This is a genomic window from Sphingomonas populi (assembly GCF_004208535.1).
Taxonomy (GTDB): Bacteria; Pseudomonadota; Alphaproteobacteria; order Sphingomonadales; family Sphingomonadaceae; genus Sphingomonas; species Sphingomonas populi.
The window spans coordinates 1-50843 of the sequence record NZ_SGIS01000038.1 but is presented as its reverse complement, the minus strand read 5'-3'; the positions used below and the strand labels follow the sequence as shown (position 1 = coordinate 50843).

Genomic DNA, 50843 nt, shown 5'->3' with positions numbered 1-50843 from the left:
GCTCCTATGACGACATCGTCGACCATTGCTGCGACGCCTGGAACAAGCTGGTCGACCAGCCCTGGAAGATCATGTCTATCGGCCTGCGTGATTGGGCTCGCGAGTTCTGATCAGTGAATCTTGGTATTACACGCCCAAAAGCCGAGTATCGGTCCTGGGGCGCGATAACCGTATTGTTGACGGCGGTAAACTCCGAAAGGCTTCCATTCACGAGTCCGTAGTTGCCGGGAACCTGCGCATTATACCCGCCGCGAATCGCATAGAGACTATTGTTGTCGTTAAACCCGAGCGCCGAACTGTTTGCGACAGTCCCGGTCGCGTACCCATACCTAGAGAACACTCCGTTCACAGCAGACTGAGTGGGCAAGTTGCTTCCGAACGATGCCGCCCCCCCTGCGATGTTGCCCGAAGGCGTCCCAAATTTATAGAATTCTCGAGCGTCTCCGAGAAGTTCGTCACGGTGCGTGTAGCTTAGGGTAAGCAACGCATTACCACGTCCGCCAGCGAAATCGGTTCCCGCCGCGATCGCCGCATCCTGCTGCGCTGCGTCGCCGCGATCGGAGAGGCGATATTGCGCGTCGGCCTCGACGCCATGAACACGCTGCCGTGTCTTGAAATTGACAACACCTGAAATTGCATCGGATCCGTAAACAGCGGAAGCACCGCCGCTGATTACTTCAACGCCCTGAAGAATATTATTCGGGATGATATTGACGTCAACTATGCCAAAGGCACTAGCGAGCGGCAATCGCCTGCCATCCAGAAGGATGAGATTCCGCTGCTCGCCGAGTCCCCGCAAGTTCAATGTGGCCCTGCCACCGCCACCACTCACGTTAGTGTTAGCGCCTTGCCCGGGCACGAACTGGGGCAACTCATTAAGAGCGTCTTCGATATTGACTTTGCCAGTCGCCTGGATCGCCTGAGCCGTTTGCGTAACGATTGGGCTAGAGGCTACATAGTCGCGCCGAGCGATGCGAGAGCCTGTCACCACGATTTCATCTGACTGCCGAGCGCCGGCTTGCGCCTCTGGCTCCTGCGCTGTCACGGGCACGCCGCCAGCGGTGGCCGCCGGCGGAGACACCGCCGAAGAATTCGGAGCCCCTCCAAGGGTACCCGGCGCGCCAGAGGCCCCCGCTGGAGTCGGCGCCTGCTGCGCTTGGACGGGTGCCGAGAGCACCGCGATTGCGCTTGCCGTGACCAAAAGCTGCTTACGATACCCCATGCTAACCTCCCCTAGAAGATGCAGCGGCGAGTCTGCTCACCGTCCGCTTGTCCATTTGTATGGACTAGTTCGTACCAACAATTGTTATACCAAGAAACAAAAAAAGCACGCGCCCTTTGAGAAAGTTTATTGCAGCCAATCGGCGGTGTGGAGAGCGCCGCCGGGAGCAGAGCACTGCCGCGCTCGCGCCCGAACGCCTGCGGCCGGATGCGCAGCCGCTCGGAAGGCTGGTGGCCCGCCAGATCTTTCTCCGACAATGCTGGGCGCTCGTACGGCGGGTCTGGATCATTGCCGATCAGCGCCAGGGCGGTCGCGACCGGCCCCAACGCCGCACTGGCGCCCTCCGATCGACTGACGGGGCAAGCGTTGACACGCTTGTGACGAGTACGTCAGTCGGCCCGAATTCGGAAACCTTCGTCGGCAACTAACATCTAGTCACAGCGTCCGTGTGTCAGCCGCAGGTGAAGGAAGCGGCGCGCTCCGGATCGCCGGCGGTATAGCGAGCCAGAAGCGGAAAAGCGCAAAGCGGGCGTGTGCGGCCGTTCCAGGCGGTAGTGGCACGGGCGGTCGCCACAAGCCGGTCGGGCGCCGTGCCGCGCTCCGTCCAGGCAACCAATGCCGAGAAATAATCGACTTGGTCCGTCGATGGGCCTCCACCCCCGTGATTCATGCCGGGAACCGCGAAAAGCCGCAGGAAGCGCGCGGCCTTGCCCTTCTCGAAGGCGTTCACCCGGTCGAACCACGCGATCGTATCCATGATCGAGAAAACCGGATCGCTGACACCATGAAAGACGAGCAGCTTGCCGCCGTGGCCGGTAAAGCCGCTCAGGTCGCGCGCATCCGCGTTCATGAAATCGACGCTCGACTCGTTGAATGGCCCCCATTTTCGCCGCGAAGCGGCTTCCGTCGCCGCCACATCCAGTCCCATCGCATAGCGGACATAGGACTTGGGGTCGTTCGGCACAGGCGTCGGCGGCGAAGTGAACACGGCCGACACGGTGCCAACCGCCAGCGTGACGTTGGCGGCATTGTTGGTCGGCGACGCGGCGCTGCCGATCTTCCATTGGCGCCAGCCGTTGAAATAGCCGTTCGAGGAGCGGCCCCCGATGCCGGCATCCCACGCCCATGGCGCATAGAGCAGCTTGCCGGCGCGATCGCGGGCGCCGTCGTAAACCCGAACGAGCGCCGCGACCTGTGCCGAATTGAGGCAGGAAGCCGATTTGTCGCCGCGACATGTCATACGCGCCAGCACAGGGCGCACCCGCGCCGTGGTGCAGCGGGTGAACGCGAAGATCATGCCGTCCTTCAGACCGTCGAGCTCATCGCACGCATCGAGCACGGCACCCGCGACCAGCGCCAAATCCTCGTCGGAAAAGGCCCGGTTGAGCAGGGGGAGGCCGTCGCTGCCGAGCGCGCCGGCCTCTCGGGCGACAGCGGCAAAGGCCTGGTTGTCCCACATCTCGCCTGCGGTGGCGGCGGTAGCGAGGCGAAACCCGGGATAGCCGGCGAGCACGCCATCGAACTCGCGGCCGAAGCGCTGCACGGCCATAAAAGCCTCCTGCCCGCCCTTGGAACCGCCTACGAAGTAGGAATAGGCCGCGGGCCGGCCGTAGTAAGCGTGGATGATCGCCTTGGCGGCCGTGGTCACCGTGCCAATGGAGGCATATCCATAATTGCGCCGCGCCTGCGCATCCCAACCAAAAGTGGCAGTGCCCTGCAACTTCGGATCGTTGTTGCGGGCATTGTCGTGGCCAGAGTCCTGGTTAACCACGGCATAGCCGCGATTGAGCGCCGTATCGGGCTGCGCTCCGAGAAGATTGCCTGTTCCCGCACCGACGATCCCATTAGAGCCGCCGCCGCCGCCGAAGAAGAACCGTCCGTTCCACTCGATTGGCAGGCGCATGTGGAAGCGGATCGCGTAGGCTTGACCGTTGGCACCCGCGCGATCCTGGAGCTTGCCGAACACCTCGCAATGCTGTGGCAGCGGCGGTCCGGGCTGGGCGCCGGGCCGTGGATCAACAGGGGCCGGGCCTGCGGCGACGAGGTGAGCCTGTTCCACCATGCCAGCGGGATCCCCCAGCGCAGCGCCCGGCAAATGGATAAGGGCGGCACAAGCCTGCACCGCCGTATCGCTGCTTGGCTGCGCGGCAACGGACTGCGCGCCGGCGGGCGCGGTACTGAGCATTGCGGCAAAGGATGAGATAACTACCAAGCGCATGGCACTTCCTTTCTCGACGATCAGCGGAGACATCGCTCAGACCTGCCCAAAACCGCGAACGCAAACGCGTACCGCCGATTCGACATTGGCTTGGCCGGATGCTGCAACGGTGACTTGCTCGACCGCAGCCAGCACTTGCGGCGCGATCGTCTGGGCTGGCGCGGCCTGCTGCGCGTCGGACATTCGACATGCCAAAAGCGCCATTATAGCCGCCGCCACGCCGAGGGCGCATCGAATCCGCATGAGAGGCCCTCCTCCAATGGCACAAGCGGCCAATTGTTATATCGCATTCCATTTTATTGAACGTGTCCGTACCGCTGTCAAGATGAGTGGGCACGACCAGGATCAATTCCGCTGAGATAACGGGGGTAGCCGCACCTGATCGTATAGCGGACGGGAACGCCCCGAATATATTGACAGGTACAAGTCCGTACCATAAGCGTTTGATTGCGGCCGATCGGAAACGCGGCGATCAGAGGCAGGATACGATGCAGAAGGTTTGTGTCTTTCCGTTTCATTTCTTCAACGTCGCTCGACATTAAAACTACGTATTTTCAATATATTATGCGGACTTCGCAATCCCGTAACGCTGCCACGGGGTCTAGCCGATACGAAAAGCCGGATGTTTTATTGACAGCTATTGACGAAAAAGCCGGGATGTCTTTTCAGCACGCAGCCGTCATCAATCTACCTCAGCTTCGGGCCTGACGATTTCCACTATTTACAAGAAAGTCGCTCGAATCCTGCAAATTTCCAGGCACTGACATAGATTGCTTGATCTAATTCCGCGTCACACACGCCACCCTCATTTGATTTTTGCGATCAGAAAGAAACAAAATGCTACATTCCGGCCTTATCGGCCGCTCAATAACCAAGTCTCGCTCTCCTTGGCTCCACGAGCAGGAGGCGCGGGCACAGGGGGTAGCGCTCAGCTACGAACTGATCGATTTCACGCAGCGTTCATTGGACGACGCCGCCCTACCATCGGTGATCCAGGACGTCAGCGACTGCGGGTTTGCCGGGTTCAACGTGACCTATCCGTTCAAGCAGCAGGTGATCGCATCGCTTGACGCGCTAGACGACAGCGCGCGCATCGTCGGCGCGGTCAACACTGTCGCGATCCGCGATGGGCGATTGATCGGATACAATACCGATATGTCGGGCTTTCGCCAGAGCGTGATCGAGGGTCTGGATGGCGCGCCGATGGACCGCGTCTTGCAACTGGGCGCGGGCGGTGCGGGTGCCGCAGTGGCAACCGCGTTGTTGTCGCTTGGGGTTGGGCGGCTCGACATCGCCGACATCGATATGGAGCGCGTCAGCGGGCTGGCCGCGATGCTTCGGGCGCGTTTCGGCGCGGAGAAGGTTGCAGTGCGTGCGCCGCACGACCGCGACACGGTTGAGATCGACGGCATCGTCAATGCAACCCCGGTCGGTCTGCGCTCCAACCCTGGCCTGCCGATCGATGCGGCGCGGATCGAACCACGCCATTGGGTCGCCGACATCGTCTATTTCCCCCTGGAAACCGAACTGCTCGGCGTTGCACGCACAAAGGGGTGCCGCACGTTGGATGGCAGCGGTATGGTCATCAACCAGGCGGCATCCGCGTTCGAAATCATCACGGGCATGGCGGCGGATCGCGACCGGATGCGTGCCAGCTTCTTTACGGCCTGAATCTCGGCGTTACTAACTGCGTTCTTTCGCTTCAATCCGCATCAACAGGCGGATCAGCCGGCCTCGTTCGTCATGCGCGAGATCGGACAGCATCTCCTCTTCATGCGCGCGGATGCGCTGAATGCATTCGGCCAGTATGTCTTGGCCGATCGGGCTGAGACGGAGGGCGAAGGCGCGGCGGTCGTCTTTCGCCACTTCGCGCTCGACCAGGTTCAGTTCGACCAGCTCATTGATCAATGCGACCATGTTGGCGCGTTGTATTCCCAGACTGCGGCCAACCATGCCTTGGTTGATATCCGGATTGGCGGCGACGACGGACAGGACGCCGAACAGCACCTGCCGCATACCCGTCCCCTCCAGCACGCGGGCGAAATCGGCGGCGAAGGCTGCGGATGCACGCCGCAGATGATAGCCGGCGAGATCGGTGAGCACGCCCAACTCCACGCCGTCGTCCGGCCTCTCTTCCTGCAGGTTTGCCATAATCGTCGTGTCCCCTGCGTTCGTATCCCGCGCCGTCGCGGCAAACCGTTGCCGAATGGAGCGCGAGCAATCAAGGCGCGATAACGACAGTACGAATCCAGCACAGCGATGAAGCGATTGACGGAACGAACTAGTTCGTATTTAACTATCTGCAATAATAGATAAGGAAGGGGAAGCGACGTGTCGCACACCGACGTTAGCAGCCCTTCGCCCGACGCGCTTGCTGCGCCCTTGCCTGCCACGCAGGTTCGTTTCGGCATGCTGGGCCTGATCGCGACAGGTACGCTGATCAACTATCTCGACCGCACGATCCTAGGCATCGCCGCGCCGTCGCTGACCAGAGAACTCGGCATCAACGCTGCGCTGATGGGCGTGGTGTTCTCCGCCTTCAGTTGGACGTACGCCGCGTCGCAAGTGCCGGGCGGCGCGTTTCTCGACCGGTTCGGTACGCGACTGACCTATTTCCTGTCGGTTGGGTTCTGGTCGTTCTTCACCCTGCTGCACGCGCTGGTCGGCGGGATCACGTCGCTGCTTGGACTGCGACTGTTGCTAGGGATGGCGGAGAGCCCCTGCTTCCCGGCGAACAGTCGCGTCGTGGCGACTTGGTTCCCGCGTCAGGAGCGCGCATTCGCGACCGGCGTGTATACGGTCGGCGAATATATCGGCCTCGCCTTCCTAAGCCCGATCCTGTTCGCGATGATGGCGACGTTTGGCTGGCGGTCGCTATTCATCGGCGCGGGCGTGCTCGGATTGGCCTTCGCGGTCGTCTGGTGGGCGAGATATCGTGAGCCGCGCGAGAGCCACGCCAATGCCGCCGAACTGGCCGAGATTGTCGCCGGTGGTGGACTGACCGACCAGCCGGTGCGGCAGGCGTTCGACTGGCGCGCGGCAGGCCAGATGCTGCGGCGGCGGCAGATGTGGGGCATCTGCCTCGGCCAATTCGCGGGCAACGCGACGCTCGTTTTTTTCCTGACCTGGTTTCCGACCTATCTCGCGACCGAGCGGCACATGGACTGGATGCAGATCGGCTTCTTCGCCGTCATGCCGTTCATCGCCGCTTCCGTCGGCGTGCTATTCGGCGGATGGTGGTCGGACCGGATGCTGCGCCAAGGCAAGTCGCCCAACGTCGCGCGCAAGCTGCCGATCACCCTGGGCCTGTTACTGGCAACGACGATCGTGTCGGCCAATTTCGTCGATGACAACCGCGTGGTGATCGCAATCCTGAGCCTCGCCTTCTTCGCACAGGGGATGGCGGCGCTCGGCTGGACGTTGGTGTCGGACATCGCGCCGGAGGGTATGCTGGGCGTCACGGGCGGCGTGTTCAACCTTGCGGCGAACCTGGCCGGGATCGTCACGCCGATCATCATCGGGGCGATCGTGGCAACGACAGGCAGTTTCTTCTACGCGCTGGCATTCATCGGCTGCATCGCGCTAATGGGCGCGCTGTCGTACATCTTCGTTCTCGGCAACGTTGAACGGATCGTCATCGATTGAGCAGGGTCGATCGCGGCGGTCAGTCGGGCGTCTCGGGGGCGCGGAACCGGCTGTGCGCGGCGAGGCGGATCGGGGCGTTGGGCGCCCCCTAACCCTCATATCCGCCGATACGTTCGACGAATTCGAAAAGAAAGTCTTGGCGAAGGCGCGGCTGTAGATCTGGCGGAACCGGCGGCCAGGTGCCTCCTCGTCGATCAGCATGTCGTTCGCTCGCATTCCGGTGTCCTGCGCATCGTCCAGCCCGAATTTAACTGCGGCATCATCGTGATAATTGGACGGGACGGGCATGCGGGCGATGCCGTGCGCGGCCAGCAGGATGCCGATCGGCCGCCTTGACGATCTTCCATGCGACGCGGTGATCGTTGACGTGGACGCCCCAGGCCAGTGCCTCATAGCCGACGAGGATATTGTAGCCCGCAGCCAGATCGCCCAGTTCGCGCAGGTCAGCGACGATGCGACCGCGATCGGGCGAAGCGTACGGCGAGCAGTTCGAACAGAGCAGAATTCGGTCGCAACCCAGTTCGCGCATCACGTCGAACTTCTGCGCTATCCGCACGAAGGCACGATACCGATACGGGTCGGGCATGCCTTCGAGATCGCGGAACGGCTGATACAAGACGCACGCCAGGCCGAGTTCGTCGAGCAACGCCCTCACCTCGCCCGGCGTCATTGCGGATGCGACGAAATCAGCGTCGAAAATTTCCGGCCTCGGCAGCGGCCCGTAACTTGCCCTCCAGCGTGCCGCTCAGCGAAACCGTTGCGATGGCATTGATCACGGTTTTCCCCTGAGGCATCGGCCCAATCGGGCACGACCGCGAGGCGCTTGGTCTGAAATCCAAGCCACAATTCGCGTCCGCAATCCATCCGATCGCGCGGCTTTCAGGGGCAGCTAAACGAGACGCGGCGAAGCGCCGTTCAACATCGCTAACGCCCGATCATCGCGGTGACGGGGACGCCGCCGCTTCATTCGTTCGATACCCTGAGCTTTGCGTGAAAGAAGTCGAAAGTTGCGTTGGTCGCACGCAGCGTTGCCGCCCGGGTGATTTCCGCAGTCTTGCCGATGAAGCTGTGATTGACGCCGGGAATATAGATCGATTCAACCGGGACGCCTGCCTTCTTAAACGCCGCCTCGCCCAAATGCGATTGCACGACCGGCACGACCTGGTCGTCATCGCCGTGGATGAGCAAGAAAGGCGGATCCTTCGCGTCGATATACGTCACTGGACTGACCGCGCGAACCTTATCCTGCGGGCAGGTCTTGCCGCAGCCGAGCAACTTCCCGCCCGCGGCATTGCCATCCCGCGCCGCGGCCATACTCGCAAAATCATACACGCCGTACCACGTCACCGCCGCCTGCGCACAGCCATCATCCGCGGATGCCGGGTCCAGCGCCGTGTTGCGGCACGTCACCGCAGTCAGCGCGGCAAGATGCCCGCCGGCCGAGCCACCCCACACGCCGACCCGCTTGGGATCGATTCGATAGTCGTCGGCATGCGCCCGCAGAAAGCGCAGCGCGGCGTTCGAATCCTGCAACTGCGCCGGGAATGGCGCCTCGTTCGACAGGCGATATTCGAGACTGGCGACCGTGAAGCCCTCCGCCGCCAGCGACGCGAGCACCTTAGGGAAATCGGCGAGTGCGCCCGAATGGCGCGTATGTCCACCCATCCAGCCGCCGCCGTGAATGAACATGACCAGCGGATGCGGTCCCGGTGTCGCGGGAACGTAGATATCGACGACCTGTGGACGAAAGCCAGGATTGGTCTGGTAGACGATGTCGCGATACGCCTTCACGCCGCCCGGAAAGGCGACGGGCACCACCGGAAAATTGTCCTCCAGCACCGGGGTCGTGGCGACCGGAAAAACCCGCGGGGCACGCTGCGCAGAGACCGGGATGGCAAACAACACCGTGGCGATCGCAACGCCGGTTGTGATGGATATTTTCAACGCAGCCCTCCTGAGGCGGACATCAGACGTGCCGATGTATGCCGCATCATGACCGACCGGCGTAAGAACGCAATATCGTAGGAACGAGTTCGTTCCATTATTTTTCAGTTGCCTTCCCTCCTTTCTCCTACCGTAGATACGATCTTGCGCTTCCACACCGTGCGTGCGTCTCAAGGAGATAGTATTGGCCGCCCCAGACAAGCTTGCACGTCGCAGCCGTGCAGAGACCCGCCAGGAAGCGATCAATGAATTGGTCGATATCGCGACGACGGAATTCGTCGAAAAAGGCTTGGCGGGTGCGCGGATCGACGAGATTGCGGGGAAGTCGACCAAGCGGAAAATCTATTATTATTTCGGCGGGAAGGACGAATTGTACCGCGCCGTGCTGGAGCGCGCCTATCGCCGTGTTAGATCGAGCGAAAGCAGCGTGGACGTGACGTTCGGGACCGCGGCCGAGGCACTACGGCGGCTGATCGAACACGATGTCCGTTATCACTCCGAACATCCCGAACTCGTCCGGCTGGTCATGAACGAGAACATCCACCGCGCCGACCATCTCCGCCAGATCGACGGACTCCGCAACGACAATCGTCAGGTGATCGACCTGCTCGCCGCGATCGTCGCAAGGGGTGAGGCCGAAGGCATTTTCCGCAGCGGGATCGACCCAGTCGAACTGCACATGAACATGACCGCGCTAGCGTTTTACAACGTCTCCAACCAGTTCACCTTCAGTCACAATTTCGGAATCGATATGACGAGTCCGTCCGCCGTAGCGCGCCGCGCCAGCCAGGTCGCGGATATCATCCTTGCGTGGATCAAGCTCAAACCGGCCCGATAGCCAGGCCTCCAATTATATTGACAGGTACAAGTTCGTACCATAATCGCTCTAATCGTGACCGATGGTAAACACGGCGATCAGGGGTAGGATGCGATGCAGAAGGTCTGCGCTTTCCGTTTCAGGTGCTGGCACACCTATTCTGCGCCGCAAAAATTGCGATCCCATTGCGCATGCGTCGATCCCGAGCCGTCTACGTCGATAGAACACGCGTTCAAACCTCTGACGCGATTCCAGCACTTGCGAGACGCTGGCACGGGTCGGAGCCGAGCCAGCGCGCGGGACGTCGTCGCGATATCCGTTCACGTCCAGACCGAAGCGCCTTTGCGGCATGCAACCCGCATCCGTCAGTGTCGGCGACCGATAGCGACCAGACCGCTCCAGTCTGGCGGAACGCCAAGCGCTGAATAAAATTAACGACATCGCTGCAATATATTCCAGATTATCAATCCAAAATTGAATTCCGGATATGTTAAGTGATGCATACCGGCGTTATTGGCCGCTTTATTTCCATCGAAAACAGCGCGGCCATCTGTCTGGCAATCTGACCTGATATAAATCTATAACGCTTACTTATTTCAGCGAATCAAGCGGGCACGATTATTATAAATCAGCCATATCCCCGCATGACATATAGAAATATATTTAATCACATAACGACGTACATATAGATTTCGAACAATATACCGGGGAGTACTTGAAATGGCGATGATCCGTTCGGAACCAAATCGCAAAAGCAAATCCTTTCTGCGACTGTCCAGTGCTAGTACATTCGCGATGGCCACGTTTTTGGCTATCCCAAGCCCGATTTCGGCTCAGCAATCGCCGGTTCCGCCAGCGGGCACGGATGCGGCGCCGGCGAAAGAAGCCGACGCCTCGACAGAGATCGTGGTCACGGGATCCCGTATCGCCCGGCGAGACTACGTCGCATCCAGCCCTATCGTGACGCAAAACCAGGAGAGCATCGAGGCCACCGGCAGGGTCAACATTGAATCCGCAATGAACCAGTTGCCGCAATTCGTGCCGGCTGAAGGGGAAACATCAAATCCGTTGGGTGGCGGGGGGCGTGCCACCCTGGATCTTCGCGGACTGGGCCCCTCGCGGACGCTTGTACTGCTGGACGGGCGTCGATTGCCAACCTCGAGCGCATTCAACGTCGTCGACGTCAACATCATCCCCAACGCACTGGTCGAGAGCGTAGAGGTCATCAGTGGCGGCGCTTCGGCCGTTTACGGCTCGGACGCCATCGCCGGCGTCGTCAATTTCAAAACGCGGAAGCGAATGAATGGGATTGAACTCGATGCGCAATCCGGCATCTCCGACAAAGGCGATGCAGCCCAGTACAACGCCTCCATCACTGCGGGCACCAGCTTTGCGAATGGCCGCGGTTCGATCATGGCCTCCGGCAGCTATACCCGACGCGACGAACTACTCGGCAGGGATCGCAGGTTTTACGATCTTGCCGTCCCATCGGGAAATTTCCCCGGCAGCGTGGTCAATTTCGGTGCCAATCGACCGAGCCAAGCGGTCGTCGATCGGGTATTTGGCAGCTATGGCGTCGCCGCCGGCTCCGTTCCGACAACCTCGATCTTGAGTTTCAACGATGATGGCACCTTGTTGGCCCGGGTAAATGGAATAAATTCCAAGCTCGGCGCTGGATACGGGCTGGCTGCGGGAAGCCTCGTCCAATATTCTGCCGCCGAAAATACCATTGTTTCGGCTCAAGACCGTTATTCCGGCTTCGGTCGAGCAAGCTTCGATGTGTCTCCGAACATAACAGCGTACGCGCAGGTACTGTATACGTTTAGCCGTAGCGAGAATGCCACAAATTACCCAACCTTTATTCCAAACGGGACAGCGCCGACAACCAACCCGTTCATCCCGCAAGATCTGCGGACGATTCTTGCATCGCGCGCCCAGCCCAATGCTCCGTTCATTATCGGCAAGCGTTTTGTCGAAACGCCCAAGCGCTACTATGTTAACCCATTCCATGAATTTCAGGCACTTGCCGGGATCCGCGGGAATCTTGGCTCAGATACGACATTTGATATCTACGCGTCCCACGGGCGAACGACAATCAACGAGGAATTGACGAGCGCCGTGCAGTTGTCGCGCGTTCAGGAGCTACTCAACGCACCCGACGGCGGCCGATCGATCTGCGCGGGGGGATACAATCCCTTCGGCGTCGCCAACTCTCTGGCGACCTCAGCCGCGTGCGTCGATTATATCACGACGCCGCTGTTCAGCCGGACGGTGGTCGATCAGGATGTCATCGAAGGAAGCGTCTCGGGAAAGCTGTTCAAGCTTCCGGCAGGCGACATCCGCTACTCCTTGTCGGCAGGGTATCGCAAAAACCGTTACGACTTCCGTCCCGATGTGCTCTTTGCGCCCATTCCCGGACGAACGAACGCAGATCTCGCGAATACGCAGCCGTCTTTTCCTACCTCGGGTTCGACGAGCGTAAAAGAAATCGCGGGCGAGCTCTTGGTGCCGGTGCTCAAGGATTCCTTTGTCGCCGAATCCTTGAACCTAAGCCTCGGCTATCGTTATTCGAAGTACCAGTACGGCGGGGGCGTCTCGACATATAAGGCGGAAGCGGACTGGACCATACGGCCGGGATTTCTGCTTAGAGGTGGATTTGAGCACGCCATTCGCGCGCCCAACGTTGGCGAATTGTTCAGTGCTCCGACCGGCGTCCAGGTCACGATCGGCGTGGCCCCCACCAGCGGCGACCCCTGCGATTCCCGTTATACAAATCGGACCACCGCCATCAGAACCCTGTGCCTTGCCACAGGATTCCCGGCGGGTGCGCTCGACGGCTTTGTCAACTCAGCAAACGTTGTGAGCACAACCGTAACGGGTAATAAAGACCTGCAGCCTGAAGTCGCCGAGACGTATACTGCCGGTGTGGTTTTATCTCCGAAATTTAGCCATCCGCTATTTGCACATCTTACTTTGTCGGTCGATTATTACAACATAAGTGTCGACAAGGCCATCTCCGTGCTTCCCGCCAGCTCCGTTATCAACAAATGCTTTAACCTTGATGGATCCAATCCCAATTACGATCCTTCGAATATCTTTTGTTCGCTTATGCAACGCGATCGTCTTTCTGGATCGCTGACCAATATCAACACTCCGTATTTCAACCTGGGGGGATTCAAGACAAGTGGCATAGACATTCAGTTCGACGCGCGTTGGAACCTGTCCGATCTTGGTATCGCCGAGAATGCTGGGACGCTTACTCTGAATACCGTTGCAACCAGGCTATCGAAGTTTGAAGTCCAACTCCTTCGTGATCAACCCGTCCAAGATTTCGCCGGAACGATCGGAAACGGATTTTTCCCGCGCTGGCGCGCGCTGACATCCCTCACATACGCGCGTGGGGGGTTCAGCATCGGTGGGCGTTGGAGGCATTACGCGTCCTTGAAAAATTCCACCTCTGTGACCGCACCTGCAAGTCCGTCAGCGGGAACGGTATCTTATGACGTATTTGACCTCGTAACGCGGGCGCGAGTTACGTCACACATCGAATTCCGCGGCGGTATTAATAATGTCGCGGACCAATCGCCTTTGATCGTGGGTGGCCAAGCGGGAACCACCGACGCTTCGGTCTATGATATTATTGGAAGGTCGTTCTATTTGGGGGCGAAAGTTACCTTTTAAGGTATTTGAGTTTTCAAAATTCCCTCTCCATGAGGAGAATATGTCCACTAATGGACAGGGAATAGATCGTTGCACGCGTCATAGCTGCTATAGTCGTTGACCCAGCATAAGGGAAACTTGAGTATGTCCACGACAGGTTCGATTTCCCGCCGAACCATCATAGCGGCGTTGGCAGGCATGGGCGGGACGACGCTGTTGTCGCCGCGATCTGCAGTTGCGACCGCCGATCCGCAGGATCCTCGCGTCTCGAGGATTATTTCGGAAAATATCACCATCGATATGCACAACCATATCGGGCAGCCGATCTTTTCCGGGCACGATAACAGACCAAGCGAAAGCCGGGCAAATGCCGATGATATCGATCTGGTCGGCGAGATGCGCCGGGCCGGGTTGACGGCAGCATGTCTAACGTCGTTTGTGGATCTCTACCTCACGCCACAGGCTGACGATTGGTATCGATATCACCTCGAAATTTTCGATTACATCGATCGCGTGATCGAGATGAACAAGATTCGGCGTGCGCTGACGTCAGCGGATCTTCGGGCTGCTCATGTTTCGAAATTTCCAACGATAGTCCAGAGTTCCGAAGGCGTTCAATGGATCGGGGGTGATCTTCGCAGGGTTGCGGAAGCATATCGCCGAGGCCTTCGACACTTGCAGCTCTTTCATCAGCGACACGATACCCACCAGCCACTGGGAGGCATACAGCAATTGCTTCCATCTGGGGCCATGCAGCCAACCCCCAGCGCCGAACCGACCGGAATAACGCCGTTCGGATTGGAGGTGGTCGGAGAATGCAACAAACTGGGGATTTTGGTCGACTTGGCCCATGCCAGTGAACAATCGGTGCTGGATGTGGTCAAGACCTCGCATCATCCCCTGCTCTGCTCCCACACCGCTTTGGACACGCCTAACGCGAGATCGGCGGATCTCTATACGGCAAATCCGGGTTTAAGGTCTCGGTTGGTGAGCACGGCGTACGCGCGTGCGGTCGCGGAAACCGGCGGAATCATGGGAGTCTGGCGCATATTTCCCACGCTGAAAGCGTATGTTTTAGGGATCAAGGAGATGGTCGACGTGGTCGGTATCGATCATACCGGCATTGGCACTGACACTGTCATTGCCCCGCCGCCCTCTAATTCTGCCATCTCCGCACGCCAGCCTCGCACAAACGCCATTTGGCCCGACCAACGTGCGGGATTTGTTTATGCCCTGATCGAGGAGATGTTAGTCCAAGGGTTTACCGAGGCCGACATAGGAAAAATCGTCGGTGGGAACTACGTTCGTGTCTTTGGCGAAATCACGAAGAACGGGGTGGTTTCTGCCGTTTGAGCGCAAGAAGGATGCTTGAGGATATCCCCTGAGCACGCGCTTGTATCCGTTCGCACGCCGCTTGCATCAGTTGAACATTCGTCACGGCAGATGCCGAGTATATTTTTCCGCTGGATCGCGGAGCGTGGCACCGACAACGCCCGCATCGAACCGCTGACATGACCGTACAGCGTTTCGGGACTAGGGGCGGCCCGCGTTCATCGGCACCCGGACCGGCGGCGCGATATCGTTCACCGATCGTAGCGCGGGCCGAGCGCTATCCACGCCGCAATCCCGTCCAGGGTACGAAAGTCATCCACGCTACGCGCCTCAAGCATAGGATAGGCAGCGCGCGCCATGTCGGCGAGCGCCGTTCCCGGGCCGAGTTCGAGCACCCGCCGGACGCCGCGTTCGATCAGCGCCTCTAACGTCGCAGCCCAGTCGATCGTGGTATCGATCTGTGCCGCAAGGCCGGGCACACTGCGGCCCCCGCTTACGACCGACGCATCGGCCACGCCGATGAGCGTGCGGCTCGGATACGGCCGTCCCGGCGCAGAGGACTCCAACGCCGCGCGAAACGGCGCGACAGCGCGCGACAGGCGAGGCGTGTGCGAGGCGACCCGCACGGCGATCGGTTGGGCGGCGACCGCGCCGGCCTCGATCGCCGCATGACAACAGCGTTCGACCTGAGCGCGCTCACCACCCAGCACGATCAGCCGATCCGGGTTGACGATCGCGATGGCGCAATCGAACTGCTCCGCCAGGGTCGCTACTTGGTCGCGCGGAAGACCGCGCACGAAGCCCATACCGTCATCGGCGCCGCCCGCCGCGTCCATGGTTTCAGCGCGAACAGCGGTCAGTTCCAACGTCCGTTGCGCAGACCAGATGCCGGCGACGCCCCATGCGGTCATCTCGCCGACGCTATAGCCCGCCACCAGCATCCGCTCGATGGGCGGAAGGCACGCGGCGGCGGCTAGTCCACGCGCGACGCACAGGATCTGGCTTGTCCGGTTCGCAAACAAGACCGCGTCATCGGTGGTGTGCAGGAGGGTACGCGCGTCGATGCCCAGCAACGCGCCCGCCTCAGCTAGGATCGGTGCTGCGGCGGCGTGATCGACGAACAGGTCGAACATGGCGCGATTCTGGCGCCCCTGCCCCGAACACAGCAGCGCGAGGCTCATTCACAGGCCTCGACGAACACCGCCATCGCCAGCAGGTCTGCGCAACCTCCCGGGCTCAGCCTACGCGCGACGAACGCCCTGTGGATGGCGATTGCACGCGCGCGCCAGTCCGGGGCGCCCACGCCCCCGGCATCCAGAAACGCCCGTGCCTGCGCCTGTGCGAATACCAGTCCGGCCGCGCCCCCGCGATAGAGGAGATTGGTGTCGTCCACCGCCGCGATCAGCGCCATCAGCGCGTGGACGCGCTGTGCCTCCGCGTCCGCCGCCAAATGACGCGCCGCCGCCAGTGCCGGCATCGCGATGCCATAGAGTGATGGGAAGCCGGCTGCTGCCTCCGCGCGGGCCCCACCGATCGCATGACGGCGTGCGACGACGCTGCCGTGGCTATGCAGCGGCACCGGTCCGCGCATGATTTCGGCACCCCAGCGATGCGCGACGACGGCTCCCAACGTGCCGACCATGCCGTAGCGCGTCCGAAATCCGGCTGCCGCACAGAGCAACCCCATCCCGAAGATCGCGCCACGATGCGTATTCACGCCGCCCGTCGCGGCCATCATCGCCCGTTCCGCATCGATGCCGATCGCGCGCAGCCGGTCCGTTCCCCCGCCCCGCGCCCCCGCGTCCGCCAGCCCGGCGAAGAACGGCTGCAGCGCATCGGCACTGCGGTTCATCAACGCCGCGTCCATGTCGTCATGCGCACCGGAATCGACCGGGCTGACGAGGCCGGGCTTGGGATAGGCCGCTATCTCGAGCTTGAGGCAAGCGGTCGCGGCGTGACCAAGGTCCTCGCCCGACACGACCGGCACTGAACTGACGAGCGCCGTCATGCGAACACCGCCGCACGGGTGAGCATGCGGTTGCCATCGGTCGTCTTGACCAACACTTCGGATGCCTCCGACATCCACTCGCGCCACTGGATTGCGTAGCCGGATGGCGTGATGAACTCACCGTCCAGCCGCATCGGCGCCGTGATATCAACCTCCAAAATGGGTGCCAGCCGTGCGGTGTCGTCCGCATCCGCCACATGCCACAAAAGATCAAGGTCCGACGTCAGGGACAGATACGCCAGACCAGTCAGGTGCATCCAGGCGAGGCTACCGAAGCACCGCGTTTCAGGATCGAGCGCGACGATCTTGGCGATCGTCTGTCGCCACTCCATCGGCGCCTGTTCGGCAGCATCGGCGAGCAGAGGTGGCGGGCCGTCCGACAGGATCGCATCGGGCGGCACGGCGAATGCGAGGCGTCGCTTGCCGAGCGAGGGCGGCAACGGAAGCCCGAGCGGTACAAAACCGGCTTTGTCATCGCACAGCGGACGCCGCGCTATGAGCGGCCACCCTGCGGCAGCCCAGCCCGCCACCTCGGGAATGTCCCGCGAGGCGGGATGTGCCGCGAGGACGTCCGGCCAACGCGACGGATCGAGATGGACCAGTCGGTGCCGATCGAGGCGCATCAGCGACCTGCGACCGCGAGGATCTCGCTCGCGACCGCCGCCGCCTTGGTCCGCCCGTGCTGCGCCGAACCGAACGTCGCGCGGTCGTCGCCCGCTCGCGGGGTCGCCAGCAGCGCCGTCAGCTGTTCGCTCAGACTCCGCCCGGCGTCCCAGACTTCTGCGATGCCGCCGACGCGGACCAGATTGTCGAGTCCGGGTGCGAAGACAGGCGTTGCCTTCGCCTTCTCCTCCAGAACAGGGATTGGCAGCTTGGTCACACGCGCCATCGATGGCAGGTCCATAACCTCGGGATGCGCGCCGGGCAGCGCGACGAGTGTACCGCACGCGAGCGCGGTCGCGATGAACGCGCCCGCAGCACTGCCGCCATAGAGTAGTCCGATCGTGCGATGTCCGCGCGCTTCGGCCAGTAGCAGCGACTTGGCGAGGTGAGCGAGATATTCGCTGAGGCCCAGCAGTTCATCGCGGCGGCTCATCCGCTGGCTGGCGGTATCGACGAGGAACAGGATCGGCGCGGCGTCGTCAATCGAGGTGATCTCGAGCACTGCGGCGGACAGGCGGATCGCTTGGTCGATGCCGATCGGCGCGCGACCGGTCGCGCCGATGACGTGCACGGTGCCACTTTCCAGCATTCCACGACCGAACAGCAGGTCGATCTCCGCCGTCACGGCATGGCCAGCCGGGAACAGCGAGTCGAGGATCTCAGCGGGCGTCATCGGCACGCTCCCGATATGTGTCGGCAAGCGTGGCGAAACCGGTGGCGGGCATGTCGGGGATCGCCCACGGATCGTCAATCCCGAGCAACTGCCAGATGTCGGTCGCATCGCTTGCCTCGCCGAACCGTGTGATGCGCCGCTCCAGCCGCGCCTGTTCGGCCGCAAGCGTGTTCCCGTCGAGTTTCGGCGCACGCGCCAGTGCAGCGCGCGTAGCATCGCGGAACGCCATGGTATCATCCTCGACGAAAACGTCCGCGCCGCCGATAAGCGTGCGGTGCTTGCCGCCCATCGTTCGCCAGACGAAGCTGCGGTCGCGCGAATCGAATTCCTCGACGCCCTTGTTGGTCTCGATCACTTCGGGGCCGGTGACGCTGATGCGGCCTTGTTCCGACACGATCAGCGTCGAACAGCACCCGGCGATCAACCCGCCGCCGCCATAGCAGCCGGCGCGACCACCGATCAGCCCGACCACGCGCACGCCGGCCATCCGCGCCTCGACCACCCCGCGCATGATCTCCGCGATCGCAATCTCGCCGGCATTCGCTTCCTGCAGGCGTACGCCACCAGTATCGAAAGCGATAACCACGTCGCGCGCTACGGCCTTCGCCGCACGAAGCAGCCCTGTCAGCTTGGCGCCATGCACCTCGCCGACCGCACCGCCCATGAAGCGACCTTCCTGCGCGGCGACGAACACAGGCGTGCCGCCGATCGCACCGCAACCTACGACAATGCCGTCGTCGAACTGCGTGGGCAGGTCGAAGATGCTTAGATGGGGGCTGATCTCGCGGCGTTCTGGGCCAATGAACTCGGCGAAGCTCGCCGGATCGACCAAAGCCGCGATCCGCTCGCGTGCGCCGGCCTCGTACCAGCTCTGGCGCGTGTTGCTCATGCCTCGGGCTCCTCGATCATCCGCACGCCCTGCGCGAGCCGCAGCGACACCGTGTCGGGTCTTGCGCCGCCGTCGTTGATTGCGATGCGCAGCCCCCCTGCGGCGCGGCGCGCGACGAAGTCCTCGGCGACTGCCGTCCACAGATCGCGAAAGCCGTGCGCCGCGGTGCTGATCTCGATCGCGCAACGATCGGGCGCGTCGCTGCGCTCAACCAGTACCTCTAGATTGCCCGACGCGACAACGCCGACCAAAGCCATCGCCCGCGTTCCACCCGCCGATGTCGGCGCGGCGATATCGAAATGGAGAATTTCCATGGGATCCGTCTCCTACCAGTTCCGAAACCGGCTCGGCGGCCGGTAGAGCCCACCTGAGGCGAGCATGAGGTCCTTGATCGAACGCGCCGCCAGCATGTTACGGTTCGCATCGAGCGGATCGATGCCGAGATCTTCGGGGCGCTGAATAATCTTTCGCGCGCGCAAGCGCTCGAGCATCGTCTTGTCGCGGCCCCGACCGATCTCGGTGAAGCCAGCCACGCCGCGGATCGCCTGTTCGCGCTCGTCGGCGTTGCGGCACAGCAGCAGGTTCGCGATGCCTTCCTCGGTCACGATATGCGTGGTGTCATCGGCATAGACCATGACCGGCGCGAGATCGAGATCGAGCTTTTCGGCCAGCTCGAGCGCGCTTAGCTTTTCGACGAACAGCGGGGCGTTGCCCTCACCGAACGTCTCGCCGATCTGTACGACGAGTTTGCGGCCGCGGCGGAGCGGCGCCGGCGTGTCGGGATCAGCCTCGGCGCCCGCTTGCAGCCACGGTGCGCTCGGATGTCGCCGCCCGCGCGCGTCCGATCCCATATTGGGCGCGCCGCCGAAGCCGGCGATGCGGTTCGCGGTGATTGTCGAGCTGTGCCCCGACAGGTCGATCTGCAGCGTCGACCCGATGAACATGTCGCACGCATACAGCCCTGCGGTCTGGCTGAAGGCGCGATTCGAACGCAGCGATCCGTCGGGGCCCGTGAAGAAGATGTCGGGCCGCGCGGCGAGGTAATCCTCCATGCCGACCTCGGATCCGAAGCAGTGTACCTGCTCGACCCACCCCGCTTCGATCGCCGGGATCAACGTCGGATGCGGGTTGAGCGCCCAGTGCGTGCAGATCTTGCCCTTGAGTCCTAGTTTCTCGCCATAAGTCGGCAGCAACAATTCGATCGCTGCGGTGTTGAAGCCGATGCCGTGGTTCAGCCGTCGCACGCCATAGGGCTCGTAAAGCCCCTTGATCGCCATCATCGCGGTCAGGATCTGCGTCTCGGTCATCGCGGCGGGGTCGCGCGTGAACAGCGGCTCGACATAGAAAGGCCGCCCGGCGTCGAGCACGAAATGCACCTGGTCGCCAGGGATGTCGACGCGCGGCAGCGTATCGACGATCTCCCCCACCTGCGCGATCACGAGCCCGCTGCCGAAGCTCGTCGCCTCGACCACCGTCGGCGTGTCCTCGGTATTGGGCCCGGTATAGAGATTGCCGTGGCGATCCGCGCTGACCGCCGCAATCAGTGCGACCTGCGGCGTGAGATCGACGAAATACCGCGCGAAGAGTTCGAGATAGGTGTGGATCGCACCGAGCTCGATCTTGCCGCCGAACAGCATTCTCGCAATCCGCGCCGATTGCGGTCCCGAATAGGAGAAATCTAGCCGCTTCGCGATGCCGCTATCGAAGATGTCGAGATGCTCAGGGAGCACGACGCCCGACTGCACCATGTGCAAGTCGTGTATCCGCGCCGGGTCCATGTCGGCCAGCCCGCGCGCAAGCACGTCGGCCTGTTTCTGGTTGTCGCCCTCAATGCAGACGCGGTCGCCCGGCCGCAGCACGGCTTCGAGAAAATCGACGAGGTGCTTCGGATCGATCGCCTTGGCGTTCGCGAAAACGCCACCGGCCGCGATCCGCTCCTCGCGCAACGCTTTGCGCGTATTCCATTGCCGCATCGCATCGCCTCCTGACGCTCATTCTTGTTCGTCGTGTTGTATCCTTTATTGCCTAACACGCAAGCATGTGCATACGTAGAGCCTAATACGGCGCAAGATCGAATACATCAGAGGATATACCATGGGGTTCTCCGTACCCGCCTTCCGCTCTGTCCAGGGCCACGGCGCATGATCGCCGGCGTCGCTTTACTCGCGATCTGCACGCTGATCGGGCAACTGCTCGGCGAGGGCCTCGGCTTGCTGCTGGGCGTCCAAGCCAATGTTGGCGGAGTCGGCATTGCGATGATTCTGCTGATCGCTGCGCGAATGTGGATAAAGACGCGCGGGCGATACGATGAAGGCCTGTCACGCGGGATTGGGTTCTGGGCCGCACTTTACATCCCGATCGTCGTTGCGATGGCGGCGCAACAAGACGTCGTAGCCGCAGTCGAGGGTGGGCCGATCGTGCTGATCGCGGGCGTGGGCGCACTGCTCCTGTGCTTCAGCGCGGTCGCGTTGATCAGCCGCCTGTCCGGCAAGGCCGAGACGATGGACGAGATCGAGGCGCGAGAAGCCCGCGAGGCCGAGATCGCCATCCACCCCGCCACCCACGCTCTCCAGCGTTGAGGGCGGATCCATGGATATGATCATCAAGGTCTTGACCGCAAATGCGCTTGTCACCGCATTCGCGGTCATCGGCATCGTCATGTGGCTATCGAACCAATTGTCCGCGAAGCTCACGATGGGCCGCGTCCATGGTTCGGCGATCGCGATCGTCATCGGCCTGGCCCTCGCCTTCTGGGGCGGAATCGAGACCGGCGGGCACAAGGGGCTCGCCGACCTACCGATGCTCGCAGGCATCGGGCTGATGGGCGGCGCGATGCTGCGCGACTTCGCAATCGTCGCGACCGCCTGCGAGGTCGATGTGGAACAGGCGAAGAAGGCGGGGCTGATCGGCATCGTCGCGCTGTTGCTCGGCACCATCCTGCCGTTCATCGTCGGCGCGCTCGTCGCCTCCGCGTTCGGCTATACCGATGCAGTATCGATGACGACGATCGGCGCGGGCGCGGTCACCTATATCGTCGGCCCCGTCACCGGGGCCGCGATCGGCGCCAGTTCACCCGTCATCGCGCTGTCGATCGCGACCGGCGTGTTCAAGGCGGTGATGGTGATGGTCGGGACACCATTGGTCGCGGGGCTCATTGGCCTGAACAACCCGCGCAGCGCGATGGTGTTCGGCGGGCTGATGGGTACGGTCAGCGGCGTCTCTGGCGGGCTCGCAGCCACCGATCGCCGGCTGGTGCCGTACGGCGCGCTGACGGCGACCTTCCACACAGGGCTCGGTTGCCTGGTCGCGCCGTCGATCCTGTACCTGATTGTCCGCGCGATCGTCGGAGGTTGAGCACGTGGCGGATAGCGATCCCGACGTCACCGGTCTGCTCTCCGACCGGATCCGCAACGCGCTGACCGATGCCATCTCTTCCGGTGAACTGGCGCCCGGAACCACGCTCGACGAGCAGCAGCTCGCGGCCCGCTACGGCGTCTCGCGCACCCCGGTCCGCGATGCACTACGCCAGTTGGCGAGCAGCGGTATGGTTGAGGTCCGCCCGCGCCGCGGCGTCATCGTGCGCCGCATCACTGGGGATGAGGTGATGGACATGTTCGAGACAATGGCCGAGCTGGAGGCCACCTGCGTCCGACTCGCCACCTATCGTATCACTCCGCTCGAACGCAGCCGGCTGCTACGCGTCCACGAGGCGAGTGAAGCTGCGGTCGAAAGCGGCGATGTCGACGCCTATGACGCGCTGAACCGCGAGTTCCATGAGGCGATCTACCGCGCCGCACACAACGATTTCCTTGCCGAACAGACGATGGCGGTGCGTACGCGGCTCAACGCTTTCCGCCGCATGCAGCTTCGCCAGGCGCGCCGCCTTGCGAGTTCGCGCGCCGAACACGACGCGGTGATGCGCGCGATCGCGCAAGGCGATGGCGACGAAGCCGCGCGTCGGATGCGCGCGCACATGCTCAACGCTGCCAGCGCGCTCGACAGCTATATTGCGCACCAAGGCGCCGCACTTTCCAACCGCTCAAAGCCCTGAAGCATTCTCGACCTTTGCGGAACTCACGACCGATTTACATTCGTTCGAGCCGAGACGACAAGACATGGCAGGCCCGCCTCTGGATCGATGGCGTGGTCCGTTGCTCCACGGGCGGGCAGAAGACGGCTGACTCCGTTTCCTTGAGTGGCGCTCTCAACCGGCCTGCCGGCACCTATGTCGCCGACCTTCAGTCCGCGAATGATTCATCGGTTTCGACGGGCGATCGCGCGTCGATCGGAATGGACCCGCAGCCCTTCATTGAGCTCGACGAGGAGCCGCCGATCGGTTTCGATATGACCCACCGAGTGATCGACGGCGCCGTCGTTTCAATCACCTGAGCCGGGACCACCTCAGTTGGTGATCCGCCACAGCCGCATACAGGCCGCCGCGCCCCAGGCGGTCAGGTTCGCTTGATAATTGAGCTCGAAGCGCATGTTCTTGGCCGCGTCGATTGCCGCCCGCGCTTCGCTCAAATACCGGTCGTCCTGGGTCAGCTCGTACGCCTGCAGCATGACATAAGCGTAGATTCCGCCGACATCGGTCTGACCGAGTCCATCGTCATTGCGCGCTTCGACGATGACGGAAAAATCACCGACCTTGAACTGGATCGGCCAGGCATAATCGAAATGATGCGCCACCTTGATTGCGTAATCGAGCGAGGAGGTGAACAGCCTTTTGGCGTGCGCGTCGCCATCGACTGCCAAGCGCCCGAGATTGAGGAGCGGATGGTAGAGATACCAGCTATCGACGGCGTTCTTGTCCTTGTCCTTGCCGACATTGGGCAGATACCGACGCATCGTCTGGAGCTTCCTGTCACGGAACTTCCCAAGGCCAGCACGGAACTCGGACTCGATCGGGATCGGCTCCTTCCTCCAAACCGCATAATCGCGCAACGCCGTGATCAGCGACATCTGTACCATGATGTCGGGATATTCGGTGTCCGTGTAGGGGTGGGCATAGCGGTGACCGTAGTGGCGGACGGTCGCCTCAGGAGCGGTATCGAGATCTCGCAGCGACCGGTCGGCGCGCGCGACCCAGTCGCGATACTCGGTGGCAGGCAGATCTAGCTGCCGATAGGCTGCGCCCAGCATCTGCACGAACCGCAACCCATTGTCCTGCTCGTCGGCCGCCACATCATCATGGAAGACGATCAGCGCGTCGGACAGAATTGTGTCCCTGCCCTGCGGCAACGGCTCGGTCGGCGGCGTACCGCTTTGCGGCGGCGTCGGCGGTAGATATCCCAGTTCCGGCCACTCGCCGCCGACTGCGCCATCGGGTGTAGTCTTGGTCGACAGAAAATAGTCCGACAGGGCCGTGAAATTCTGGAAATAAAGCACGCTGCCGAAGGCGGGCCGATCGATGTGGAAGAAGGAGACCCCAGTGTTGAGGCCCCGCTGCGCGGCCTCGACACGGCCTTCGGCACGAAGCGGGTCGTCATTTTCGCCCAATGGATAAAGATCGCGAGGCAGAAACGGGATCAGCAACCTGGTTGCCGGCTTGAGCGCCACCGTGATGCGAAGAACCGCGAGATCAGGCGCCGAATACGAGAAAGTGACCGTTTGCGATCCGATTGCGCTTTCTATGTCGAGACGAAGCGCGTCTCCCGCATCGGCGCGGCGGCGCTTGATCCTGGTGGCCCCGCCGGGCAGGTGGGCGGCGCGGACAGCGAGCCCGCCCTTGCCGGGGCGCCGTATGACAGCCCAGAGCGCTTCGCGTCCTTCCAAAATCTCAAGATCCCGTCCCGGGAGCGGGAGCGTTGCGACGCTCCGCATCCCGCCTTGGCTCAGCTCGGCGCGCAGAACCAGAACCTGGGCACTCACGCCGGGCAATGTTGCTGCAAGAGACTGGACCTTCCCCATCGGCTCCCCACGTTCCTGCGAAATGACGTGCCACCAAAAATCCGATTGGCGGAGAAACGCCGCTGTTCGCAAAAACGGTTTCCGTCGGCGATCGATCCGGCGCCAACGCGCCAATGCGTGGGACCGCTCCCGTCAGGCGACCGGCTCACCCGGCTCGGTCTGGTGACGCAACCGAGACCACGTTGCCGGATGCGATTGCACTGTTGAAAGCCGATCATCGTACGGTTGAGGAACTCTTCGAGAATTTCAGGGCCACAAAGTCCGCAGTTCAAACTAAGCCGTCCGCCGCTCACGGATCAAGCGCGTCGCAGCGCTTGAGGCCTCCCCCACCCTCGCCACCGGGCGCATCTCCCTTGGCAGCGCCAGGTTTTGGCTGTGGGAAATAGGTACAGTCGCGAATAGCGTCATACCGGATTGCGGATGATCGTTTCTCGACCGAACCGCGCGGCAGCAACGCGCGAAGTTTGGCAACCGTGGCCGCAACGCGTGGATTTTCGGCAAGGTTGTTCCGTTCCTGCGGATCGACACGGTGGTCGTACAGTTCGCGTCCAAGTCTGCCCTCTTCCCATTCAGTGTATCGCCACCGTTCCGTGCGGACGCTTCGTCCGCCACGAATCTGGGAAAGCGCAGGCTTCGTCCAGCTACGGTCCGCAGGATTGCGCAACAAACTCTCCAGGCTCGTGCCTTCGTTGCGCGCATAATGGGGGAGTCCGGCCAAGCCCGTCAGCGTTGGGTAAAGGTCAAGCAACTCGACCGTGCGCGGCGATCGCTTGCCCCGGTTCTTCATGCCCGGGACCCGCAGGATGAGCGGTACGCGATCGGATTCCTCCCAAAGGATGTTCTTCATCCACTGGCGCCCGGTCGCGCCGAGAGGCGCCGTCAAGGCGCGCCACCGTCAAAGGCTTGTCCGCGATCCAGAACACCGGAGAAAGGTCAGATGCGCAATATCCACTGATTCACCGGGTGGAGCGCCGCAGCGGAGGAACTTAAGCCAAAGAAAGTCATTAAGGATCACGCCACCGCCTCGTGACCGGTAGTTTGGGGGAACATGACCGACCGCATGTCTGAGATTTTTCCTGGTGATTCCAGGATGAGCGCCATCATGCGTGCCCATGAATGGGAGAAAACAGGGTTAGGTTCCCCAGAACAATGGCCTGAAGGCTTGAAAGCGTCGCTCCGACTCATGCTCATGTCGCGGTTCGAGATGTGGCTTGGCTGGGGAGAGAATCTGACCTTCTTCTATAACGACGCCTACATTCCAACGCTGGGTTCGAAACATCCCACCGCGCTGGGCCAGCCCATGTCTCAGGTCTGGAAGGAAGTGTTCGATGACGTCGAGGATCGCATCGTGTCGGTCATGCGCGATGGCGTCGCGACCTGGGACGAGCAAATGCTTTTGTTCCTCGAGCGCAATGGCTATCCAGAAGAAACCTACCACACCTTTTCCTACAGCCCGCTCGTCGGCGGCGAAGGCACGGTAGAAGGTCTTATCTGCGTCGTCAGCGAAGAGACCGGCAGGGTCATCAGCGAACGACGGATCAAGCAACTCAACGATCTGGCCGCAACATTGCTCAAGGCGCAGAGCCGATCGGACGTGGTGGAGGCGGTTCGCGCCCATTTCGGCAGCGACAGCCGGGACTTCCCTTTCGCCGACCTCACATTGTTCGATCTGCCCGACGGCCCCCACCCTGCCTCTGGCGACGCAACGCGGTGGCCCGTTGCCGCGATCGAACAGGGTGAGACGGTGACGGTCATCGCGCTCGACGGTGTCGGACGAAAGCTGCCGACCGGACCGTGGCAGATACCGCCGCGTGACGCGTTGATCCTTGCGGTCGAACAGCCCGGAGAGGCGCAGGCCATCGGCGCGCTCATTCTTGGCTTAAATCCCTATCGCCTGCTCGATGAAGCCACCCGCAATTTCGCCAGCCTCATCGCGGTGCAGATCGCCGGCGCGCTTGCCACGATCGATGCCGTCTCGGCCCAGCGGCGCGACCGTGACCGGCTCTGGTCGCTTAGCCAGGACCTGATGCTGGTGTGTGATTTCGACGGCGTGATCCGGTCGGTCAACCCAACGGCAACGCGGCTCCTGGGATGGCAGGAAGATGAGATGGTCGGCCAAATCCTGGCCGATTTCGTCCATCCCGACGACTGGACCAGCACGGCCCAGGAGGTCGCAAAGCTGACCCAGGGCGTTACCACCCTCTTGTTCGAGAACCGCTATCGCTGCCGGGACGGCAGCTATCGGCTGCTCGACTGGAACGCGGTTCCCGATGCCGGCCGTATCCATGCCGTGGCGCGCGACATAACCCAGGAACGCCAGCTCGCCCGCGACCGGGAGCGAATCTGGGCGATCTCGCCGGTCGTCAAGGTGGTGGCGACGACGCAAGGCATCATCAACGCAGTCAATCCGTCCTGGACGAAGGTGCTTGGATGGATCGAGGCCGATACGGTCGGGCGCAATATCCTGGAGTTCGTGGCCGAGGAGCAGGACGCCGCGCAGAAGAGGCTGGCGAAACTATCCCAGCCCGATGCGCCTGTCATAGAATCGCAGAGTGTCTTTCGGGCGCAGGATGGCAGCCACCATCGCTTTGCCTGGACCACCGTCCCCGAGGGCGGCCTGCTCTATCTTTTCGGCCGGGACATCACGGCTGAAACCGAAGCGGCCGAGGCACTCGCCGCGACCGAAGAAGCTTTGCGCCAGAGCCAGAAGATGGAAGCGGTCGGGCAATTGACCGGCGGCATCGCCCATGACTTCAACAATCTGCTGGCCGGCATTCTAGGAAATCTCGAACTGCTGGAGCTGCGCATTTCGCAAGGCCGGTTGGAAGCAATCAACCGCCATCTCGAGACGGCGCAGGGCGCGGCAAAACGCGCTGCCGCGCTAACCCAGAGGCTGCTCGCCTTTTCGCGCCGGCAGACGCTCGATCCTACCGCCGTCAATGTAAATCGGCTGGTCGCCGGCCTGGAAGACCTGCTGCGCCGCACTGTTGGTCCGTCGGTCGAAATCGAAGTGGTCGGATCAGGCGGCCTGTGGACGACTTTGGTGGATCGCTACCAGCTCGAAAACGCGCTGTTGAACCTGTGCATCAACGCGCGGGATGCCATGCCGGACGGCGGTCGACTGACGATTGAAACGGCCAATAAGTGGCTTGACGACCGCATGGCGCGCGAACGCGAACTGCCGCCAGGCCAATATGTATCGCTGTGCGTGAGCGATACCGGGACCGGCATGACGCCCGATGTGATCGCCCGCGCGTTCGACCCCTTCTTCACGACCAAGCCGCTCGGCGAAGGCACCGGCCTGGGGCTCTCGATGATTTATGGCTTCGTGCGTCAATCGGGCGGTCAGGTGCGGATCTATTCCGAGGTGGGCGTCGGCACAACCATATGCCTTTATCTCCCCCGCCATACCGGCAGCGTGGCCGAAACGGAGGAGGAAGGCGAGCCGCTATGTTTGGATCTTGGTGGCCATGGCGAGACGGTGCTGGTTATCGATGACGAGGCTTCGGTCCGCTCGCTCATCGTCGATGTCCTCACCGATGGCGGCTATCATGTTATCGAAGCGGCGGATGGTCCGAGCGGCCTCAAAGTCCTCCAGTCCGACTTGCGTATCGACCTTCTCATCACCGATGTTGGCTTGCCCGGAGGAATGAACGGTCGTCAGGTCGCCGACGCCGGGCGCGTGCACCGACCGAAACTCAAAATCTTGTTCATCACGGGATATGCGGAAAATGCCGTGGTCGGCAACGGCCTGGTGGGTCAGGACATGCACGTCATCACCAAGCCCTTTGGCATAGAAGCGATCGCCAGCAAGGTACGCGAGATGATTGACGAGGCGGACAAGCCAAGGCGGGAAGGCGTAACATAAAGGGGCGGTCCAATCGTCGCCCCCGTGAAAAGGCGGCAAACTGGCTGAGATGAGGTTTATCCTTTAGCGCCAGCCGACCTTTTCGGCACCATCGGCTGATTCATCACTTCACTGTTGTTGCCGGCGGGATTGGACAGCCGGTGAAACCGCTCCACGTTGCATGGGTGAGTAACGTCACGTTGATCGCCTCGCTCATATCTTGCAAGAGGGAGCCGTCCACATATGTAGCGGCCCCAACAATTCCTAAAAACGAACGATGAAGACCCTAGTTTTTTGTTGTACCATGAACAACGCTTCTGAATAGATCAAATTCAGAAACGGATTGTAACCATCGAAATTAGATTTCTCCTTTATTACATCGCCTCTTTTCACGACGACCCTTGACTGATTTCGATAATTTCCACATCAGGTACTGCCAGATTACTTTGAATAACAACTGAGACGCCTTCGCCTTCCTGCGAATCGAGCATCTCGCCGCAGCGATCTCCGTCTGCCCGATACCGAACCACTTTGTGCGGGCCCCCGCCCCAGGGTAAACCGCTGACTTCGAGCGTATAGCCGGTATATCCGGCACTCTTGGCGTGAACGCGCCGCTGAGGAACGTTCAAGGACATATGCGTTTTTAGGGCGCCGATCGGCACCTGGAACTCGAAGACGTCGCGATCCCGCGCCGGCAACTACACGTCGGGGATTGCATAGTTGGCAATCAGAATTCGAATGGCTTCACGGTTCGCGGTGCGGCCGGCTAGCACTGAGCTTCGGGCGCATCGCCTGAATCCATGGGTAGTTGGTCATCAAATGGTGCCCCCTAGCAACTGGTATGAACCAGTATCCCTAGAGCACGCGCAGACGACTCCTCTGTGACAGTCGCAACCGAAATGATTTTGCGGTTACGCGCTTGCCGGGGGCGGCGATTGTGGCGACGATCCGAAACAGCGATCTTGGCGCATCGGGGCCAACAATCCGCGTCGGCGAGAACGGCGGACGCGCGCTCGTTCATCGGAGCATCGTGCGTTCGCTCGCCGCGATCGGGACTGGGCGGGGAGCACCGATCACGGGACGATACCGCCAGCCGCTGACCCGAACCTGCGCTCTGCCGTGCTTTTACAGGCCGGTGCCGGCAGATAGACTCTTGCTGCGGCCAGATTTTGGCCGCTGAACAAGGGCAGAATGATGACGGACCCCGCTCATATCCGCTGCCTCGTACGGTAGCTCAAACCGGTCGACTCGTGGTGTCCCGACCCGTCTCGCGGCGGCCGGACATGCGGCGGAAGAAGGATGAACTTACTCCGCCTTCGATCACGACATCGTACCAAAAGCCGTGTTCAGCGCGCAGCGGCACGGTCCATTCCCGTTGCCCGCGTGCTGCCACAGTGCACGCCACGGGCACGCCTTGGGCGAGCCGGTCGTGGCAGCGCAATGTCGCCAGCGCGGCGCCGCGATTGGCCAGTGCCAATTCCAGTGCGGCGTCGCCGTGCTCGCGCAATTGTGCTGTCAGCGGTTCGCCCGCCGCCCCCGCATATTCGCGGAACCAGCGGTTGGGGCCGCGCACCTGCAGATGATAGCGGTCCTTGACCGGCCAGACGTCACGTAACGTCTTCCCCGGCTCGACCGTGAAATGCCGTGGCAGCGCGGCAAGATCGAGCAGGTCGATCACCTGATACACCACGCCAGCCGTGCCGAGATTGCGGAACGCGAGGCTCATGCCGCGATCGTCGAGTCGATCCTCGACCGCCAGCGCATAGGGCAGTGCGCGCGACGGCCGGGTGCCGGTTTCCTGAAACAACGGCTGTCCCTGCGCGGGTGGCACCGGTGCGGGCAGTTTCAGCGCGGCTTCGACCCGCACCACCGCGTCGCGGGTGTCGGGCAGCGTCGCATGGCCTTGCTTGGACTTGCTGAAATCGAACGCGGTGGTCAGGTCGCCGCACACCGCGCGCCGCCACGGCGTGATGTTGGGTTCGACGACGCCGAAGCGGGTTTCGAGGAAGCGCAGGATCGAGGTGTGGTCGAACACTTGCGAATTGACCCACCCGCCCGTGCTCCAAGGCGAGGCGACGATCATCGGCACGCGCACGCTGAGACCATAAGCGGTCTTGTCCGCCGCGTGAATATCGTCGCTGGTATCGACGGTCGATGCGCCAGCGCGGCTGCCGTCGGGATTGAAACCCGGCGGTGAGGGCGGCGTGACATGGTCGAAAAAGCCGTCATTCTCGTCGAAGGTCATGAACAGCACGGTGCGCGCCCAGACCGCCGGATCGGCGGTGAGCGCCTCGATCACGCGCGCGGTGAAGTCGGCGCCCTCGGCGGGGCTGGAACCGGCGGGATGCTCGCTTTGCGACTGCGACGGCGCGATCCAGCTCACCTGCGGCAGCGTGCCCGCCAGCACATCGGCGCGCAAATCGTCGATCGTGTGGCGCGCCATTGCCTTGTCGTGAAGCGGCGTGCCGGGTTTCGCATCGTTGAACGCCTGGAACGCGACCGCCGGGTTGGTCAGTCCCCAGAAATTGTCCGTCGGGTCCTGATAGACCTTCCAGCCGATCCCGGCCGCTTCGAGCCGTTCGGGATAGGTCGTATAAGTATAGCGCGGGCCCTTGCCATAGGTGCTGAGGTCGAGCTTGAAGCGCCGCGCCGCCTCTTCCATTTCCGGCGTGTGCGCGATTTCGAAGTCGAGCGCGACTCCCGAGCTGTTGGCGACCACGGGGCCACCGCCGCGCCCATGCGGATCGTTGCCGCCCGCCCACATGAACAGCCGGTTGGGGTTGGTCTGGCCGTGGACCGAGCAGTGATAGGCGTCGCAGATCGTGAACGCCTCGGCCAGCGCATATTGGAACGGTATGTCCTCGCGCCGATAATGCCCCATCGTCAGCGGGGTCTTGTAGGGAATCCAGCCGTCCCAGCGGCCCTGATCGGACGCGCCGGTCGCATCCTCCCAGCTATGCGGGAGCACCGAGACCTTCAGCGCGGCGCTCGTCCTGGTGTCGAGGTGGAAGGGCGCGATGACGCGCCCCGCCCTGTCACGCTGTTCCCAGACCGGGCGCCCGCCGGGCAGCGGCACGGGATGCGGATCGCCAAACCCCTGCACCCCGCGCAACGCGCCGTAATAATGATCGAACGAGCGGTTCTCCTGCATCAGGATTACGACGTGCTGGACGTCCTGGATCGTCCCGGTGCGTCGATCCGCCGGAATCGCGAGCGCGCGCGCGATGCTGGGCGGCAGGAGCGAACCCGCAGCGGCGATGCCCGCGCCTCGAAGGAAGTGGCGACGGCTGGTGTCGGACATGGCGGTTCTCTGCGGGTTCGAAGGGTCAGAAGGACTGTTGCAGGCGGATACCGGCGATGCGCGGCTCACCCCGGATTGCGGTCGGCAGGCCGAACGACTTGCCGGTGTTGCCGAGATCGAGCAGGTAGTTCTTGTCGAACAGGTTGTTGACGTAGATTTCCGCGCTCCAGCCGCGCGTATCGTCGGCGAGGCCGATGCCGAAATTGGTAAGCGCATAACCACCCTGGCTTTCGTAGGGCAGGTTGTCGGCGTTCATGAACGTCTTGGACTGGTAGAATTCTGTCACGCGGACATGGCCGAGGATGCTGTCCGTCACCGCATGCTCGTACTTGGCAGCGAGCGAGACCTTGTGGTGCGGCGACAGGCGGAACTGGTTGCCTGAAAGGTTCGCCCCCGCGCTGGTGACGTAATAGGTGTAGCCAGAGTCGTTGTAGGCATAGCTGCCGATCACATTGAGCCCGGGCAACACCGGCCCGCGCACCGAAACCTCGACGCCCTTGCCGTCGGCCTTACCGGCGTTGTTGAGTTGGCCGTTGATTGTCGTGGTGTCGCGCACCTGCAGGTTGGTGTAATTGTATTTGTAGAGCGTGAGATCGGCGTTGATCCGGCCGACCTTCGCCTTGATGCCGGCTTCGTAGTTCATCACCTCTTCGGGCTTGACGATGTTCCAGGTCGCATTCGGCTGGACCACCTTGGTGCTGAACGACGCATCGACCACGCCCGAACGCGTACCCTTCGCGACACCCGCATAGATGTTGAGGTTCGGCGTTATCTTGTACGAGACCGCGCCACGCGGCGTCCAGAAGCCGAAGGTCGCGGTGTTGCGCGACACATTGCCGCCCGAGTCCCCGAAAATACCCTGCGCGAAGGCGACCCCGGCGATACCGCCCGCCGTGCGATGCGCGGCCGAGGCGGAGGTTGTCGCATCGTCATAGGTGTAGCGCAGGCCAACATCGAAGGTCAGACGATTGAAGAAGGTCTTCGACGCGTTGACATAGCCCGACCAGCTCGTGCGGTCATTATCGCGGGTGACGGCACCGTAGTTCAGGCTCGTAAAGGCCGGGTTCGCGACGATCGACTTGGTCCGGTTGGCGACCGAGGGGAAGCTGCCGAGCAGATATTGCTCGTTGATACCGAGCGCGATCGTGTCGTTGACCTTCTCGTGGAACCAATTGCCGCCGGCGATCACGGTGAAGCTCGGATCAGGCGTCCAGGTGGCGCGCAGCTCCTCGCTATACTGTTTCTGCAACGTGTTCTGGTCGCCGATGATATAGGCGTAGCCGGTGCCGTCGCCGTCCCAATGCTCGATCGAGCGCACCTGGCGATAGCCGGTGAACGAGCGCAGCTTGAGGTGCTCTGAGAGGTCAATCTGATTGTCCCAGGTCAGGCCCCAGACCTTGCGCGAAATGCCCTGATCGGGGCGGTCCTGCGCGGCCGGGGTGAACGGATCGGTATCGCCGCCGGCGGGCGCGACGACGATCGACTTGAACTCGGTCGCCGGCGGATGATCCTCCTGATAGGTGAAGATCAGATCCGACGTGACCGCTTCCACCGGCTTGACCCGCAGCGTGCTGCGGCCCGATATCGTGTCGATGCCGTTGAGCCGGCCCTTGGGGATCGCGACGTTGACCGCGTCGCCGTCGCGGCGCTTGAAGCGCCACGCGGTGCGGAACATCACTGTGTCGTCGACGATCGGCGCGTTGCCGATCGCGGTGACGTTGTAACCGTTGAGCGTGCTGACGTCGGCGGATACTTCCGCCGACCAGTCCTTCGTCGGGCGGTTGCTCTCGACCGCGATGACGCCGATCACCGAGCCGCGACCGAACAAAGTGCCCTGCGGGCCGCGGATCACCTGAACTGTGTTGACGTCGAGCAGTTCGGAGATCGCGCCGCCCTGGCGGCTGTTGTCGATGCCATCGACGAAGATCGAGATGGTCGGCTCGGACACCGGACTCGAATCGTCCTGGGTGATGCCGCGCAGGTTGAAGCCGGAGCGCTGCACGCTCTGTTCCTGCACGAGCAGGCCGGGCGTGTAGAGCGACAACTCGCCGAGGCCCTGGATGCGGAATGCCTTGAGCGTCTCGCCCGACAACACTGTGACCGGAACCGGCGCATCGATCAGGCGCTGCCGCCGCTGCTGCGCGGTGACGACGATGTCGCCGCTCTGATCCTCGGCCGCCGTGGCCGGGACCGCGTCGACGGCCGGCGTCACCATGGCCGGCGGCGCGGCATCGGCCGCGAACGCCGTCGGCGCGAACACAAGTACAGGCGCCGCAGCGCCACAAAGCAGCAAAAATGATGCGCGGGTTTTCATATCCAGAGGCTCCCTTTGATCCGTTGGGAGCGGCTTTAGATAACGAATGTACAGTTTTTGTGACACCGAGGAAAACGCGCCCACACACGTACAGAGCTTCAGGTCAACGCGTTGGAACGCAGAGGAATTAAAATTTGAAAACGCACCAGAATGCCGCGCGAATCAGCGATTTTGAAAACCGATGTTCAAGAAAGTGCGAGCAATCGGATGGCCGCCATCCGCGCCTGCGCGGGGAAATCGTAGAGCGAATCGGCGTCCGGGATCGCCGCACCGATTAGGAATACCGCCGAGGACCAGAGCGCGTGCGATGCCGCACGGGTACGGCTAATCCCGCCATCGCCGCTTGCCCCGCGCACGGCGGCGTGAGTCAGCGTGCCGCGCTGGCGCCGCATTTGCTCGCCGAGATCGTCCGGCGCCGCGCCGCGCGTCGCGGCGAGCGATATCTCGGCCATAGCCCGGCTGCGCGTGCGCTCCACGCCGGACGGGTTGGCGCGACCATCGATCCGCGCGACCATCGCGTCCAACGAAGCCTGCCGCCCCTCGCCCAGTGCCACGTTCGCGCTGCCGAACACCCGCAGAATGCCGGCGAAGGACAATTCGCTGACCATCTTGAAATGATAGGTGGTCAGCGCGAGCGACACGCCCGCGCGCTCGGCAACTGCGCGGTTGGTCACGCTGGCCAATCCCTCCCGCTCGATGATCGCAGCGGCCGCATCGACGATGCGGTCGCGGCTCTCGTTGCCACGCTTGCTGGCGGCGCCCTTGGGCTCGGCGGGCGGCGTCGGATCGGCATGGAATCGCGCCGACAGCGCACGGACCTCGGGAGAAAGCGCGACGCTGCCGAGTCCGGTCAGGCAGGCCACCGCCTCCGCGAAGCCGCACGCCGCGACCAGCCGATATTCAGGCGACCGTCCGCAACTGACCGCGAAACACGCCTCGGAGAACAGGTGCAGGCCGAGGATGTCGAAGGCGGTACGATCGGCGCCGAGCCGATCGGCGACCGCGCGCATCGCGTCGCGCCGGGCGACGAGCCAGCTCCGGCACAGTTCGGCCAGCTCGGGCTGCCCCGGCGCCGCGAGCCACGCCTCGGTGACGATGAGCGCATCGTCGCGATGCAGGCTCCACGCGTCCTCGATCAGCGTCCACAACGCCGGCGCGATCAGCGCGCCCGCGACCTCTAACGTGGCGAGATGGGCGACGAAGCTTGCCATCCGCGCGGTATCGACCCGCACCACTTCGGCGACGCTCTCGACGATCAGCCGATCCTTATTGCCGAAGATGCCGAGGATGCCGGCGGCGGTCGTGCCGCACGATGCCGCGATCTCGCGCAGCGTCGCACCGCGAATGCCGCTATGGGCGACGAAGGGCAACGTCGCTTGGATGATCCGCGCACGTGCGTCGGGGTCGATCTTGAGTGCGGAAGCAGCGGACATGGCCACGCTGTTAAACCGTCGCTTCACCTTTCGCCAAGGCGACTTGCGAACTTTGCGCGGCCGCGATCGCGGGGTGGGCGGGCGCCTCGGCGCTGCCCCGGGTCAGGATGACGAGGCCGGTCAGCCCGGCCAGAAAGCTCGGCAGCGCATAGGTCAGCCGTACCGTCCACAGCGCGTCGGAAGTCGCCGTCGTCCCCGGCACGAAGCCCGCGCGCGACAGCACCCACAACGCCACACCGACACCAAGCCCGGCGGCGAGCTTCAGCGTCACATTGAACAAAGCGTAATAGCTGCCCGATCGCCGCAGCCCGGCACCGGCATCGCGCCCCGACACATCGGCGACCATTGCCCGCAACAGCATATAGTCCGCTCCCCAGCTCGCGTTGCGCACCAGCAGGAACGCGGCGAGTGGCACCAGTCCGCCTACCGGCAGCAGCAGCGCGAGCGGCGCCGACAGCGCCTGCCACGCGAACACCCCCATCAGGGCGCGGCGCTTGCCGACAGCGCGACTGATCGCCGCCCAGGCTGGAATCGCACCGAGCGCGACGACCGCCTGGATCAGCATCAGCGTGCTCGCCCAGCCTTTCAGCGCCAGCGTCTGCTCGACGAAGAACAGGAAGGTGCCCGCCGACGAGGCATCGGCGAGACCGACCAGCGCGTACAGCGCGAGGATCGTCACCAGCGCACGATCCTGCAGGATCGCCGCGAACTGGCGGAACGGATTTTGGGTGCGGGCAGCAATCGACGGGTCGATCGCCGGTTCGCGTATGAAGCGTAGCACGAGCAGTACCGACAGCGGCGTCAGTACGATCAGCAGCACGCCCATCGCCGCGACTTGCCCGGCACGACCGACATGGAAGCCGCGCTCCAGGATCGAGGGCAGCAGGATGATGAACGGCATTCCCGCCGCCGCGAACCACATTTTCGCGGCCATGATCCGGGTGCGCTCGTGATAGTCGCTGGAGATTTCGAGGCCCCAGCCGCCGTGTGGGGTCACCAGCAACGTGTAGCCGAAGTGCATAGCGACGCACCATGCGGCGAGCGTCGCGACGCTCACCCCCGCCTGCGCAAAGAACACCTGCCAGGTGCCGATCACGATGAACGGTACGCTCGCCACCATCCACGGTCGCCGCAGGCCGAAACGCGTCGGGAAGCGATCACTCGCCCACCCCACGGCGGGGTCGAGGGCCATGTCAAACAGCCGAATCATCATCAGCAGCGTGCCGACCGTGGCAAGCGACAAGCCGAGCGTCTCGGAAAAGAAGGACGGCAGGTACACCCGCCAGGGAAGTTCGATCGCTTGAAACACCAGTACAGGAAGCGAGAAGATCGCGAACCCAAACAGGGAGAGCCGTTTCGTTCCAATTTGCGTTGTGGACATGCGGCGACTCGCTGGACGTGTCAGGACTGACCGCACCTGCCCTGAACTTTTTCAGTGACAGTTTCATGAACGACTTGAACACATGTACAGGACGTGATTGAGAGGCGTCGACAAGGGGAATCGCCATGTTGATTGCACAGATCACCGACACTCATGTCGTCGCCCGCGACAGCCGCGCCTATAGGGATCAGGTCGATACCAACGGCATGATGACCAAAGCCGTCGATCGACTGAACCGGCTCGATCCCCGGCCCGACTGCGTCGTCATCACCGGCGACCTGTGCGATCATGGCACCGTGACGGAATATGATGAACTGAAGCGGCAACTCGCCCGGCTGCACCTGCCGTTCTACCTAGTCATCGGCAACCACGACGACCGCAAGACGATGCTGGCGTCGCTCGACTACCCGCACCTCGCCGATGCCTGGCCGTTCGTGCAATATACCGTCGAGGACATGCCGGTGCGGATCATCGCGCTCGACTCTACCAGCGACGACCACCACATGGGCGAGTTTTGCGAGGCACGCCGCGCCTGGCTGGAAGAGCGGCTCGCCGAACAGCCCGATCGTCCGACCATCGTCGCGCTGCACCACCCGCCGTTCGATTGCGGCATAACGCTGATGGACGCGGAAGGCACCGGCTGGGCGCAAGGCCTGATCGAGACACTGTCGCGCTATCCTAATATCGAGCGTGTGCTGTGCGGGCATGTTCATCGCTCGATCCAGGCAGTGGTCGGCGGGCGGCTCGCCACTATCTGCCCCTCGACCGCGCATCAGGTGAACCTCGATCTTGCCGCCGACCCCAGCGCGCAGGCGTTCTTCGAGATGGAGCCGCCCGCGTTCCAACTGCATCGATGGAAGAACGGCCAGATGGTCACGCACACCGCGCTGGTCGATCGCTATCGCGAAGTTTTCCCCATCTCGGCAGAAATGCTGGAACGCATGCGCAGCAGCACGGTCCGCTCCCGAATGATGAAGAAAGACCTCGTATTTTGAGTCCAGCCGGTTGGGAAGACCTGCGCGCGGCGATCGGGCGCGCGCGCGCCTTGCTGTGCGACTGGGACGGGTGCTTGGCGATCGACAATCGGGTATTGCCGAATGTCGTGGACACGTTGCGGGCCGGCCCGGCGTTCGCGATCGTTTCCAACAATTCGACACTGCCACGCCCGGCTTACGCGGCGATGCTCGAAGCGCAGGGCCTGAGCGTCGAAGAGCGTTGCGTTCACCTCGCCGGCGACACGCTGCTGCGCGAGGCGCGGCTCGCCTTCGGGGACGCGCCTCTCGATGTCGTCGGCACCGCCGCCATGAAGCAGGCGGCGCGCGATCTCGGGCTGAACCTCGAAGATCGCGCGCCGAAGGCCGTGCTGCTGCTACGGGACACCGGCTTCGACTTCACGACGCTCAAGCGCGTCGCTAACCACGTACGCGACGGCGCGTTGTTGTGGGTCGCCAATGGCGACGTTTCACACCCCGTCGAATGTGGCGTCACGCCCGAAACGGGCGCACTCGCCGCTGCGGTTGTCGCCATGACGGGGCGGCCGCCCGATCGCATCATTGGCAAGCCCGCGCCGCTGCTGTTCCATGCCGCGCTCGCCGCGCTGCAGGTCGAACCCGCAGACGCCCTGATGATCGGCGACAATCTCGATACCGACATCGCCGGCGCACAGGCGATTGGCGTGCCGACGTGCCTTGTCGATGTGACAAGCTGGGCCGCCCCAACATTTCAATAGGCGGCAATCCGCCCCACACGGTCGCTACCGCGTCCTGAAGGCGGTTTGTATCGTCGGGATCGCATTGAGAGTGATCTAATGACCCGGATTGGTCGGCATCAGCGTACCGCACGATCCCGAACAAGGTCTGCAATGATCGGAAAGTGATCCGACGGGTAGCGATCCCCCTGATGCGTCGTAAGAACCTCTGCAACAATAGGCTTGAAGCCCCTGACCATGATATAGTCGATCATCGCCCGCGGCTTGCCCGTGAAATCATGGAACGTGCCGCCCGGTCCCGCTCTCGACGGCGCAGTTTGCCAGACATCGGCGAGGACGGCGGAAAGCCGCTTATGGGGTTCGCTATCGGGCGTGGCGTTCATATCCGCTGTCAGGACGATCGGCAGGTTGCCTGCGAGCGTTGGCAGGCGCTTAGCGATCAGATCGGCAGAATGGCGCCGTGCCGGTTCGTCTTCGTCGTCGCGGTTGGCGAAATGCGTATCGACCATCAGGAACCGAAGCCGTACCTTGCCGCGGGTCTCGAACACGCCCCAATTGACCATCCGTGGAAGTGTCGCGCCCCAGCCCAGGCTGCCGATTGTGTCTGGCGTCTCGGACAACCAGAAGTCGCCATGACGGATCAGGCGCAGACGATCGGTCCGGTAGAAAATCCCCATATGCTCGTTGGCGTGGCCACCGAAGCGATCCCGACCGAACCAGCGATAGCGTGGCAGCGCCCGGACGACATCGTCGCCTTGCGACTGGAACAGCTCCTGCGTGCCGATCAGGTCGGGATCCGCCTTTCGGACCGTCTGCACGAACACGTTCCGCCGATTGGCCCAAATGTTCGCGCCGTCATCGGGGTTCGGATAGCGGACGTTGAACGTCATCACCCGCAGCGTCTGGCCTTGGGCAGGCGGCGGTGCCAGAAGCGAGATCAAGCCGAACGTAAGCGCCGTCAACCACGCCATGCGCATATCAAAACCTTTCGATACTGGTGGAATGTCCGTGTCGCCGGATCGTAACCAAGGCTGGATACGGGGCGGCGGTGACACATTTCGCCGCTCGTCCCGATCGTACGGATCGCCTGTTCTTCCGGCTTGCGGGGATGGAATTGTGGGAGCGCTTTTCCCTGCACGGGATGAAGGCGCTGCTGACCCTGTATTTGATCAATGAAGTCCTGGCGCCGAACAAGGCGGTGCCGTGGGGGCTGGCGGCGCTGCGGCACGGGTTGGAGGGCATTTGGGGCCTGATGACGCCGCTGGCTTTTGCGTCGCAGGTCTTTGGACTGTACGCGGCATTGGCCTATCTCGCTTTGCCCTTTGGCGGCCTGATCGGCGATCGCGTGATCGGGCGGCGCGATGCCGTTCTTGCCGGAGCCGTCGCCATCGCGGCAGGCCACGCCTGCCTGACCGTTCCGGCGTTGCTGCTGCCAGCCTTGGCGCTGTTGATCGCCGGTACGGGATTGCTCAAGGCGAATCTGGCCGCGCAGGTCAGTGACCTGTTTCCAGCAACGGATCCCCGCCGGGGCACCGTCTTTGCGCGCTATCTTGCCTGCATCAATGTCGGGACGATGCTCGGTCCGCTGGTCTGCGGCTGGTTGGCGCAGCAATTCGGCTGGGCCTACGGGTTTGCCGGGGCAGGCGTGGCGATGCTGGCAGGACTCGCGGTGTTCGTCGGAATGCCGACGATCGCCCCTGTCGCGCCCTCTCAACCTGCGCCCGACCCCGATCACTTTCCGCAAGGGTCGATCGGCGCGGCCGTCGGTGCGATCATCGTTACGGTGCTGGGCTTTAGCGCCTATGAACAGGTGTGGAATCTGTTTCTGGTCTGGATCGAACGCACGATCCGGCTCGACATCGGCGGATTCGCCATCCCGCCGGCATGGTTTCTGACGGCGGACGGCCTGCTTACCATTTTGATGGTGATCGCCACGATCCGCGTCGGTCGACTGGCGCGGTTGCGGCAGGGTGATCGTCTGGTGTTGGGCTGTGGCGCGATCGTCCTCGGCTATGCCATGCTGTCGCTTTTCAGCATGGTCGGGCTGCATTCCATCACCGCGCCGCTCACCGTCCTTGCGTTTCTCGATTTCGGCATCGCGCTGCTCTGGCCCGCCGCCGTGGCGATTGTCACCAGCGCGACGCCACGCCGCATGGAAGGGGCATTGATAGGAATCTTCTACCTGCACGGTTTTTTCGCCAACCTGGTGGTTGGTGTCCTGGGGGCGCTGTACGATCGCATGCCAACGCCGCTCTTCTGGCTGTGTCATGCCGGCGTCGCGAGTCTGGCGGCAGGTGTCGCCATTCCGACGCGCCGCTCCCTGAGGCGCAATGCTGATCGCCCGATATAGGCTGATCGCCCCCTTGACGATGAGCGCCGGGACCGTCGATCGCCCGGTGGATTCCGCTCGCCGACCCGAATTCCCGCCACCTGATGGCGTCCCTGTCGGTCCGCGCGCCGCACGGTTCGTAGCACCGACGACGATTGCGCAGCGCCCCGCTGATTTCCTCGGATTGAGACGGACCTGCATGGCTTTCGCCGTAGCGTTCAAAAATGCGGCCAGCAATCGGCGGATTCAAAAATTCAACAGAATACTGTGGGTATTGCGACCATATGCCGGACATATGGTCAGATCACTCCTAATTATGATGCATTTTGTCGCAGATAGTTCACATGACGCTCCTATCGACGCGCCAGCAGGGTTCAGCCAGCAACACAAAATTTAAGGGGTTTTATGAACGCGATCGATTGGGCGCGCGCGGCTGCGCGCGCATATGTTCCTACGACGGGTCTTTTGAATGGGACTGCGTGTTCCGCCATCGCGATCGGGGCGATGATTCTGCCCTCGACGGCCTATGCCACGGAGGACGCGGCGCCGCAGGCCCAGGCTCCCGCGCAAACCGTGACCGTCGAACAATCAGACGTCACCAAGACCCGCCAGGGTGAGGACATCATCGTCACGGGTCGCGCGTCGAAAAAGGCCGAGATCGAATCGACGGGTACGACCAGCGTCCTGTCGAGCGCCGACCTGCAACGTCAGCCGACGGTTAGCGTCGTCGATGCACTCGCGCGGCTGCCCGGAATTTCCGTGGCGCCAACCGATTTCTTCGGGTCGCCGTCATCGGGCAACCACGGTGGTCTCGATGGTGCCGCGCGTGGGGGTGCGAGCTTTGTCTATCTCCGGGGCCTGAGCGGCTCCTATAACGTCAACCTCGTCAACGGTGCGAATGCGGCGCAGGGCATGCCTTATTCGCGCCAGATCCAGCTCGACTTGCTGCCACCGGTCGGGCTTGCCGCCGTGGTCGTCAGCAAAACGTCGACCGCCGACATGGACGGCGATGCGATCGGCGGAACCATCGATTTCCGCACGCCGTCCGCCTATGACTTCGACAAGAAAACCCATGTCGGCGTGTATCTGCGCGGCGGGTTGAGCCAGTATGCGCTCGATTATGGCACGCCCGCCGGCAACGTCATGGCGCAGGCCGAAGTCTCGCATAAGTTCGGCGACGATGATCAGTTCGGCGTCTATGCTACCGGCTATTTCGGCAAGCGCAACTTCGCCTCGACGATGGTCGATTTTCAGGCCGGTCAATGGGAGTTCGCGGTCTCCCAGGGTGAGCAAGGCAGCAATCCAGATGGCTTTGCCAAGAAGGACAACCTTCTGCTGACCAGCACCAATGCGCAGTTCACCGAAGGCAATCAGGTGAGTTACGGCGGTGCCTTGGGGTTGGATTGGCACCTCGGCGCGACCAAGCTGTACGCGCGCGGCACCTTTGCCGTCTCGAACATTGAGCAGAACGTCTATCAGAAGAGCATTCAGGCGGACGGCTATTCCGCAGCGGTGGTTCGCCCGGACGGGCTGTACCAGAATGCGGAGAGCGACGGCGAATATCACGCCTGGTTCGAAACGGCCCCCTCCGAATCCACCCTCGCCTCCGCAGTCGTCGGCGGCACCACGGATGCAGGTCGGCTGACGCTCGGCTACAGCGGGTTCTGGAGCTGGGGCAAGAGCGCGGCGCCGGATCACGCGGAAATCACGTACCAGACCTTTGCCGGCAATCAGTTGAACGGCCCGTTCGCCGTCAGCTACCGCAATGGCTATCCGTTGCCGCTCTTGAGCGCGGCACAGCTCGCCCGCTTCAACAATAACGCCCTGTATGGCGTTGAGCAGGATAGCGGCGAGTTCACGAACTCGCGCAGCACCGCATCGAAGGTCGGCGGACGTTTCGACGCCACCTACACAATCGGCTCGTGGCTTGAATCGGTGACCGCCGGTGTCAAATTCGTCCGCAGCGCGCGCAACAGCTACTCGCGAGACTATAGCAACCTCAACTTCCTCCCGGCCGGCCAGTCCTGGACGAGCAGCCCGTTCTCGCGGAACGAAGTCCCTGCGATCGACCAGCAATATTACCCCTATACGTTCCTGCGTGGCGATGGCGGAGCACTGACCGATGCGGCACATGCCGCTGCCAACACGGCCACGCTGTCGCCGAACGACTTCAATAAGAACACGCTGTCGGGCCATGAGAATGTGTTCTCGAGCTATGCGCTGGCAAAGCTCGAATTCAGTGGTGTGGAAGTGCAGCCCGGCCTGCGCTTCGAACATACCGCGATCGACGATGTTTTCTGGAACTCGGTGAGCGGAAGCGGAGCCACCAGCCCCGCTTTGTCCGAGGGCTTCCAGTCGAGCAAGACCGAATACAACATCCTGTTGCCCAGCCTCCATGCGAACTATCGCCCCGATGGCGAAAGCGTGGTGCGGGCCGCGATCTGGCGCAGCTATACCCGCCCGGCCTTCTTCCAATTGGCCGGCGGCAGCCAGACGTCCATCAACTCGGACGGCTCCATCAGCGTGACGGAGGGCAACCCTGACCTTAAGGCGGTCAAGTCGTGGAACTTCGACGCCAGCATCGAACATCAGCATCGCGGGTTCAGCGCCTCGGTAGCCGGCTTCTACAAGGCGCTGAGCGACTATCTGTATGATCGCGGCACGAGCTTCCGCGCGCAGCAGATCGCACAGAGCGGGGTCGCTTCGATCTCGAAGCCGGTGAACGGTGGTACGGCCGGGATGTACGGCGTCGAATTGGCCGCGCGGTATCAGCTTGTCGACTTGCCGGGCTGGGAATCGGGCTTCGGCATTTCGGGGAACATGACGCTCCAGCACAGTTGGGCGCATCTCAACGACAGTTCGACCGATGTGACCCAACAGATGCAGGGTACGCCGAACCGGCTCGCCAACGCCGCGTTGTTTTATGAGAAGGGGCCACTCTATGCGGATGTGTCGTATCGCTACAACGGGCCGTTGATCGCAGCCTACCGCTTCGGCGCCTATGGCGGCAAGCAACTGAACGACACGCAGCGCGCAACCAGCAGTGTCGATGCAACGATCGGCTACACGCTGCCGCACGACATTCGCTTTGTTCTCGCCGCCACGAACCTGCTCGACAATGTCAGCTATTACCGGACGGTCGGCCCCGACAGCTATCAGGTGCCGCAGATCGTGCGTTGGGGCAGGACGTACAGCATCACACTGACCACCAACTTCTAATGTCCCCGGAGGGCGTACCCCAACCCTCCTTATCCTCCCACCCGCCGATCTTTCAGATCGGCGGGCTCTTTTGCCTGGGCAGAACCAGATCTCCCCCAGGCGCTTCTGTGCCGGGTGTCGCGAACATCGCCCAAATCACCCGAACGAAGGCGCCGTAGTTGCCCGGCGCCTGCCATACCCGCTTCTAAACCAACCTCGAAAATCTTGAGCATCGGACCTTTCCGGCCGATCTTCTTTCCCGCATCAACATTCATTCCAAGACATGCAAGAGAGGCTGGATGCATAAAAGATCCAAACGACAGCGCGAGATCGTGTCCCGACTACGCTCGGGCCTGAGCGTGTCGGTGACCGAACTGGCGTCCGAACTCGACGTTTCCGACGAAACGATCCGTCGCGAGTTACGTGCGTTGGAAGAGAGCGGAATCCTGGTTCGCGAACATGGTGGCGCCAAATTGGCCAACCCGACGCTCGAGGGGCCGCTGAGCCAACGCATGGATATGAATACCGAGGCCAAGATGCGGATCGCCCGAGCGGCAGCAGAACTGGTCGATGACGGCGCCATCCTCTTCATCGACTCCGGCACGACCTCCTGCTTCATCGCCAAACAACTGGTCGAACGCCGATCGTTGACGGTGATCACCAATTCCTTCCAGGTTGCGACCGATCTTGGCGGGATCAACGACAACACGCTGTTTCTGGCCGGCGGCCAAATGGACTATGATTACCACGCCTTCTCCGATCACGCGGCCCAGGCCTATGTACGGCAATTCAGCCCGCATTTGGCGATCCTGTCGGTCGGCGGGATTTGCCTCGACCACGGATTGACCGATTTTCATCCCGGCGAGGCGGCAATGAGCCGCATTGCCTATGAGACGTCGAGGCGTGTTGTGCTGGGTGCGGACGCGTCGAAGTTCGGTCAGCATGCAGTACATCGAACCGCACCGCTTAACCGGGTCGATGTTCTGGTGACCGACCTCCCCTTATCGGATGGCTATGCGCAGGCATTTGCGCATGCTGAGGTGATCGTTGCCTGACGAATGGACGCGGTTCTGAAACGTGGCGAATGGCTGCCCGTATTCGCCCCTAGTCACTTGAATCTAAAGTTCTGTCCGGTAGGGCAGATGTGGAGTGCCGTCATTTGTGTTCGAGCCGATCGCCGACCGCGAGCCGCGCTGCGAGCGCCTTGGGGTCGTCAAGCGCCGCTTTGGCGGCGCGGTCACCCGAAAGAGTCCAGCGCCAGAATGCAATCGTCGTGTCGATCACGGCGGCGGCGACATGGTCGCTCGGTCCCCGCTGCCGAAAGCCTCCAGCATTGCCACTGAAATCGGCGTGCGTGGCGTCCTTCAGGACGAGCAGATATTTGTCGCCCGGCGGCATGGCGCGGAACGGGCGCTCGCGGTCGGCGGCGGTAACGTCCGGGAGTGCGGGGGTGGTGTCTGCCGTCCCGGTGATCGAGAAGAAGGGCTTGGCGACCTTGACCATCGCCTGCGCGTCCGATCCGCCGCGTGGTGGCGACGGGCTGAACGCGATCGATGCGGTGATCCGTGGCTCGATCGTGGTTGCGCCGGTCTTCGCGAAGACCTGTCCGGCCAGCGCCTGCGTGGTATGCGCGCCGAAGCTGTGGCCGGACATGCCGACATGTGCGAGATCGATGCGCGTCAGCGCGCAAGCGCCCTCGCTGCGGCGCGTTGGGATCTGGTCGAGCACGAACTTGACGTCGCGCACGCGTGCGTCGAGCTGCTCAGGCGACATCGCCGCACGGAACGTATCGCCGATGCCACCACCGCTCCGCATCTGCCGCAGCATGCGCAAGCCGTCGCCCGATCGCAGGAGGCTGCGGTCGCTGCCGGGATGCTGAAGATGGATGACGATGAACCCTGCGTTGGCCCAGGCCTGCGCCCATAGCGTCCCGCCATCGAGCGAGCCGCCCAGCCCGTGACTGAACAGGATCAGCGGCGCGCGGCCATCGCCATCGGGCATGCGGATGCGGACGGGAACATCACGGTCTCGCACGGCATCATGCCAGATCCCGTCGCACACCGGCCCTGCCGCCATCGCGTCGGTCGGCGCGATGATGCCCAACAAGGCTGCGACACATAGAAAGCGACTTCGGATCGTCATGACTCGCGCCTCAGTTCCGCGTCTGCTGGACGGCGGCCTGAATCTTGGCACGGGCGGCGTTATATTCGGCTTTGGTCACGCGGCCGTCGCGGTCCGCATCGGCGCGGTCGAACATCATCGGCGGGGATTGTGCCAGTTCGCTGCGCGAGATCGCGCCGTCACCGTTGCCGTCCGCACCGCCCATCGCCTCCATCAGGCGATCGAGCGCCTCTGGCTTGCGCTTGGCGAGCCGGGGGAAGTCGGCCGGGCTGATGACGCCATCCTTGTTGCGGTCAAATTTGGTGAACCGGGCGTCGCGATAGGCCATGAACTCGGCCCGCGTGACGACCCCGTCGCCATTCGTGTCGGCGGCGGCGAACCAGTCGCCGCCGCGCTGTGCAAGCGCCGGAGAGGCGATGCTGGTCAGTGCCGCGCTGAAGATGAGGAGACTGCGCATTGGATCGGTCTTTCGCAGGAGGGGTTCCGGGCCGGCCGCAGGATGCCGCCGGCCGAGGGATCAATCGCGGGGGGATCAGTCGCGGGTGACGGTTTTCGACCGGCTCGACGTCGAACCGTCCGCATGGGTGCGTACGACCGAACCGCTATAGCTGCCGTCGCCATGCTTGGTGACGCTGGTGCTGCGGCCCCAACTTGTGCCGGTATTGGTGGTGTGCATCGCACCGGCCGAATAGCTGCCGTCGGCCCACCCGGCCGCGCGGCTGGAGGTCACACCACGCCCGTCATTGGTCTGGAGGCTGCGACTAGCCGAGCGATAGCCCGGCTGGCGCGTCACGCTGTGCTGGCGGACATACCCTCGGCCTTGGGCGCCCTGCACGCTAATGTTGTGCGCGCGGGTGCGGGCATCGGCGTCGCCCGGCAAAGCGAGCGACCCTGCAGCAAGCGCGATGCCCAGTGCGGCGGCGGTGAAGATCTTCTGCATCGTAAAACTCCCGACTCGAGGATTTGCCCCTCGATGCTGGAGGTAGAATGCCAGGGTAAGGCGCCGACGAACCGCCGGAATCAAATGGTGACGAAGTGTAACAACGGTTGCGACCGTGCACCTGATCGGCATGATTGCAAAATGTACCCTGCCGAAAGCCCGCACGTCGCCCTGATCGAAGACGATGACGAGATCCGCGATCTCGTGACCGGGCTGCTTGCACGCGAAGGCATGACCGTTCACCCCTGCCGCACCACCGCCGAATTCGATGCGCTGCTGGCGAAACGGTCGGTGGATCTCGCCATCATCGACATCATGCTGCCCGGCGAGGACGGCCTGTCGCTCTGCCGGCGGATGCGCGTGATTGGCGACCTGCCGATGCTGATCGTGTCGGCGCGCAGCGACGACGTCGATCGGATCATCGGGCTTGAGATCGGTGCGGACGACTATCTGCCCAAGCCGTTCAATCCGCGCGAACTGGTCGCGCGGGTGCGGGCGTTGCTGCGGCGGTCGCGCGGAAGCGACGGGCCGATCGCCGCACCCGGCGGCCGTCGCTACAGCTTCGCGGGCTGGACCTGGGATGCCGACGCGCGCCACCTCCTCAGCCCCGACGGCATGGCGGTGGACCTGACTGGCGGCGAGCATGACCTACTCCACTGCCTCGTCACCCATCCGCAACGCGTGCTGTCGCGTGAGCAACTGCTCGAATGGACACGCGGGCGCGAAGCCATGCCGTTCGATCGCACCATCGACGTGCAGCTTGGCCGCCTGCGCCGAAAACTGGCGATCCACCCAGAAAGCGAAACGCTCATCAAGACCGTGCGCGGTGGTGGCTATGTGTTCACGCCAGCCGTGCGGCGGGCCTGAGCGATGCGCGGCACGCTCTCCTTCCGCATCGGCGCGATCCTGCTGGTCGGCTTCGTGCTGTTGCAATTGCTTCAACTCGCCACCCTTCAACTGCCGGGACGGATCGGCGATCGCGGTTTCTACGGGCTGCCCTCGCCGCCCGCCTTCGCCGAACTTGTGCGTTCGGTCGAGGCGGCAGGCCCGGAGGGCGGCAAGCGGCTCGTAGAGAATTTCAACGGCTCGCTCTTCTCGGTCGAGATACGCGGCACGCCCTTGCCCGACTTCCGCGAAGTGCCGGCGAGCATGCGGCCCCTCGCCATCGCCTACCGCCGCGCGTTGCCCGATCACAATGTCGTCGTCGATGGTGGTCCGGGGCGGTTCAACGGCCTGCTGGGCGATCGGGCACGTCCCTTGCGTTTCCTTGTGCCGATCCGCCTGACGATCTGGCTACGCGACGGCGACGTGCTCGTCCTGACCGGACGACCCGCCGATGGTCTGCGCGCCTATCTCGCGCACAGGAGCCAGATCGGACTTATCGGGGGTGCGCTGTTGCTTGCCCTGTTGTGGCTGGCGCTGCGTCAAACGACCCGGCCGCTCCAGCGGCTGACGCAAGGGGTCCGCGCGCTCGGCCGCGACCTGCATGCCGACGATGTTAGCCCGGAAGGAAGTGGCGAGGTCCGCGCCCTCGCCTCTGCGTTCAATGACATGAAGCACCGCATCGCCCGGCTGGTAGAGGAACGCACCTTCATGCTTGCAGGGATCGCGCATGACATGCGGACCTATCTCACTCGCCTGCAACTGCGCGCCGAGTTCATCGGCGACGCCGAACAACGCGCACGCGCCGTCCGCGATCTCGAACAGATGTCGAGGCTGCTCGACGACAGCCTGCTGTTCGCCAGCATCGGACCGCAGCGCCGCGAAACCGCCGGCCCGGTGGACCTGAGCGCGCTCACCCGGGATCTGGCCGCGCGGCATGGTTGTGACGGGCATATCGATCTCGACCTGCCCGAGACCTGCATCATCCGTGGCGACCCCGCCACGCTGGAACGGATCTTTGGCAATCTGGTCGATAATGCGCTGCGGTACGCCGGGACCGTCACGATCCGCATCGAACGACGCGACGGTCTCATCCTGTGGACTTTCGCAGACGACGGCCCCGGCGTCGATCCCGCCGACCTCGCCCTGCTCGGCACCGCCTATGCCCGGCTCGATCCGTCGCGGGATCGGAGAACCGGTGGGACGGGCCTTGGTCTTGCCATCGTTCGCGCGTTGACCGAAGCGATGGAAGGCACGATCTCGTTTCAGTCGCAGGCGGGCCAGGGACTGACCGTTCAAATAGCGTTCGCCCGATGTCATCAAACTGCGGCCGATTGAATTGGCGGTCATCCGCTCCGGCAACACCCCGTTCGCCCAGGACCATCAGCAGGCGTCCAGCCGGGCTGAACTTGTAGACCTGCTGGAGGGCAACGTCGGTCAGCCACACATTGTCATGGTCGTCCACGGATATGCCGTGCGGCATGGCGAACAGGTGGGCGCCCCATTCCCGGAGAAAGCGTCCCGTCCTGCTGTCGAACACGGCGATGGTGGGGAAGCGTAAGTGATATCAGAGGAAGGGGTTCCGACCAGACCCGATTGGCCCGGTGAAAGACGAGCACTTCCTGTCTGGAGTTGACAGCGACCCTTGGCAGCCGGCCCGGGAACGCGCGCATTCGGTAGATCCGGCCAGCCATGCATGACACGAGAGCGCGCAGGTGGTGGCGTGGCACCGAGACTGACGGGAAGCAGGATCGTGGAGAAAAAGAACTGCGATCACCGAACGAACCGCCGTCTGCCCCTTTAGGGTTCTAGAGCATAAATCGACCTGATTGAATCGTGGGCGATTCCCAAATCGGTTGCGATCTGATTCAGTACGGCCTTCGAGCAAGGAGGTTGATACATGCCCAGGGCGCTGTCGGTTGATCTACGCAAGCGGGTAATCGCGGCGATCGAGGCTGGCGCGTCGTGCCGGCAGGCTGCGAAGCGGTTCGGCATCAGCGCATCAAGCGCGATCCGATGGCATGCGCTTTCGAAAGGCAGAGATGACGTCACCCCGCAGCGGCAAGGTGGCGACCGCCGGTCGAAGCGGATCGAGGGGCATGCCGATACTTGGTAGCCAGAATCGCGTCCGCAATGACCTGTTTGTTTCCGGTCCTATAAACAAGAACCTGACGTTCGCCATTGGTGGCTTCTTTAGAACATCAAATGGCGTTCGAGATCCGGGCTTCACCGCCAATAAGGGTGGCCAGATCCGTGGCAACCTAAAATTTACCAGTGATGATGAAACGCTGAACGTTATTCTGTAACCGACCGATTGAGGCCGCCTGCCGAAAGGTGGTGTGAGCGCGTAAGAGACGTCCATAAGGACGTCTTTATGGACGTCCTGAGCCAGAGCGAGGGACGGCGAT

General features: G+C 62.7%; 42 protein-coding genes and 2 pseudogenes. 20 read left to right on the top strand and 24 right to left on the bottom strand.

Annotation, left to right across the window (positions count from 1 at the left end; translation table 11 throughout):
* Nucleotides 1–634: 634 nt before the first annotated feature.
* The 3 genes and pseudogenes from EWE75_RS25660 to EWE75_RS25140 all read right to left on the bottom strand — a co-directional run.
* Nucleotides 635–1222, bottom strand: a pseudogene (locus EWE75_RS25660) (TonB-dependent receptor plug domain-containing protein); the annotation flags it as partial.
* A gap of 451 nt (nucleotides 1223–1673) precedes the next feature.
* Nucleotides 1674–3473: a tannase/feruloyl esterase family alpha/beta hydrolase gene (locus tag EWE75_RS19590; protein ID WP_130159794.1), complete on the bottom strand. Its 1800-nt coding sequence runs from the start codon at nucleotides 3471–3473 to the stop codon at nucleotides 1674–1676.
* Between the two features lie 3 nt (nucleotides 3474–3476).
* Nucleotides 3477–3623, bottom strand: a complete 147-nt coding sequence (locus EWE75_RS25140; protein ID WP_165388456.1) for a hypothetical protein — start codon at nucleotides 3621–3623, stop codon at nucleotides 3477–3479.
* A gap of 654 nt (nucleotides 3624–4277) precedes the next feature.
* On the opposite strand from EWE75_RS25140, the gene EWE75_RS19585 reads away from it, so the two are divergent.
* The gene (locus tag EWE75_RS19585; protein ID WP_130159793.1) at nucleotides 4278–5111 is read left to right on the top strand and encodes a shikimate dehydrogenase; all 834 of its coding nucleotides are present in this window, start codon (nucleotides 4278–4280) and stop codon (nucleotides 5109–5111) included.
* Between the two features lie 12 nt (nucleotides 5112–5123).
* On the opposite strand, the gene EWE75_RS19580 is transcribed toward EWE75_RS19585, so the two are convergent.
* Nucleotides 5124–5591 carry a MarR family winged helix-turn-helix transcriptional regulator gene (locus tag EWE75_RS19580; protein WP_130159792.1) on the bottom strand — a complete coding sequence of 156 codons (468 nt, stop codon included), beginning with the start codon at nucleotides 5589–5591 and terminating at the stop codon, nucleotides 5124–5126.
* A gap of 180 nt (nucleotides 5592–5771) precedes the next feature.
* Here EWE75_RS19580 and EWE75_RS19575 point away from each other — a divergent pair, with 180 nt between their 5' ends.
* Nucleotides 5772–7085, top strand: coding sequence for an MFS transporter (locus tag EWE75_RS19575; protein ID WP_206364820.1), 1314 nt, complete (start codon nucleotides 5772–5774; stop codon nucleotides 7083–7085).
* 259 nt (nucleotides 7086–7344) lie between these two features.
* Here the strand turns inward: EWE75_RS19575 and EWE75_RS19570 are convergent, their stop codons facing one another.
* Nucleotides 7345–7755 (bottom strand): sugar phosphate isomerase/epimerase family protein, encoded by a 411-nt coding sequence (locus tag EWE75_RS19570; RefSeq protein WP_231708460.1) that lies wholly within the window; start codon nucleotides 7753–7755, stop codon nucleotides 7345–7347.
* A 293-nt stretch (nucleotides 7756–8048) separates the two neighbouring features.
* Complete coding sequence (locus tag EWE75_RS19565) at nucleotides 8049–9185, bottom strand: alpha/beta hydrolase (protein WP_231708459.1); 1137 nt, start codon at nucleotides 9183–9185, stop codon at nucleotides 8049–8051.
* 28 nt (nucleotides 9186–9213) lie between these two features.
* Between EWE75_RS19565 and EWE75_RS19560 the strand changes: the two genes are divergently transcribed.
* The 3 genes from EWE75_RS19560 (at nucleotide 9214) to EWE75_RS19550 (ending at nucleotide 14859) form a co-directional block, all read left to right on the top strand.
* Complete coding sequence (locus EWE75_RS19560) at nucleotides 9214–9867, top strand: TetR/AcrR family transcriptional regulator (protein ID WP_130159791.1); 654 nt, start codon at nucleotides 9214–9216, stop codon at nucleotides 9865–9867.
* Nucleotides 9868–10566: 699 nt separating this feature from the next.
* Nucleotides 10567–13527: a TonB-dependent receptor domain-containing protein gene (locus tag EWE75_RS19555; RefSeq protein ID WP_130159790.1), complete on the top strand. Its 2961-nt coding sequence runs from the start codon at nucleotides 10567–10569 to the stop codon at nucleotides 13525–13527.
* 123 nt (nucleotides 13528–13650) lie between these two features.
* Nucleotides 13651–14859: a dipeptidase gene (locus tag EWE75_RS19550; protein WP_130159789.1), complete on the top strand. Its 1209-nt coding sequence runs from the start codon at nucleotides 13651–13653 to the stop codon at nucleotides 14857–14859.
* Nucleotides 14860–15089: 230 nt separating this feature from the next.
* Here EWE75_RS19550 and EWE75_RS19545 read toward each other — a convergent pair whose 3' ends face one another.
* Genes EWE75_RS19545 through mdcA form a run of 7 tightly spaced genes read right to left on the bottom strand, consistent with a single transcriptional unit; the run spans nucleotide 15090 to nucleotide 21044 of the window.
* Nucleotides 15090–16019, bottom strand: a complete 930-nt coding sequence (locus EWE75_RS19545) for an acyltransferase domain-containing protein (RefSeq protein ID WP_130159788.1) — start codon at nucleotides 16017–16019, stop codon at nucleotides 15090–15092.
* Entirely contained in the window at nucleotides 16016–16846 is an 831-nt protein-coding gene (mdcB, locus tag EWE75_RS19540; RefSeq protein ID WP_130159787.1) for a triphosphoribosyl-dephospho-CoA synthase MdcB, read from the bottom strand. The genes EWE75_RS19545 and mdcB overlap by 4 nt, the downstream gene beginning before the upstream one ends.
* Entirely contained in the window at nucleotides 16843–17469 is a 627-nt protein-coding gene (gene mdcG, locus EWE75_RS19535; protein ID WP_130159786.1) for a malonate decarboxylase holo-[acyl-carrier-protein] synthase, read from the bottom strand. Before mdcG ends, mdcB begins: the two co-directional genes overlap by 4 nt.
* Nucleotides 17469–18182, bottom strand: coding sequence for a biotin-independent malonate decarboxylase subunit gamma (locus tag EWE75_RS19530; protein WP_130159785.1), 714 nt, complete (start codon nucleotides 18180–18182; stop codon nucleotides 17469–17471). Before EWE75_RS19530 ends, mdcG begins: the two co-directional genes overlap by 1 nt.
* Nucleotides 18169–19071 carry a biotin-independent malonate decarboxylase subunit beta gene (locus EWE75_RS19525; RefSeq protein WP_130159784.1) on the bottom strand — a complete coding sequence of 301 codons (903 nt, stop codon included), beginning with the start codon at nucleotides 19069–19071 and terminating at the stop codon, nucleotides 18169–18171. The genes EWE75_RS19530 and EWE75_RS19525 overlap by 14 nt, the downstream gene beginning before the upstream one ends.
* The gene (gene mdcC, locus EWE75_RS19520; protein WP_130159783.1) at nucleotides 19068–19385 is read right to left on the bottom strand and encodes a malonate decarboxylase acyl carrier protein; all 318 of its coding nucleotides are present in this window, start codon (nucleotides 19383–19385) and stop codon (nucleotides 19068–19070) included. The genes EWE75_RS19525 and mdcC overlap by 4 nt, the downstream gene beginning before the upstream one ends.
* Nucleotides 19386–19397: 12 nt before the next feature.
* Nucleotides 19398–21044, bottom strand: a complete 1647-nt coding sequence (gene mdcA / locus EWE75_RS19515; RefSeq protein WP_130159782.1) for a malonate decarboxylase subunit alpha — start codon at nucleotides 21042–21044, stop codon at nucleotides 19398–19400.
* A 168-nt stretch (nucleotides 21045–21212) separates the two neighbouring features.
* On the opposite strand from mdcA, the gene madL reads away from it, so the two are divergent.
* From madL to EWE75_RS19495, 4 genes are all read left to right on the top strand, one after another.
* Nucleotides 21213–21650, top strand: coding sequence for a malonate transporter subunit MadL (madL, locus tag EWE75_RS19510; protein ID WP_130159781.1), 438 nt, complete (start codon nucleotides 21213–21215; stop codon nucleotides 21648–21650).
* 10 nt (nucleotides 21651–21660) lie between these two features.
* Complete coding sequence (madM, locus tag EWE75_RS19505) at nucleotides 21661–22425, top strand: malonate transporter subunit MadM (RefSeq protein ID WP_130159780.1); 765 nt, start codon at nucleotides 21661–21663, stop codon at nucleotides 22423–22425.
* Between the two features lie 4 nt (nucleotides 22426–22429).
* The gene (locus EWE75_RS19500; RefSeq protein WP_130159779.1) at nucleotides 22430–23122 is read left to right on the top strand and encodes a GntR family transcriptional regulator; all 693 of its coding nucleotides are present in this window, start codon (nucleotides 22430–22432) and stop codon (nucleotides 23120–23122) included.
* Nucleotides 23123–23214: 92 nt separating this feature from the next.
* The gene (locus EWE75_RS19495) at nucleotides 23215–23460 is read left to right on the top strand and encodes a hypothetical protein (protein WP_130159778.1); all 246 of its coding nucleotides are present in this window, start codon (nucleotides 23215–23217) and stop codon (nucleotides 23458–23460) included.
* 12 nt (nucleotides 23461–23472) lie between these two features.
* Here the strand turns inward: EWE75_RS19495 and EWE75_RS19490 are convergent, their stop codons facing one another.
* Both EWE75_RS19490 and EWE75_RS19480 read right to left on the bottom strand, forming a co-directional pair.
* A complete protein-coding gene (locus EWE75_RS19490) occupies nucleotides 23473–24846 on the bottom strand; it encodes a hypothetical protein (RefSeq protein ID WP_130159777.1) in 1374 nt (457 codons plus the stop codon).
* A 424-nt stretch (nucleotides 24847–25270) separates the two neighbouring features.
* The gene (locus EWE75_RS19480; protein WP_206364819.1) at nucleotides 25271–25828 is read right to left on the bottom strand and encodes a sulfatase/phosphatase domain-containing protein; all 558 of its coding nucleotides are present in this window, start codon (nucleotides 25826–25828) and stop codon (nucleotides 25271–25273) included.
* A 336-nt stretch (nucleotides 25829–26164) separates the two neighbouring features.
* On the opposite strand from EWE75_RS19480, the gene EWE75_RS19475 reads away from it, so the two are divergent.
* Nucleotides 26165–28849, top strand: coding sequence for a hybrid sensor histidine kinase/response regulator (locus EWE75_RS19475; protein WP_130159797.1), 2685 nt, complete (start codon nucleotides 26165–26167; stop codon nucleotides 28847–28849).
* 368 nt (nucleotides 28850–29217) lie between these two features.
* Here the strand turns inward: EWE75_RS19475 and EWE75_RS19470 are convergent, their stop codons facing one another.
* The 5 genes from EWE75_RS19470 to EWE75_RS19450 form a co-directional block, all read right to left on the bottom strand.
* Nucleotides 29218–29490: a hypothetical protein gene (locus EWE75_RS19470; protein WP_130159776.1), complete on the bottom strand. Its 273-nt coding sequence runs from the start codon at nucleotides 29488–29490 to the stop codon at nucleotides 29218–29220.
* Between the two features lie 572 nt (nucleotides 29491–30062).
* Nucleotides 30063–32129 carry a phosphocholine-specific phospholipase C gene (locus tag EWE75_RS19465; protein WP_130159775.1) on the bottom strand — a complete coding sequence of 689 codons (2067 nt, stop codon included), beginning with the start codon at nucleotides 32127–32129 and terminating at the stop codon, nucleotides 30063–30065.
* Nucleotides 32130–32154: 25 nt separating this feature from the next.
* Nucleotides 32155–34443 carry a TonB-dependent receptor gene (locus EWE75_RS19460; protein ID WP_130159774.1) on the bottom strand — a complete coding sequence of 763 codons (2289 nt, stop codon included), beginning with the start codon at nucleotides 34441–34443 and terminating at the stop codon, nucleotides 32155–32157.
* Between the two features lie 185 nt (nucleotides 34444–34628).
* On the bottom strand, nucleotides 34629–35876 hold the full coding sequence (locus EWE75_RS19455; protein ID WP_130159773.1) for a TetR/AcrR family transcriptional regulator: 1248 nt from the start codon (nucleotides 35874–35876) through the stop codon (nucleotides 34629–34631).
* Nucleotides 35877–35886: 10 nt separating this feature from the next.
* Nucleotides 35887–37257 carry an MFS transporter gene (locus tag EWE75_RS19450; protein ID WP_130159772.1) on the bottom strand — a complete coding sequence of 457 codons (1371 nt, stop codon included), beginning with the start codon at nucleotides 37255–37257 and terminating at the stop codon, nucleotides 35887–35889.
* Between the two features lie 125 nt (nucleotides 37258–37382).
* Between EWE75_RS19450 and EWE75_RS19445 the strand changes: the two genes are divergently transcribed.
* Nucleotides 37383–38252 (top strand): phosphodiesterase, encoded by an 870-nt coding sequence (locus EWE75_RS19445; RefSeq protein WP_130159771.1) that lies wholly within the window; start codon nucleotides 37383–37385, stop codon nucleotides 38250–38252.
* Entirely contained in the window at nucleotides 38249–38986 is a 738-nt protein-coding gene (locus EWE75_RS19440; protein WP_165388455.1) for an HAD-IIA family hydrolase, read from the top strand. Before EWE75_RS19445 ends, EWE75_RS19440 begins: the two co-directional genes overlap by 4 nt.
* A gap of 98 nt (nucleotides 38987–39084) precedes the next feature.
* On the opposite strand, the gene EWE75_RS19435 is transcribed toward EWE75_RS19440, so the two are convergent.
* Entirely contained in the window at nucleotides 39085–39936 is an 852-nt protein-coding gene (locus EWE75_RS19435; protein WP_206364818.1) for an endonuclease/exonuclease/phosphatase family protein, read from the bottom strand.
* A gap of 77 nt (nucleotides 39937–40013) precedes the next feature.
* On the opposite strand from EWE75_RS19435, the gene EWE75_RS19430 reads away from it, so the two are divergent.
* The 3 genes from EWE75_RS19430 (at nucleotide 40014) to EWE75_RS19420 (ending at nucleotide 45547) form a co-directional block, all read left to right on the top strand.
* Nucleotides 40014–41315 (top strand): MFS transporter, encoded by a 1302-nt coding sequence (locus EWE75_RS19430; RefSeq protein WP_130159769.1) that lies wholly within the window; start codon nucleotides 40014–40016, stop codon nucleotides 41313–41315.
* Between the two features lie 483 nt (nucleotides 41316–41798).
* Nucleotides 41799–44513, top strand: a complete 2715-nt coding sequence (locus EWE75_RS19425; protein WP_165388454.1) for a TonB-dependent receptor — start codon at nucleotides 41799–41801, stop codon at nucleotides 44511–44513.
* A gap of 278 nt (nucleotides 44514–44791) precedes the next feature.
* Nucleotides 44792–45547 carry a DeoR/GlpR family DNA-binding transcription regulator gene (locus tag EWE75_RS19420; RefSeq protein ID WP_130159767.1) on the top strand — a complete coding sequence of 252 codons (756 nt, stop codon included), beginning with the start codon at nucleotides 44792–44794 and terminating at the stop codon, nucleotides 45545–45547.
* 100 nt (nucleotides 45548–45647) lie between these two features.
* Here EWE75_RS19420 and EWE75_RS19415 read toward each other — a convergent pair whose 3' ends face one another.
* From EWE75_RS19415 to EWE75_RS19405, 3 genes are all read right to left on the bottom strand, one after another.
* Complete coding sequence (locus EWE75_RS19415; RefSeq protein ID WP_130159766.1) at nucleotides 45648–46634, bottom strand: alpha/beta hydrolase family protein; 987 nt, start codon at nucleotides 46632–46634, stop codon at nucleotides 45648–45650.
* Nucleotides 46635–46644: 10 nt separating this feature from the next.
* Entirely contained in the window at nucleotides 46645–47070 is a 426-nt protein-coding gene (locus EWE75_RS19410) for an EF-hand domain-containing protein (RefSeq protein ID WP_130159765.1), read from the bottom strand.
* Nucleotides 47071–47145: 75 nt separating this feature from the next.
* Nucleotides 47146–47553, bottom strand: coding sequence for a hypothetical protein (locus EWE75_RS19405; RefSeq protein ID WP_130159764.1), 408 nt, complete (start codon nucleotides 47551–47553; stop codon nucleotides 47146–47148).
* 141 nt (nucleotides 47554–47694) lie between these two features.
* Between EWE75_RS19405 and EWE75_RS19400 the strand changes: the two genes are divergently transcribed.
* The 5 genes and pseudogenes from EWE75_RS19400 to EWE75_RS19385 all read left to right on the top strand — a co-directional run bounded on the left by EWE75_RS19400 (nucleotide 47695) and on the right by EWE75_RS19385 (nucleotide 50741).
* Nucleotides 47695–48420, top strand: a complete 726-nt coding sequence (locus tag EWE75_RS19400; RefSeq protein WP_130159763.1) for a response regulator — start codon at nucleotides 47695–47697, stop codon at nucleotides 48418–48420.
* A 3-nt stretch (nucleotides 48421–48423) separates the two neighbouring features.
* Complete coding sequence (locus EWE75_RS19395; RefSeq protein WP_130159762.1) at nucleotides 48424–49773, top strand: sensor histidine kinase; 1350 nt, start codon at nucleotides 48424–48426, stop codon at nucleotides 49771–49773.
* Nucleotide 49774: 1 nt separating this feature from the next.
* The gene (locus tag EWE75_RS25135) at nucleotides 49775–49996 is read left to right on the top strand and encodes a hypothetical protein (RefSeq protein ID WP_165388453.1); all 222 of its coding nucleotides are present in this window, start codon (nucleotides 49775–49777) and stop codon (nucleotides 49994–49996) included.
* A 339-nt stretch (nucleotides 49997–50335) separates the two neighbouring features.
* A pseudogene (locus tag EWE75_RS26300) lies at nucleotides 50336–50539 on the top strand (helix-turn-helix domain-containing protein); the annotation flags it as partial.
* Nucleotides 50478–50741, top strand: coding sequence for a hypothetical protein (locus tag EWE75_RS19385; RefSeq protein WP_206364821.1), 264 nt, complete (start codon nucleotides 50478–50480; stop codon nucleotides 50739–50741). The pseudogene EWE75_RS26300 and the gene EWE75_RS19385, both read left to right, overlap by 62 nt.
* Nucleotides 50742–50843: the final 102 nt, after the last annotated feature.

What these genes read in the sequence shown, in the direction of transcription:
- EWE75_RS19400 (WP_130159763.1), top strand. Translation starts at nt 47,695, where the DNA reads ATGTACCCTGCCGAAAGCCCGCACGTCGCCCTGATCGAAGACGATGAC.
- EWE75_RS19435 (WP_206364818.1), bottom strand. Translation starts at nt 39,936, where the DNA reads ATGGCGTGGTTGACGGCGCTTACGTTCGGCTTGATCTCGCTTCTGGCA.
- EWE75_RS19455 (WP_130159773.1), bottom strand. Translation starts at nt 35,876, where the DNA reads ATGTCCGCTGCTTCCGCACTCAAGATCGACCCCGACGCACGTGCGCGG.
- EWE75_RS19410 (WP_130159765.1), bottom strand. Translation starts at nt 47,070, where the DNA reads ATGCGCAGTCTCCTCATCTTCAGCGCGGCACTGACCAGCATCGCCTCT.
- mdcG (WP_130159786.1), bottom strand. Translation starts at nt 17,469, where the DNA reads ATGCGCCTCGATCGGCACCGACTGGTCCATCTCGATCCGTCGCGTTGG.
- mdcC (WP_130159783.1), bottom strand. Translation starts at nt 19,385, where the DNA reads ATGGAAATTCTCCATTTCGATATCGCCGCGCCGACATCGGCGGGTGGA.
- EWE75_RS19445 (WP_130159771.1), top strand. Translation starts at nt 37,383, where the DNA reads ATGTTGATTGCACAGATCACCGACACTCATGTCGTCGCCCGCGACAGC.
- EWE75_RS19395 (WP_130159762.1), top strand. Translation starts at nt 48,424, where the DNA reads ATGCGCGGCACGCTCTCCTTCCGCATCGGCGCGATCCTGCTGGTCGGC.
- EWE75_RS19405 (WP_130159764.1), bottom strand. Translation starts at nt 47,553, where the DNA reads ATGCAGAAGATCTTCACCGCCGCCGCACTGGGCATCGCGCTTGCTGCA.
- EWE75_RS19425 (WP_165388454.1), top strand. Translation starts at nt 41,799, where the DNA reads ATGATTCTGCCCTCGACGGCCTATGCCACGGAGGACGCGGCGCCGCAG.
- EWE75_RS19570 (WP_231708460.1), bottom strand. Translation starts at nt 7,755, where the DNA reads ATGACGCCGGGCGAGGTGAGGGCGTTGCTCGACGAACTCGGCCTGGCG.
- EWE75_RS19555 (WP_130159790.1), top strand. Translation starts at nt 10,567, where the DNA reads ATGGCGATGATCCGTTCGGAACCAAATCGCAAAAGCAAATCCTTTCTG.
- EWE75_RS25140 (WP_165388456.1), bottom strand. Translation starts at nt 3,623, where the DNA reads ATGTCCGACGCGCAGCAGGCCGCGCCAGCCCAGACGATCGCGCCGCAA.
- mdcB (WP_130159787.1), bottom strand. Translation starts at nt 16,846, where the DNA reads ATGACGGCGCTCGTCAGTTCAGTGCCGGTCGTGTCGGGCGAGGACCTT.
- madM (WP_130159780.1), top strand. Translation starts at nt 21,661, where the DNA reads ATGGATATGATCATCAAGGTCTTGACCGCAAATGCGCTTGTCACCGCA.
- EWE75_RS19525 (WP_130159784.1), bottom strand. Translation starts at nt 19,071, where the DNA reads ATGAGCAACACGCGCCAGAGCTGGTACGAGGCCGGCGCACGCGAGCGG.
- EWE75_RS19590 (WP_130159794.1), bottom strand. Translation starts at nt 3,473, where the DNA reads ATGTCTCCGCTGATCGTCGAGAAAGGAAGTGCCATGCGCTTGGTAGTT.
- EWE75_RS19385 (WP_206364821.1), top strand. Translation starts at nt 50,478, where the DNA reads ATGACGTCACCCCGCAGCGGCAAGGTGGCGACCGCCGGTCGAAGCGGA.
- EWE75_RS19585 (WP_130159793.1), top strand. Translation starts at nt 4,278, where the DNA reads ATGCTACATTCCGGCCTTATCGGCCGCTCAATAACCAAGTCTCGCTCT.
- EWE75_RS19460 (WP_130159774.1), bottom strand. Translation starts at nt 34,443, where the DNA reads ATGAAAACCCGCGCATCATTTTTGCTGCTTTGTGGCGCTGCGGCGCCT.
- EWE75_RS19550 (WP_130159789.1), top strand. Translation starts at nt 13,651, where the DNA reads ATGTCCACGACAGGTTCGATTTCCCGCCGAACCATCATAGCGGCGTTG.
- EWE75_RS19450 (WP_130159772.1), bottom strand. Translation starts at nt 37,257, where the DNA reads ATGTCCACAACGCAAATTGGAACGAAACGGCTCTCCCTGTTTGGGTTC.
- EWE75_RS19475 (WP_130159797.1), top strand. Translation starts at nt 26,165, where the DNA reads ATGCTCATGTCGCGGTTCGAGATGTGGCTTGGCTGGGGAGAGAATCTG.
- EWE75_RS19480 (WP_206364819.1), bottom strand. Translation starts at nt 25,828, where the DNA reads ATGAAGAACATCCTTTGGGAGGAATCCGATCGCGTACCGCTCATCCTG.
- EWE75_RS19420 (WP_130159767.1), top strand. Translation starts at nt 44,792, where the DNA reads ATGCATAAAAGATCCAAACGACAGCGCGAGATCGTGTCCCGACTACGC.
- EWE75_RS19465 (WP_130159775.1), bottom strand. Translation starts at nt 32,129, where the DNA reads ATGTCCGACACCAGCCGTCGCCACTTCCTTCGAGGCGCGGGCATCGCC.
- mdcA (WP_130159782.1), bottom strand. Translation starts at nt 21,044, where the DNA reads ATGCGGCAATGGAATACGCGCAAAGCGTTGCGCGAGGAGCGGATCGCG.
- EWE75_RS19545 (WP_130159788.1), bottom strand. Translation starts at nt 16,019, where the DNA reads ATGAGCCTCGCGCTGCTGTGTTCGGGGCAGGGGCGCCAGAATCGCGCC.
- EWE75_RS19530 (WP_130159785.1), bottom strand. Translation starts at nt 18,182, where the DNA reads ATGACGCCCGCTGAGATCCTCGACTCGCTGTTCCCGGCTGGCCATGCC.
- madL (WP_130159781.1), top strand. Translation starts at nt 21,213, where the DNA reads ATGATCGCCGGCGTCGCTTTACTCGCGATCTGCACGCTGATCGGGCAA.
- EWE75_RS19580 (WP_130159792.1), bottom strand. Translation starts at nt 5,591, where the DNA reads ATGGCAAACCTGCAGGAAGAGAGGCCGGACGACGGCGTGGAGTTGGGC.
- EWE75_RS19415 (WP_130159766.1), bottom strand. Translation starts at nt 46,634, where the DNA reads ATGACGATCCGAAGTCGCTTTCTATGTGTCGCAGCCTTGTTGGGCATC.